The sequence below is a fragment of the Nocardioides sp. DN36 genome (assembly GCF_055380375.1).
The window spans coordinates 57,672-113,288 of the sequence record NZ_AP043823.1 but is presented as its reverse complement, the minus strand read 5'-3'; the positions used below and the strand labels follow the sequence as shown (position 1 = coordinate 113,288).

At 72.2% G+C, this 55,617-nt stretch carries 50 protein-coding genes and 1 riboswitch (2 of these 51 running past the window's edge); of the genes, 18 read left to right on the top strand and 32 right to left on the bottom strand.

The annotated features are described in order from the left end of the window. The 4 genes from meaB to ACZ43H_RS01440 form a co-directional block, all read right to left on the bottom strand. Window positions 1–986 carry the 5' portion of a methylmalonyl Co-A mutase-associated GTPase MeaB gene (gene meaB, locus ACZ43H_RS01455; protein WP_464587164.1) on the bottom strand. 16 nt of this gene lie to the left of the window's left edge, so only the first 986 of its 1,002 coding nucleotides appear in the window; it begins with the start codon at window positions 984–986; its stop codon lies beyond the left edge, outside the window. Beyond that, window positions 986–3,148 carry a methylmalonyl-CoA mutase gene (gene scpA / locus ACZ43H_RS01450; RefSeq protein ID WP_464587162.1) on the bottom strand — a complete coding sequence of 721 codons (2,163 nt, stop codon included), beginning with the start codon at window positions 3,146–3,148 and terminating at the stop codon, window positions 986–988. Before scpA ends, meaB begins: the two co-directional genes overlap by 1 nt. Further along, a complete protein-coding gene (locus tag ACZ43H_RS01445; protein WP_464587160.1) occupies window positions 3,145–4,899 on the bottom strand; it encodes a methylmalonyl-CoA mutase family protein in 1,755 nt (584 codons plus the stop codon). Before ACZ43H_RS01445 ends, scpA begins: the two co-directional genes overlap by 4 nt. An 81-nt stretch (window positions 4,900–4,980) precedes the next feature. After that, on the bottom strand, window positions 4,981–5,748 hold the full coding sequence (locus ACZ43H_RS01440) for a hypothetical protein (RefSeq protein WP_464587158.1): 768 nt from the start codon (window positions 5,746–5,748) through the stop codon (window positions 4,981–4,983). A gap of 97 nt (window positions 5,749–5,845) precedes the next feature. Here ACZ43H_RS01440 and ACZ43H_RS01435 point away from each other — a divergent pair, with 97 nt between their 5' ends. Then, entirely contained in the window at window positions 5,846–6,283 is a 438-nt protein-coding gene (locus tag ACZ43H_RS01435; protein ID WP_464587156.1) for a hypothetical protein, read from the top strand. A gap of 43 nt (window positions 6,284–6,326) precedes the next feature. Here ACZ43H_RS01435 and ACZ43H_RS01430 read toward each other — a convergent pair whose 3' ends face one another. Genes ACZ43H_RS01430 through ACZ43H_RS01420 form a run of 3 tightly spaced genes read right to left on the bottom strand, consistent with a single transcriptional unit; the run spans window position 6,327 to window position 9,794 of the window. Beyond that, on the bottom strand, window positions 6,327–7,103 hold the full coding sequence (locus tag ACZ43H_RS01430) for a succinate dehydrogenase/fumarate reductase iron-sulfur subunit (protein ID WP_464587154.1): 777 nt from the start codon (window positions 7,101–7,103) through the stop codon (window positions 6,327–6,329). A gap of 11 nt (window positions 7,104–7,114) precedes the next feature. Then, the gene (locus tag ACZ43H_RS01425) at window positions 7,115–8,995 is read right to left on the bottom strand and encodes a fumarate reductase/succinate dehydrogenase flavoprotein subunit (RefSeq protein ID WP_464587152.1); all 1,881 of its coding nucleotides are present in this window, start codon (window positions 8,993–8,995) and stop codon (window positions 7,115–7,117) included. A gap of 16 nt (window positions 8,996–9,011) precedes the next feature. Further along, window positions 9,012–9,794, bottom strand: a complete 783-nt coding sequence (locus ACZ43H_RS01420; protein ID WP_464587150.1) for a hypothetical protein — start codon at window positions 9,792–9,794, stop codon at window positions 9,012–9,014. Window positions 9,795–9,998: 204 nt separating this feature from the next. Between ACZ43H_RS01420 and ACZ43H_RS01415 the strand changes: the two genes are divergently transcribed. The 4 genes from ACZ43H_RS01415 (at window position 9,999) to ACZ43H_RS01400 (ending at window position 14,522) form a co-directional block, all read left to right on the top strand. Further along, window positions 9,999–10,964 carry a glycosyltransferase gene (locus tag ACZ43H_RS01415; protein WP_464587148.1) on the top strand — a complete coding sequence of 322 codons (966 nt, stop codon included), beginning with the start codon at window positions 9,999–10,001 and terminating at the stop codon, window positions 10,962–10,964. Window positions 10,965–11,043: 79 nt separating this feature from the next. Continuing rightward, window positions 11,044–11,745 carry a succinate dehydrogenase cytochrome b subunit gene (locus ACZ43H_RS01410; protein ID WP_464587146.1) on the top strand — a complete coding sequence of 234 codons (702 nt, stop codon included), beginning with the start codon at window positions 11,044–11,046 and terminating at the stop codon, window positions 11,743–11,745. Between the two features lie 9 nt (window positions 11,746–11,754). After that, complete coding sequence (locus tag ACZ43H_RS01405) at window positions 11,755–13,782, top strand: fumarate reductase/succinate dehydrogenase flavoprotein subunit (protein ID WP_464587144.1); 2,028 nt, start codon at window positions 11,755–11,757, stop codon at window positions 13,780–13,782. Further along, window positions 13,779–14,522, top strand: a complete 744-nt coding sequence (locus tag ACZ43H_RS01400) for a succinate dehydrogenase/fumarate reductase iron-sulfur subunit (protein ID WP_464587142.1) — start codon at window positions 13,779–13,781, stop codon at window positions 14,520–14,522. The genes ACZ43H_RS01405 and ACZ43H_RS01400 overlap by 4 nt, the downstream gene beginning before the upstream one ends. Before the next feature lie 106 nt (window positions 14,523–14,628). On the opposite strand, the gene ACZ43H_RS01395 is transcribed toward ACZ43H_RS01400, so the two are convergent. From ACZ43H_RS01395 to ACZ43H_RS01375, 5 genes are all read right to left on the bottom strand, one after another. Beyond that, window positions 14,629–14,856 carry an SCO4848 family membrane protein gene (locus ACZ43H_RS01395; RefSeq protein WP_464587141.1) on the bottom strand — a complete coding sequence of 76 codons (228 nt, stop codon included), beginning with the start codon at window positions 14,854–14,856 and terminating at the stop codon, window positions 14,629–14,631. After that, a complete protein-coding gene (locus ACZ43H_RS01390; protein ID WP_464587139.1) occupies window positions 14,853–15,908 on the bottom strand; it encodes a YihY/virulence factor BrkB family protein in 1,056 nt (351 codons plus the stop codon). The genes ACZ43H_RS01395 and ACZ43H_RS01390 overlap by 4 nt, the downstream gene beginning before the upstream one ends. A gap of 4 nt (window positions 15,909–15,912) precedes the next feature. Further along, a complete protein-coding gene (locus tag ACZ43H_RS01385; RefSeq protein WP_464587138.1) occupies window positions 15,913–16,434 on the bottom strand; it encodes a 2'-5' RNA ligase family protein in 522 nt (173 codons plus the stop codon). Window positions 16,435–16,472: 38 nt separating this feature from the next. Continuing rightward, complete coding sequence (gene trpS / locus ACZ43H_RS01380; protein ID WP_464587136.1) at window positions 16,473–17,525, bottom strand: tryptophan--tRNA ligase; 1,053 nt, start codon at window positions 17,523–17,525, stop codon at window positions 16,473–16,475. 65 nt (window positions 17,526–17,590) lie between these two features. Beyond that, on the bottom strand, window positions 17,591–18,991 hold the full coding sequence (locus ACZ43H_RS01375; RefSeq protein WP_464587134.1) for an FAD-binding oxidoreductase: 1,401 nt from the start codon (window positions 18,989–18,991) through the stop codon (window positions 17,591–17,593). A 149-nt stretch (window positions 18,992–19,140) separates the two neighbouring features. On the opposite strand from ACZ43H_RS01375, the gene ACZ43H_RS01370 reads away from it, so the two are divergent. Then, entirely contained in the window at window positions 19,141–20,235 is a 1,095-nt protein-coding gene (locus tag ACZ43H_RS01370) for a GNAT family N-acetyltransferase (RefSeq protein ID WP_464587132.1), read from the top strand. Here the strand turns inward: ACZ43H_RS01370 and ACZ43H_RS01365 are convergent. The 3 genes from ACZ43H_RS01365 to ACZ43H_RS01355 form a co-directional block, all read right to left on the bottom strand. Next, window positions 20,196–21,416: an MFS transporter gene (locus ACZ43H_RS01365; RefSeq protein ID WP_464587130.1), complete on the bottom strand. Its 1,221-nt coding sequence runs from the start codon at window positions 21,414–21,416 to the stop codon at window positions 20,196–20,198. The genes ACZ43H_RS01370 and ACZ43H_RS01365 overlap by 40 nt on opposite strands. Before the next feature lie 106 nt (window positions 21,417–21,522). Further along, window positions 21,523–22,257 (bottom strand): DUF6498-containing protein, encoded by a 735-nt coding sequence (locus ACZ43H_RS01360; protein ID WP_464587128.1) that lies wholly within the window; start codon window positions 22,255–22,257, stop codon window positions 21,523–21,525. 93 nt (window positions 22,258–22,350) lie between these two features. Next, window positions 22,351–24,561, bottom strand: coding sequence for an NADP-dependent isocitrate dehydrogenase (locus ACZ43H_RS01355; protein WP_464587126.1), 2,211 nt, complete (start codon window positions 24,559–24,561; stop codon window positions 22,351–22,353). Window positions 24,562–24,732: 171 nt separating this feature from the next. On the opposite strand from ACZ43H_RS01355, the gene ACZ43H_RS01350 reads away from it, so the two are divergent. Together ACZ43H_RS01350 and ACZ43H_RS01345 are read left to right on the top strand one after the other, a co-directional pair. Continuing rightward, on the top strand, window positions 24,733–25,761 hold the full coding sequence (locus ACZ43H_RS01350; protein ID WP_464587125.1) for an MIP family channel protein: 1,029 nt from the start codon (window positions 24,733–24,735) through the stop codon (window positions 25,759–25,761). Between the two features lie 53 nt (window positions 25,762–25,814). Next, entirely contained in the window at window positions 25,815–26,609 is a 795-nt protein-coding gene (locus ACZ43H_RS01345; protein ID WP_464587123.1) for a hypothetical protein, read from the top strand. A gap of 15 nt (window positions 26,610–26,624) precedes the next feature. On the opposite strand, the gene ACZ43H_RS01340 is transcribed toward ACZ43H_RS01345, so the two are convergent. Continuing rightward, entirely contained in the window at window positions 26,625–27,377 is a 753-nt protein-coding gene (locus tag ACZ43H_RS01340) for a hypothetical protein (protein ID WP_464587122.1), read from the bottom strand. Window positions 27,378–27,512: 135 nt separating this feature from the next. Here ACZ43H_RS01340 and ACZ43H_RS01335 point away from each other — a divergent pair, with 135 nt between their 5' ends. After that, window positions 27,513–28,502 (top strand): malate dehydrogenase, encoded by a 990-nt coding sequence (locus ACZ43H_RS01335; RefSeq protein ID WP_464587120.1) that lies wholly within the window; start codon window positions 27,513–27,515, stop codon window positions 28,500–28,502. Between the two features lie 211 nt (window positions 28,503–28,713). Here the strand turns inward: ACZ43H_RS01335 and ACZ43H_RS01330 are convergent, their stop codons facing one another. The 5 genes from ACZ43H_RS01330 to ACZ43H_RS01310 all read right to left on the bottom strand — a co-directional run bounded on the left by ACZ43H_RS01330 (window position 28,714) and on the right by ACZ43H_RS01310 (window position 33,615). Beyond that, entirely contained in the window at window positions 28,714–29,022 is a 309-nt protein-coding gene (locus ACZ43H_RS01330; RefSeq protein ID WP_464587118.1) for a DUF3017 domain-containing protein, read from the bottom strand. 29 nt (window positions 29,023–29,051) lie between these two features. Further along, a complete protein-coding gene (locus ACZ43H_RS01325) occupies window positions 29,052–29,903 on the bottom strand; it encodes a bifunctional methylenetetrahydrofolate dehydrogenase/methenyltetrahydrofolate cyclohydrolase (protein WP_464587116.1) in 852 nt (283 codons plus the stop codon). A 73-nt stretch (window positions 29,904–29,976) separates the two neighbouring features. Next, window positions 29,977–31,560, bottom strand: coding sequence for a bifunctional phosphoribosylaminoimidazolecarboxamide formyltransferase/IMP cyclohydrolase (purH, locus tag ACZ43H_RS01320; protein ID WP_464587114.1), 1,584 nt, complete (start codon window positions 31,558–31,560; stop codon window positions 29,977–29,979). 34 nt (window positions 31,561–31,594) lie between these two features. Beyond that, a riboswitch (ZMP/ZTP riboswitch) is annotated at window positions 31,595–31,684 on the bottom strand. Between the two features lie 2 nt (window positions 31,685–31,686). Beyond that, window positions 31,687–32,325 carry a phosphoribosylglycinamide formyltransferase gene (gene purN, locus ACZ43H_RS01315; RefSeq protein ID WP_464590712.1) on the bottom strand — a complete coding sequence of 213 codons (639 nt, stop codon included), beginning with the start codon at window positions 32,323–32,325 and terminating at the stop codon, window positions 31,687–31,689. A gap of 24 nt (window positions 32,326–32,349) precedes the next feature. Continuing rightward, the gene (locus ACZ43H_RS01310) at window positions 32,350–33,615 is read right to left on the bottom strand and encodes a cell division protein PerM (RefSeq protein WP_464587113.1); all 1,266 of its coding nucleotides are present in this window, start codon (window positions 33,613–33,615) and stop codon (window positions 32,350–32,352) included. Between the two features lie 92 nt (window positions 33,616–33,707). Between ACZ43H_RS01310 and ACZ43H_RS01305 the strand changes: the two genes are divergently transcribed. From ACZ43H_RS01305 to ACZ43H_RS01295, 3 genes are all read left to right on the top strand, one after another. After that, complete coding sequence (locus ACZ43H_RS01305) at window positions 33,708–35,558, top strand: SigE family RNA polymerase sigma factor (protein WP_464587111.1); 1,851 nt, start codon at window positions 33,708–33,710, stop codon at window positions 35,556–35,558. 102 nt (window positions 35,559–35,660) lie between these two features. After that, window positions 35,661–36,173, top strand: a complete 513-nt coding sequence (locus ACZ43H_RS01300) for an RNA polymerase sigma factor (protein ID WP_464587109.1) — start codon at window positions 35,661–35,663, stop codon at window positions 36,171–36,173. Next, complete coding sequence (locus tag ACZ43H_RS01295; RefSeq protein ID WP_464587107.1) at window positions 36,166–37,581, top strand: hypothetical protein; 1,416 nt, start codon at window positions 36,166–36,168, stop codon at window positions 37,579–37,581. Before ACZ43H_RS01300 ends, ACZ43H_RS01295 begins: the two co-directional genes overlap by 8 nt. A gap of 144 nt (window positions 37,582–37,725) precedes the next feature. Here ACZ43H_RS01295 and sucD read toward each other — a convergent pair whose 3' ends face one another. The 3 genes from sucD to ACZ43H_RS01280 form a co-directional block, all read right to left on the bottom strand. After that, window positions 37,726–38,607, bottom strand: coding sequence for a succinate--CoA ligase subunit alpha (gene sucD / locus ACZ43H_RS01290; protein ID WP_464587106.1), 882 nt, complete (start codon window positions 38,605–38,607; stop codon window positions 37,726–37,728). Between the two features lie 17 nt (window positions 38,608–38,624). Further along, on the bottom strand, window positions 38,625–39,791 hold the full coding sequence (gene sucC, locus ACZ43H_RS01285; protein ID WP_464587104.1) for an ADP-forming succinate--CoA ligase subunit beta: 1,167 nt from the start codon (window positions 39,789–39,791) through the stop codon (window positions 38,625–38,627). 129 nt (window positions 39,792–39,920) lie between these two features. Then, entirely contained in the window at window positions 39,921–40,343 is a 423-nt protein-coding gene (locus ACZ43H_RS01280) for a cobalamin B12-binding domain-containing protein (protein WP_464587102.1), read from the bottom strand. A 213-nt stretch (window positions 40,344–40,556) separates the two neighbouring features. Here ACZ43H_RS01280 and ACZ43H_RS01275 point away from each other — a divergent pair, with 213 nt between their 5' ends. Continuing rightward, window positions 40,557–41,426, top strand: a complete 870-nt coding sequence (locus tag ACZ43H_RS01275) for a M23 family metallopeptidase (protein WP_464587100.1) — start codon at window positions 40,557–40,559, stop codon at window positions 41,424–41,426. 132 nt (window positions 41,427–41,558) lie between these two features. Here the strand turns inward: ACZ43H_RS01275 and pcrA are convergent, their stop codons facing one another. Together pcrA and ACZ43H_RS01265 are read right to left on the bottom strand one after the other, a co-directional pair. Further along, window positions 41,559–43,982, bottom strand: coding sequence for a DNA helicase PcrA (gene pcrA / locus ACZ43H_RS01270; RefSeq protein WP_464587098.1), 2,424 nt, complete (start codon window positions 43,980–43,982; stop codon window positions 41,559–41,561). A gap of 13 nt (window positions 43,983–43,995) precedes the next feature. Further along, window positions 43,996–45,252: a GAF domain-containing protein gene (locus ACZ43H_RS01265; RefSeq protein ID WP_464587096.1), complete on the bottom strand. Its 1,257-nt coding sequence runs from the start codon at window positions 45,250–45,252 to the stop codon at window positions 43,996–43,998. A gap of 123 nt (window positions 45,253–45,375) precedes the next feature. Here ACZ43H_RS01265 and ACZ43H_RS01260 point away from each other — a divergent pair, with 123 nt between their 5' ends. After that, window positions 45,376–47,202, top strand: coding sequence for a flavin-containing monooxygenase (locus ACZ43H_RS01260; RefSeq protein WP_464587094.1), 1,827 nt, complete (start codon window positions 45,376–45,378; stop codon window positions 47,200–47,202). Between the two features lie 50 nt (window positions 47,203–47,252). Here the strand turns inward: ACZ43H_RS01260 and ACZ43H_RS01255 are convergent, their stop codons facing one another. Then, window positions 47,253–47,609: a hypothetical protein gene (locus ACZ43H_RS01255; RefSeq protein WP_464587092.1), complete on the bottom strand. Its 357-nt coding sequence runs from the start codon at window positions 47,607–47,609 to the stop codon at window positions 47,253–47,255. 103 nt (window positions 47,610–47,712) lie between these two features. On the opposite strand from ACZ43H_RS01255, the gene nicT reads away from it, so the two are divergent. Beyond that, a complete protein-coding gene (gene nicT / locus ACZ43H_RS01250) occupies window positions 47,713–48,804 on the top strand; it encodes a Nickel transporter NicT (RefSeq protein ID WP_464587090.1) in 1,092 nt (363 codons plus the stop codon). Window positions 48,805–48,846: 42 nt separating this feature from the next. On the opposite strand, the gene ACZ43H_RS01245 is transcribed toward nicT, so the two are convergent. The 4 genes from ACZ43H_RS01245 to ACZ43H_RS01230 form a co-directional block, all read right to left on the bottom strand. After that, window positions 48,847–49,665, bottom strand: coding sequence for a DUF2182 domain-containing protein (locus tag ACZ43H_RS01245; protein ID WP_464587088.1), 819 nt, complete (start codon window positions 49,663–49,665; stop codon window positions 48,847–48,849). A 5-nt stretch (window positions 49,666–49,670) separates the two neighbouring features. Next, on the bottom strand, window positions 49,671–50,273 hold the full coding sequence (locus ACZ43H_RS01240; protein WP_464587086.1) for a DUF1326 domain-containing protein: 603 nt from the start codon (window positions 50,271–50,273) through the stop codon (window positions 49,671–49,673). 93 nt (window positions 50,274–50,366) lie between these two features. Beyond that, on the bottom strand, window positions 50,367–51,023 hold the full coding sequence (locus ACZ43H_RS01235; RefSeq protein WP_464587084.1) for a LuxR C-terminal-related transcriptional regulator: 657 nt from the start codon (window positions 51,021–51,023) through the stop codon (window positions 50,367–50,369). Beyond that, window positions 51,016–52,332: a PspC domain-containing protein gene (locus ACZ43H_RS01230; protein ID WP_464587082.1), complete on the bottom strand. Its 1,317-nt coding sequence runs from the start codon at window positions 52,330–52,332 to the stop codon at window positions 51,016–51,018. Before ACZ43H_RS01230 ends, ACZ43H_RS01235 begins: the two co-directional genes overlap by 8 nt. 143 nt (window positions 52,333–52,475) lie before the next feature. On the opposite strand from ACZ43H_RS01230, the gene ACZ43H_RS01225 reads away from it, so the two are divergent. Next, window positions 52,476–53,729: a PspC domain-containing protein gene (locus tag ACZ43H_RS01225; protein ID WP_464587080.1), complete on the top strand. Its 1,254-nt coding sequence runs from the start codon at window positions 52,476–52,478 to the stop codon at window positions 53,727–53,729. A gap of 11 nt (window positions 53,730–53,740) precedes the next feature. Further along, complete coding sequence (locus ACZ43H_RS01220) at window positions 53,741–54,103, top strand: hypothetical protein (RefSeq protein ID WP_464587078.1); 363 nt, start codon at window positions 53,741–53,743, stop codon at window positions 54,101–54,103. A 19-nt stretch (window positions 54,104–54,122) separates the two neighbouring features. On the opposite strand, the gene ACZ43H_RS01215 is transcribed toward ACZ43H_RS01220, so the two are convergent. After that, on the bottom strand, window positions 54,123–55,151 hold the full coding sequence (locus tag ACZ43H_RS01215; protein WP_464587076.1) for a glycerophosphodiester phosphodiesterase family protein: 1,029 nt from the start codon (window positions 55,149–55,151) through the stop codon (window positions 54,123–54,125). A 91-nt stretch (window positions 55,152–55,242) separates the two neighbouring features. On the opposite strand from ACZ43H_RS01215, the gene ACZ43H_RS01210 reads away from it, so the two are divergent. Continuing rightward, window positions 55,243–55,617 carry the 5' portion of a YbaK/EbsC family protein gene (locus ACZ43H_RS01210; protein ID WP_464587074.1) on the top strand. It continues 168 nt past the right edge of the window, so only the first 375 of its 543 coding nucleotides appear in the window; it begins with the start codon at window positions 55,243–55,245; its stop codon lies off the right edge, out of view.

Here is a 55,617-nt window from a genome sequence, read left to right as displayed (position 1 = left end):
TACGCCGCGAGGATGCGGTCGGCGGCCGACGTGGCCGGCAGCTCCCCGGACAGCACCGCGGCGCGGACCTCGTCGCGGATCGCCGCGACCCCGGTGGAGTGGCGCAGCCGCTCGGCCAGCTCGTCGCGGACCAGCGCCCACATGAAGTCCAGCTGCTGGGCGGCCCGCTTGTCGGCGAGCCCCTCGGCACCGAGGTGCTCGCGGTGGCCCAGCACCCTCTCCCAGAGGTCGTCGACCCCGCTGTCCTCCAGGGCCGAGCAGGTCACCACCGGCGGGGCCCACTCCCCCTTGCCGCGGACCATGCGCAGCGCGCCGGCCAGCTCGCGGGCCGCGGACCGCGCCTCCTGCGTCCGGTCACCGTCGGCCTTGTTGACCGCGATCACGTCGGCGATCTCGAGGATGCCCTTCTTGATGCCCTGGAGCTGGTCGCCGGTGCGGGCGAGGGTGAGGAAGAGGAAGGTGTCGACCATGCCGGCCACCGTCACCTCCGACTGGCCGACGCCCACCGTCTCGACCAGCACCACGTCGTAGGCCGCCGCTTCGAGGACCGCCATCGCCTGCACGGTGGCCCGGGCGACCCCGCCGAGGGTGCCCGCGGACGGCGAGGGCCGGATGTAGGCGTGCGGGTCGTGCGCGAGCCGCGCCATCCGCGTCTTGTCGCCGAGCACCGACCCGCCGGTGCGCACCGAGCTCGGGTCGACCGCGAGCACCCCCACCCGGTGGCCGGCGGCCGTGAGCCGCGTCCCGAGCGCCTCGATGAACGTGGACTTGCCGACCCCGGGGACCCCCGAGATGCCGACCCGCACCACCGGGGCGCGGGCCCCGGTGACCTCGGGGTCGCTCAGCTCGGCCAGCAGCTCGCGCGCCGCGGCGCGGTGCGCCGGCTTCGAGGACTCGACCAGCGTGATCGCGCGCGAGACCGCCGCACGCTGCTGCGCGCGGACGCCCTCCGCGAGGGCGGCGACGTCGACGGGGCGCGCCGCCATCAGTGACCGAGCTGCTCGCGCAGCTTGGCCAGCAGGTCGAGCGCCGACTCGGCGATCACCGTGCCCGGCAGGAACACCGCGGCCGCGCCCATCTCCTTCAACGTCGGGACGTCGTCGGGAGGGATCACGCCACCGATCACGATCATGATGTCGGGGCGGCCCTGGTCGGCCAGCGCCTGCCTGAGCGCCGGGAGCAGCGTCAGGTGGCCCGCCGCGAGCGAGGAGACGCCGACGATGTGCACGTCGGCGTCGACCGCCTGCTGGGCGACCTCCTCGGGCGTGGAGAACAGCGGCCCCACGTCGACGTCGAAGCCCATGTCGGCGAACGCGCTGACCACGACCTTCTGGCCGCGGTCGTGACCGTCCTGGCCCATCTTGGCGACGAGGATGCGGGGGCGGCGACCCTCGGCCTCCTCGAACTCCTCGGTGGCCTCGACGACCTGCTGCACCAGCTGGCTGCCGGCGCTGCCGGACTCGTCCCTGAACACGCCCGAGATCGTACGGATGACGGCCTGGTGGCGGCCGTAGACCTTCTCCAGCGCGTCGGAGATCTCCCCGACCGTCGCCTTGGCCCGGGCCGCGTCGACGGCCAGCGCCAGGAGGTTGCCGTCCAGGCCCGCGCCGGCCCCGCGCTCGGCCGAGCTCGTGAGCGCCTCGAGGGTGCGACGGACCTCGTCGTCGTCGCGCTCCGCGCGCAGCCGCTCCAGCTTGGCGATCTGCTGGCGGTAGACGTCGTCGTTGTCGACCTTGAGCACGTCGAGCTTGTCCTCGGCCGCCAGGCGGTAGGTGTTGACGCCGATGACCTTCTGCGCGCCGGAGTCGATGCGGGCCTGGGTGCGGGCCGCCGCCTCCTCGATGCGCATCTTCGGGATGCCCTGCTCGATCGCCTTGGCCATGCCGCCGGCACGCTCGGCCTCGAGGATGTGGGCCCAGGCCCGCTCCGCGAGGTCGTGGGTGAGCCGCTCGACGTAGTACGAGCCGCCCCACGGGTCGATGGTGCCCGTCGTGCCGCTCTCCTGCTGCAGCAGCAGCTGGGTGTTGCGGGCGATCCGCGCGGAGAAGTCGGTGGGCAGTGCGATCGCCTCGTCGAGGGCGTTGGTGTGCAGCGACTGGGTGTGCCCCTGGGTCGCCGCCATCGCCTCGATGCAGGTGCGCTGGACGTTGTTGAAGACGTCCTGCGCGGTCAGCGACCAGCCGCTGGTCTGGGAGTGGGTGCGCAGGCTGAGCGACTTGGGGTTCTTCGGGTCGAACTCGCGCACCAGCCGCGCCCACAGCGCACGGGCCGCGCGCATCTTCGCGACCTCCATGAAGAAGTTCATCCCGATCGCCCAGAAGAACGAGAGCCGGGGGGCGAACCGGTCGATGTCGAGGCCCGCGTCGAGGCCCGCGCGGATGTACTCCACGCCGTCGGCCAGCGTGTAGGCGAGCTCCAGGTCGGCCGTCGCACCGGCCTCCTGGATGTGGTAGCCGGAGATCGAGATCGAGTTGAAGCGCGGCATCTTCTCGGCGGTGTAGCTGAAGATGTCGGAGATGATCCGCATGCTCGGCGCCGGCGGGTAGATGTAGGTGTTGCGGACCATGAACTCCTTGAGGATGTCGTTCTGGATGGTCCCCGCGAGCTGTTCCGGCTTCACCCCCTGCTCCTCGGCCGCCGCGATGTAGAGCGCCATGACCGGCAGCACCGCGCCGTTCATGGTCATGCTGACGCTCATCTGGTCCAGCGGGATGCCGTCGAAGAGCGTGCGGGCGTCATAGATCGAGTCGATCGCCACGCCGGCCATGCCGACGTCGCCGCGCACCCGCGGGTGGTCGGAGTCGTAGCCGCGGTGGGTGGCCAGGTCGAAGGCCACGGAGAGGCCCTTCTGACCGGCCGCGAGGTTGCGGCGGTAGAACGCGTTGGACTCCTCGGCGGTCGAGAAGCCGGCGTACTGCCGGATCGTCCACGGCTGCGTGGTGTACATCGTCGGGTAGGGACCGCGCAGGAACGGGCTCAGGCCCGGGAGCGTGTCGAGCGCATCGAGCCCCTCGACGTCCTCGGGGCCGTACGACGGCCTGATCCCGATGCCCTCCGGGGACATCCACGGCTCGCCGGGGACGCCGCCCGTCGACCGGCTCGCGCCGCCGGACAGGGGAAGTCCGTTGAAGCTCTTCGGGACACTCATGCCAGCTTCTCCCTCGTCCGGGTCAGGAAGTCCAGGGCGTCCACGCCCATCGCGCAGGCGTCGTCGACGCTCTCCTCGTCCGCGAGGGCAGTGGGCTTCCCGGCGATGATCACGTGCGTGGCGCCGGCCTCGCGCAGCGCGGCCGCGGCCTCGGTGCCCCACTCGGCGTACGTCGGGTCGCTGCCGGCGAGGCAGGCGACGGCCTGGCCGTCGTAGGCCGCGACCAGATCGTCGGCGGACCCGGTCGGGCCGGCAGGGTCGACGGCGATCCCGCCGGCGGCGAACAGGTTGGCGGCGAAGGTCGCCCGGGCGGTGTGGTCGGCGACCGTGCCCAGCGTGGCCAGGAAGACGTGACCCGTGGCGGGCTCGTCGCGCAGCGCCTCGAAGCTGGCGCCGTAGCGACGCACCTCGCGCGCGGCCGGGTCGGTCGGGCGCTCGGGCAGCGTCTCCCCGAGGTTCGGGAACTCCGTCACACCGGTGAGCGGACGCCTGCGGGTGGCGACCTCTCGCTCGCGGCGGGCCACGACGTCGGCGATCGCCGCGTCCAGCGACTCTCCGTCCTCGAGCCGGCCGAACAGCTCCCACGCGGCAACCGCCAGGTCGTCGGTCAGCTTCTCGACGGCGTAGGCGCCGCCGGCGGGGTCAGCCACGCGCGCGACGTGGGACTCCGAGATCAGCAGGGCCGAGGTGTTGCGGGCGATCCTGCGGCCGAAGCCGTCGGGCACGCCGAGCGGGGTGTCGAAGGGCAGCACGGTCACCGCGTCCGCTCCCCCGACGCCCGCGGCGAACGCGGCGACGGTGGTGCGCAGCATGTTCACCCAGGGGTCGTACCTGCTCATCATCGGGCGGCTGGTGACGGCGTGCTGCCGCTGCGCCCAGCCGTGCGTCTCCTGGGCCGATGCCTCGCTGAGCTCGAGCACGCGCGCCCAGAGCCGGCGCGCCGCGCGCAGCTTCGCGATGGTCGGGAACTGCTCGTCGGTCGCGGCGTACCGGAACTCGACCAGCCGCGCCGCCTCCTCGGCCGAGACGCCGGCCTCGGTGAGGACGCGCAGCACGCGCGCTCCCACCGCCAGCGAGTGCGCGAGCTCCTGGACGTCGGAGGCACCCCGGTCGTGCACGACGGTCGCGTCGACCACCACGCCGAGGGTGCCCGCCCGGCGCGCGAGCTCGGCGACCGCGACCAGGTCGGGCTCGGCCGCCTCGCCGCTCACGCCGAGGTTGGTCCCGGCGGCGAGCTCGCGGTCCCCGGCGTGGGCGAGGAACGCCTCGGCCACGGCGACCGGTGCGCCGGGAGCGTCGAGGACCACGGGGGCCAGGTCCAGCAGGACCCCGTCGAGGAGGGTGGCCAGGTCGGTGCCGGCGTCCGCCTCGACCCACAGCGACGTGACGCCGCCCTCCAGGTCGACCAGGGCGGCCGCGTTGGCGGCCTTCGGCTCGGTGCCGACTAGGTGGGCGCGGACGTCCCAGTCTCCGGCGCGCTGGGGACGGCCCCGGGTCTCGAGGTCGTCGAGCAGGGTGCGGGTGCCGAGCGGGGTCACGCCGATCCCGTCGAGCGTGGTGCGGGTCAGCTTGTCCCAGACCAGGTCGTCGGGGTCCTCGTCGGTCATCCGGCGCGCCTTGCGCAGCACGGCGGCAGCGGCCTGCTCCCAGTCGGTGACGGCCCACCGGTCCCCGGCGTCAGCCAGGTCCAGCGTGCCCTGCTCCGGCTCGAGCTCCTCGGGCTCGTCCAGCCCACCCTCGACCTGTGTCATGGTGCGAACGATAGGAGCACCGGCGGAACGGGTTCCAGCCGGTGTGATGTTTTCGTCGGGGGTGGCACGCCCAGCGGACGCTCAGCCCTCGTCCACGGTGGTGGCCGGGACCTCGACCTCGGCGAGGAAGCGCTGCAGCGCCTCGTCGACGACCTCGTCCGGCCGCCGACCGGTGCGGGCGGCCGCCGCGACGACGCGGGCGGTGAGCTCGGGCGGGACGACGAGCGTGGCCGGCGCCGCCGCCGGGGCGGCCGGGACGCGCAGTCCTCGGCCGAACTTGGTCAGGGCGGTGACGACCACGGTTCCGAGCACGTCGAGGATGGCGACCACGCCGAGCACCCGGAAGTAGGGGCCGCTCGGCTCCGTCCCGAGGATCAGGTAGCTGATCATGGCGGCCAGCACGGCCGCCGCCACCAGGGTGCCGACCAGGATGCGCCGGACGGCCGCCCTGGCCCCGTGCGCGATCCCCAGGAGCAGGCTGACCTGGGCGAGCGTGGCGGCCACGACGGCCCCGACGCCGAACGTCTTCCCGAGCCACTCCGGCGGAGCCTCGCTGAAGTCGCTCCAGATCATCACCAGCGCGGTCACCAGCGGGACCAGCACCACCACCCCGCCGGCCACGCCCACCGGCTGGTACGGCGTGTCCGCGGTGGCGAGGTAGCAGAGCACGGCGACGCTCACGATCCCGACCAGGAGAGTCGTGAGCAGGATCCGCCCCTCGGTGGCCCCGAAGGCACCACCGCCGATCAGGGCGATCACTCCGAGAAGCGCAGCGAGCGAGAACGACCCGATGGTGACCCGGACGATCGCGGTCCGGATCGGGGCCGTGTTGTCGGACTTCCCTGCCATGGCTCATGGTCCCACCGCAGGCCGGGACGGCACCGCGGACCATGGTCCCGAAACCGCGAGCCCATCGGGCCGGCCACGCCCGTCTAGCCTGTGCACCGTGAAGGTTCGGGAGCCCTCGGGACAGGTGTGGCGGGTCAGCCGGCGGTGGGTGCCGTGGCGACGGCGGCTCAAGGGTGCGCTGGACTCCACGGGACCCGACCTGTCCATGTTCCACGGGCTGGGCGACGACCCCGTCAGTGTGATCCTCGCGGTCGTCGCGCTGGTGCTGCTGCTGCCGTTCATCGTGCTCGTGCTCGTGGCCGGCGCGGAGTTCCTGCTCCTGCTGCTGGTCCTCCCCTTCGCGGTCCTCGGCAGGGTCCTGCTGGGCCGGCACTGGACCGTGGAGGTACGCCGCGGCTGGCGGCCGTGGTGGGAGGCGCTGGCCGGTGACTGGCAGGCGTCCGGGGTGCGGATCCACGAGGTCGCGGACGCGATCCGGCGCGGGGACCTGCCGCCGCAGACCTTGGGGCGCGGCGCCGACACCACCCGCACCTAGGGCCGGTCCTGGCCCCGGGGGCGCCCGCCGGGGCGGCCGCCGCTCAGACCTCGGTGCGCCCGTCGTTGTCCTTGTTCCGCAGCCCGATCTTGTTGCCGAGCCAGACCAGCGGGTCGTACTTCCGATCGACCACGCGCTCCTTCATCGGGATGATCGCGTTGTCGGTGATCCGGATGTTCTCCGGGCAGACCTCGGTGCAGCACTTGGTGATGTTGCACATCCCGATGCCGGCGGCCCCCTGGGCCAGGGTCCGACGGTCATGGGTGTCGAGCGGGTGCATGTCGAGCTCGGCGTACCGCAGGAAGAACCGCGGGCCGGCGAACGCGGGCTTGTTCTCCTCGTGGTCGCGCACGACGTGGCAGGTGTTCTGGCACAGGAAGCACTCGATGCACTTGCGGAACTCCTGGCCGCGCTCCACGTCGATCTGCGCCATCCGCCGCTTGCCGTCGTCGTCGCGCGGCGGCGGCGCGAAGGACGGCAGCTCCCGTGCCTTCTCGTAGTTGAAGGACACGTCGGTCACCAGGTCGCGGATCACCGGGAAGGTGCGCATCGGCGTGACGGTGATGGTCTCGGAGGGGTCGAAGTCCGACAGCCGGGTCATGCACAGCAGGCGCGGCCGGCCGTTGATCTCGGCGCTGCACGAGCCGCACTTGCCGGCCTTGCAGTTCCACCGGATCGCCAGGTCGCCGGCCTGGGTGGCCTGCACGCGGTGCAGCGCGTCCAGCACGACCTCGCCCTCGGAGACCTCCACGGTGTAGTCGCCGAGGTCGCCACCGTCCTGGTCGCCCCGCCAGATCCGCATCTTCAGGTCGTAGCCCACGTCCGTCCCCCTCAGTCGAAGTACTTCTTGAGCTCGTCCGGCATCACCGGGAGCGGCTTCTCGTGCAGGTCGACGCCGCTGCCATCGGCGTTCAGGTTCACCACCAGGTTCTTCGTCCCCCAGACCTCGTGGTCCGTCTGCGGGAAGTCGTCGCGGGTGTGGCCGCCGCGCGACTCCTCGCGGGCGAGGGCCGCCTTGGCGATGGCCTCGCTGACGAGCAGCATGTTGCGCAGGTCGATCGCGAGGTGCCAGCCGGGGTTGTACTGCCGGTGACCCTCCACCGACATGTGCTTCGCCCGCTCCTTGAGCCGCTCGATCTCCTGCAGCGACAGCTCGAGCTCGGCCCGGGTGCGGATGATGCCGACCAGGTCGTTCATCGACTGCTGCAGGTCCTGCTGGATCGTGTAGGGGTTCTCGGCGCCCTCGACCTCGAACGGCGCCAGCGCGCTCTGCTCGGCGGCCTTCACGTCGGTGTCCGAGACGGCCGGTCGCGCCCCGGCCAGCCTGTCGGCGTACGACGCCGCCGCCTCGCCGGCCCGGCGGCCGAAGACCAGCAGGTCGGAGAGCGAGTTGCCGCCGAGGCGGTTGGAGCCGTGCATGCCGCCGGAGCACTCCCCCACGGCGTAGAGGCCCGGGACGGCCGCGAGCTCGGTGTCGGGGTCGACCTCGACGCCGCCCATCACGTAGTGGCAGGTCGGCCCGATCTCCATCGGCTCGGCGGTGATGTCGACGTCGGCCAGCTCCTTGAACTGGTGGTACATCGACGGCAGCCGCTTGCGGATGAACTCCGGGCTCCGGCGCGAGGCGATGTCGAGGTAGATGCCGCCGTGCGGGGTGCCGCGGCCGGCCTTGATCTCGGAGTTGATCGCCCGGGCGACCTCGTCACGCGGCAGCAGCTCGGGTGGTCGCCGGTTGTTCTTCTTGTCGTCGTACCACCGGTCCGCCTCCTCGACCGTGTCGGCCGTCTCCGAGCGGAAGAACTCGGGGATGTAGTCGAACATGAACCGCTTGCCCTCGGAGTTCTTCAGGATGCCGCCGTCGCCGCGCACCGACTCGGTGACCAGCAGCCCCTTCACCGAGGGCGGCCAGACCATCCCCGTGGGGTGGAACTGGACGAACTCCATGTTGATCAGGCTCGCGCCGGCGCGCAGCGCGAGCGCGTGGCCGTCGCCGGTGTACTCCCACGAGTTGGAGGTGACCTTGAAGGACTTGCCGATGCCGCCGGTGGCGAGCACCACCGACGGCGCCTCGAAGACGACGAAGCGGCCGGTCTCGCGCCAGTAGCCGAACGCGCCGGAGATGCGCCCGGATGAGGACCCACCGGTGGTCGAGCCTGTCGAGACCTCCTTGAGCAGCTCGGTGACCGTGCACTCCATAAACACGTCGATGCCCAGGGCGACCGCCCGCTGCTGGAGGGTCCGGATCATCTCCAGGCCGGTGCGGTCGCCGACGTGGGCGAGCCGGGCGTACTTGTGGCCCCCGAAGTCGCGCTGGGAGATCAGCCCGTCGTCGGTGCGGTCGAACAGCGCACCCCAGTCCTCGAGCTCCATCACGCGCTCGGGCGCCTCCTGGGCGTGCAGCTGGGCCATCCGCCAGTTGTTGAGCATCTTCCCGCCACGCATGGTGTCCCGGAAGTGCACCTCCCAGTTGTCCTCGGGCCAGCGGTTGCCCATGGCCGCCGCGATGCCGCCCTCGGCCATCACCGTGTGCGCCTTGCCGAGCAGGGACTTGCAGACGATGGCCGTCCGCGCGCCCGCGTCGTGCGCCGCGATCGCGGCCCGCAGGCCGGCACCGCCCGCGCCGATCACGACGACGTCGTACCGGTGCCGCTCCAGGCCCCCTGCCTCGGTGCCCGACATCTCGTTGCCGGTCATCGGGTGACGGTCACTCATCAGTTGGCTCGTTCCTTCAGAAGAAGCGCGGGTCGTCGAGGACGCCGGTCGCCAGCAGGTAGATGTAGAGGTCCACGATCGCGACGGAGAACAGGGAGTACCAGGCGTACCTGGCGTGGTCGGCGTTCAGCCGGGACACGAACGTCCACAGCTTGTAGCGGACCGGGTGCCTGGAGAAGTGCCGCAGCCGGCCGCCGGTGATGTGCCGGCAGGAGTGGCAGGAGAGGGTGTAGAGCCAGATCAGCACCACGTTGGCCACCATCAGCACGGTGCCCAGGCCCATGTGGATCCCGTCGGACTCCCCCTCGGCCGGCCCGAACGCGAGCAGGGCGTCCCAGGTGAGGATCAGCGCGACAACCACGGCGGCGTACCAGAAGTAGCGGTGGATGTTCTGCAGGATCAGCGGGAACCGCGTCTCGCCGGAGTAGGCGCCGTGCGGCTCGGCCACCGCGCACGCGGGCGGGGAGAGCCAGAAGGCCCGGTAGTAGGCCTTGCGGTAGTAGTAGCAGGTCATCCGGAAGCCCAGCGGGAAGATCAGGATGACCAGCGCCGGGGACAGGCTCCACCAGCTGAGCGGCTGGCCGAAGTCGGACGATCCCGCCACGCAGGAGTCGGTCAGGCAGGGCGAGTAGAACGGCGAGAGGTAGGGCTCGGCGAAGTAGTCGTTGCCGGCGAAGGCCCGCCACGTCGCGTAGACGACGAACGCGCTGAACACCACGAACGTCGCCAGCGGGTAGAGCCACCAGCGGTCGGTGCGCAGCGTCCGCACACCGATGCGGGCCCGCTCGGGCCCGTCCACGCCTCTTGCCGTACGAGCGTCCGTCGACGCCATCGCCACCTCCGGTGGGCTTCGCAGGTCGGGTGCTGGGGCTTGAGTCTGCACACAATGACCCCGATGTGAAAGGGGCCACACCGCTGGGGCCCGGGAGACGCGTCCGCGGAGTTCACGTGACGGCCACGTCGCGTCAGCCCCCACGCCTCCTCGGCGGGACAGGCTGCAGCCATGAGGATCTCCCTCGTCGCCGACGCCTTCTACCCGGCCGTCGACGGCCGCACCCGGGCCGTCAAGGCCGTGGCCGACCGCTTGATCGACACCGGTCACGACGTCGGCATCGTCGCCCCCGGGCCCGGCCTCGGGTGCTACCGGCGCAGCCCGGTCGTGCGCACCGGCGGCCGGTTGCGGCTCGGCGCGCAGGTGACGGCGGCGCTCGCCGACCTGGCCCCGGAGGTCCTCCACGTGGCCGCCACGGGTCCGCTCGGGGGCGCGGCTCGCCTGGCGGCGCGGCGGCTGGGCATCCCGACGTACGACCCGGACGGCGACTGGCTCCCCGGCGTCGACACCGATGCCTTCAACCCCGGACTGCGCGACCCGTGGCTGCACGCCCGCTGGTCGCGCGCCCGCTCACGCAGCGGGCACCAGCGGCACGGGGGGCCGCTGGTCGTGGTGGGCTTCGCGGGCGACCTCGAGGCCCACCACGGCGTACGCCGCCTCGCGACCCTGGCCACCGTGCCCGGAATCCGCCCGGTCGTGATCGGGGACGGGCCGCTGCGGGGCTGGCTCCGGAGCCGGCTCCCGGACGCGGCCTTCTGCGGCCACCTCGACACCGGCCACCTCGCGGTGGCCCTCGCGTCGCTGGACCTGCTGGTCCACCCGGGGGCGGAGGAAGGCTGCTGCGACGCCGTGCGCGAGGCCGCGGCCAGCGGGATCCCGGTCGTGGCCGCCCGCTCGGCCGGCTCGGCGCGGGTGGTCCGGCACCTGGAGACCGGGCTGCTGCACGATCCGGACGACCCACGCGGACCGGCGCGGGCGGTCGCCGCCGTCGCGGCGGACCCGCACCGGTGGCTGCTCGGTCAGCGGGCCCGCGAGCTCTCCATGACCCGCAGCTGGCGGGTGGCGGTCGACGAGCTGGTCGAGTCCCACTACCGCCCGCTGGCGGGCCGTCGCCCGCGGGCGGCGCTCCCGGCCTGACCTGACTGCCCGGTAACCGGACTTATCTCACACGCCCCGCGGTCATTCGGGGGAACTCCGGACGGTACCGTGGCGTCTCGTGGCAACGACGACCCTTGTCAAGGGAGCGCGCTCGACGCGCTCGACCATCGCCCTGAAGATGCTGATGGCAGTCAGCGGCATCATCTTCATCCTCTTCGTGCTCCTGCACATGTACGGCAACCTGAAGGCCTTCGCCGGGCACGACGCGTACAACGAGTACGCCGAGCACCTGCGCACCATCGGTGAGCCGATGCTGCCGCGCGAGGGCCTGCTGTGGGTGATCCGCGCGGTGCTGGTCGTCTCGCTGGTCGTGCACGTGTACGCCGCGGTGACGCTGTGGCACCGGGCCGGCAAGGCCCGCACGGTGAAGTACCAGGTGAAGAAGAACGTCGCCTCGTCGTTCTCCTCGCGCTTCATGCGCTGGGGCGGGCTGACGCTGCTGATCTTCATCGTCTGGCACCTGCTGAACTTCACGATCGGCAAGGTGAACGTCTCCGGCGGCGCCACCAACGACCCGTACAACCTCCTCGTCGACTCCTTCGACGTGTGGTGGCTGACGCTGATCTACCTGGTCGCCATGGCCGCGCTCGCGCTGCACCTGCACCACGGTGTGTGGAGCTCCGCGCAGACCCTCGGCCTCACCAACAACGCCAAGGCGCGCCGCAACGCGAAGACCCTGGGCTGGATCGTCGCGGTGGTCATCGCCGGCGGCTTCTCCCTCGTCCCGGTCTTCGTCCTCGCCGGCGTCATCACCAAGTAAGGGCTGCCCATGACTGAGTTCCCGGACACCACCACCACGTCCGACCCGTCCCACGACGCGCCGGGCGAGCACGGCGACGACGCCGTCGGCTACTACCGCCCCGGAGACCCGATCGCCGACACCAAGGCGCCCGGCGGCCCGATCAGCGACCGCTGGAGCACCCGCAAGTTCGAGGCGCGGCTGGTCAACCCGGCCAACCGCCGCAAGCTCTCGGTGATCATCGTCGGCACCGGCCTGGCCGGCGCGTCCGCCGCCGCCACCCTCGGCGAGGCTGGCTACGTGGTGAAGTCCTTCTGCTACCAGGACTCCCCGCGTCGCGCCCACTCGATCGCGGCCCAGGGCGGCATCAACGCGGCCAAGAACTACAAGGAGGACGGCGACTCGGTCCACCGTCTCTTCTACGACACGGTCAAGGGCGGCGACTACCGCTCGCGCGAGTCGAACGTGTACCGCCTGGCCGAGGTCAGCGTGAACATCATCGACCAGTGCGTCGCGCAGGGCGTCCCCTTCGCCCGTGAGTACGGCGGCCTGCTCGACAACCGCTCCTTCGGCGGCGTGCAGGTCTCCCGCACCTTCTACGCACGCGGCCAGACGGGCCAGCAGCTGCTGCTCGGGGCCTACCAGGCGCTCGAGCGCCAGGTGGCGGCCGGCACGGTCACGACGTACACCCGGCACGAGATGCTCGAGCTGATCGTCGTCGACGGCAAGGCCCGCGGCATCATCGCCCGCGACATGGTCACCGGCGAGATCGAGACCCACCTCGCCGACGTCGTGGTCCTCGCCAGCGGTGGCTACGGCAACGTCTTCTACCTGTCGACCAACGCGATGGGCTGCAACGTCACCGCCTCGTGGCGCGCGCACCGCAAGGGCGCCTACATGGCCAACCCCTGCTACACGCAGATCCACCCCACCTGCATCCCGGTCTCCGGCTCGCACCAGTCGAAGCTGACCCTGATGTCGGAGTCGCTGCGCAACGACGGCCGGATCTGGGTGCCGAAGAACCAGGCGGACTGCACCAAGGACCCGCGGGACATCCCCGAGGAGGACCGCGACTACTACCTGGAGCGGATCTACCCCTCCTTCGGCAACCTGGTCCCCCGCGACATCGCCTCGCGTGCGGCCAAGAACGTCTGCGACGAGGGCCGCGGCGTCGGCCCCGAGGTCGACGGCGTCCGCCGGGGTGTCTACCTCGACTTCAGCGCCGCGATCGAGCGCCTGGGCAAGGCAGGCATCGAGGAGAAGTACGACAACCTCTTCGACATGTACGAGCGGATCACGGGTGAGAACCCGTACGAGGTGCCGATGCGCATCTACCCGGCCGTGCACTACGTGATGGGCGGACTGTGGGTCGACTACGACCTGCAGTCCACGATCCCGGGCCTGTTCGTGACGGGCGAGGCGAACTTCTCCGACCACGGCGCGAACCGCCTCGGTGCCTCGGCGCTGATGCAGGGCCTGGCCGACGGCTACTTCGTCCTCCCCCACACCATCCGCGACTACCTGGCCGACGGCCCGTTCGAGAAGGTCGCGGAGGACCACCCGGCGGTCGTGGAGGCCGAGCAGACCGTCCGGTCGCGGATCGACCACTTCCTCAACAACAACGGCACCCGCAGCGTCGACTCCTACCACCGCGAGCTCGGCAACATCATGTGGGAGTACTGCGGCATGGAGCGCAGCGAGGACGGCCTGAAGAAGGCCATCGACCTGATCCGCACCCTCAAGGACGACTTCCACCGCAACGTGAAGGTCCTCGGCACCAACGAGAGCGTCAACCAGTCGCTGGAGAAGGTGGGCCGCGTGGCCGACTTCTTCGAGCTCGGCGAGCTGATGTGCATCGACGCCCTGAACCGCCGCGAGTCCTGCGGCGGCCACTTCCGGGCCGAGTCGCAGACCGAGGACGGCGAGGCGCTGCGCCACGACGAGACCTTCGCCTACGTCGCCGCGTGGGAGTTCGCCGGTGACGGTGAGCTGCCCGTCCTGCACAAGGAAGACCTCGTCTACACGGCCATCGAGATGAAGCAGCGGAGCTACAAGTGAGACTCACCCTCAAGATCTGGCGCCAGGCCGACGCGGCCTCCCAGGGCGCCATGCACACCTACGAGCTCGACGGGGTCTCCGAGGACATGTCGTTCCTCGAGATGCTCGACGTGCTCAACGAGGACCTCATCGCCAAGGGCGAGGACCCGGTCGCGTTCGACTCCGACTGCCGCGAGGGCATCTGCGGCATGTGCGGGCTGATGATCAACGGCCAGGCGCACGGCCCCGAGGTCACCACCACCTGCCAGCTGCACATGCGCTCCTTCAAGGACGGCGACGAGATCGTCATCGAGCCGTGGCGCTCCGACGCGTTCCCGGTGATGAAGGACCTCGTCGTCGACCGTGGCGCGTTCGACCGGATCATCCAGGCCGGCGGCTACATCTCGGTGAACACCGGCTCGGCCCCGGAGGCGCACTCGGTGCCGGTCCCCCGGGACGACGCGATGCGCGCGTTCAACGTCGCCACCTGCATCGGCTGCGGCGCCTGCGTGGCGGCCTGCCCCAACGGCTCGGCCTCGCTGTTCATGGGCGCCAAGGTCACCCACCTCGGCGAGCTGCCGCAGGGCCAGCCCGAGCGCGACAACCGCGTGGTCAACATGGTCGCCCAGCACGACCACGAGGGCTTCGGTGGCTGCACCAACATCGGTGAGTGCACCGCCGCCTGCCCCAAGGAGATCCCGCTCGACGTGATCTCCCGCCTCAACTGGGACCTCCACGCCGCCATGCGGCACGGTCACTGACGAGAACCGCCGACGAGCCGGCGCTGCTGCACCCTCGAGGGCGCGGCCGCGCCGGCTCGCTGCATCTGGGTGTCAACGAGCGCCGACTCGGCGTTGCCTGCCTGGGTCAGGAAGCGGCAGGCCGGCGGAGGATCTTGAGCGCCAGGCGGGCCAGCACCACCGCGATGACGAGGTCCACGACGATCAGGACCGTGTGGGCGACCCAGTAGCCGGTCGGGCGGTCCTCCCCCGAGGCGTGCGCCGCGGAGAGGTTCTTGGCGAACATCAGCCAGATCACGACGTTCCAGGCGGCCACGGCGAGCAGCAGCCAGCCGTGCTTGCGCTCGAGCTTCACGAGTCGTCCTTCGGGTTTCGGTTCCTGAGTACGGCGACCGCCGCGAGCGCCGTGGCGCCCCCGGCGGCGAAGGGGACGACCCACCCGGGCCGGGTCGCCTCGGAGCGGGTCACCTCGGTCAGGGCGGGCGTCTGCGGCCCCTGCAGGGGCGCCGCGGGCTCGGCGACCCGCTGGGCCCGGGCCGCCGCGGAGGTGTGGGCCCAGGCCGCGGCGTAGAGCACCACCCGGGAGAAGTAGTTGATCCAGACCAGGACGATGAGCGCGATCCCGAACGCCTGGAACGCCGGGTTGCCCTGGGCGGACCTGATCAGCAGCCCGGAGATCTGCTTGAGCGCCTCGAAGGCGACCGCGCCGAGCAGCGCCCCCGACCACAGCGAGCGGCGCGGGGTGCGGGGCTCGGCCAGCAGCACGAACATCGTGAAGAACAGAAGCATGTTCGCCGAGAGCCCGAGGACCACCGTCAGGAGCTTGACCAGCCAGTCGAGCTCGCTGCCGAGCCCGACCCACCCGAGCAGGTCCTGGGAGAACCCGCCGACCAGGCCGGCGACGGCGACGGAGAGCAGCAGGATCAGGCCGATGAGCGCCAGCGTGGCCAGGTCGCGGAGCTTGCCGAGCAGGAAGCTCGGCTGTTCCTTCGCCGGCACCTCGAAGACCACGACGAGGGCGTCGCGCATCGCGGCCAGCCAGCCCAGGCCGGAGTACAGGAGGATGACCGCACCGACGGCTCCCAGGGTCGCCGCGGCCGCCTCGATGTCCTGGATCTGGACCTGGTTGTCACCGGTCCCCACCAGGCCGGGCATGACGCTGTTGAGCGCCCTGCGCAGGTCGCCGCGCGCGCCGTCGTACACCTTCGCGATCCAGCCGACGACGAAGAACGAGAGCGCCAGGATCGGGAAGAACGACAGGAACCCGAAGTAGGTGACCGCGCCGGCCTGCTGGCCCGCCTTCACCGCGCCGTAGTGCTCCTGCGTGCGCACGGCGTGGTCGACCAGCGGTCGGCGGGCACGCAGGGCGGCGAGCCGCGCCCCGACGCGCTGCTTCAGGGAGGGCATCGTGTCAGTCGACGTGGCCGGTCAGGCGGAAGTCGCGGGTCGGCTGCCACCCCGCCCGCTCGTCGTGGACGTAGAGGTGGAAGTCCTCGACGGCGAACTCGCACTCGAAGCCGGCGAGGTCCTCGAACGCCTGGTCGAGGAGGTCGTCCGCGAGGTGGTGGGCGACGGTGACGTGGGGGTGGTACGGAAACGCGATGTCGACGTCGAGCGGACCGCGGCGCACGGCGCCGGCCAGCTGCTCGCAGGAGGAGATGCCCTCGGCCACGGTGACGAACACGACCGGGGAGACCGGGCGGAAGGTGCCGGTGCCGCGCAGGTGCACGCCGAAGCGCCGGGAGTCGGAGGCGACCTCCTCGAGGTGCTTCTCGATGGTCACCAGGTCGTCGTCGGAAACCTCGGTCGGCGGCACCAGCGTGATGTGGGTGGGGATCATCGTCGCGGTCGTGTCACCGATGGCCGTGCGGTAGTCCTGCAGCTGCGTCGCCCAGGGCTCGGGGATGGCCAGGGCCACTCCGATCGTCGGCATCTAGGTCGTCCCTCCTCGCGTCACGGCGTCCACCGACCCTACTGGGCCGGGGCGACGAAGCCGACCCGCTGGTAGACGTCACGCAGCGTCGCCTCCGCGACCGCGTTCGCCCGCTCCGCACCGCGGCGCAGCACCTCGGTGAGGTGGGCCTGGTCGTCGAGCAGCTCGAGCGTGCGCTCCCGGAACGGGGTGACGAAGTCGACGACCACCTCGGCCAGCTCCTTCTTGAGGTCGCCGTAGCCGCGACCCGCGAAGTCGCCCTCGAGCTCGGCGATCGGTCGGCCGGTCAGCGCCGAGTAGATGGTCAGCAGGTTGCTGACGCCCGGCTTCTCGTCCGCGTCGAACCGGATCTCCGAGCCCGAGTCGGTGACCGCGGAGCGGATCTTCTTGGCGCTCGCCCTCGGGTCGTCGAGCATCTCGATGATGCCGGCCGGGGAGGACGCGGACTTCGACATCTTCGAGGTCGGGTCCTGCAGGTCGGCGATCTTCGCGGTGGCCTTGAGGATGTACGGCTCGGGCAGCCGGAAGGTCTTCTTGTAGCGGTGGTTGAAGCGCTGGGCGAGGTCCCGGGTCAGCTCGAGGTGCTGACGCTGGTCCTCACCGACCGGGACGAAGTGCGGGCGGTAGAGCAGGATGTCGGCCGCCTGCAGGACCGGGTAGGTGAACAGCCCGACGCTGGCGGCACCCTCGCCGCCCTTGGCCGACTTGTCCTTGAACTGCGTCATCCGGCGGGCCTCGCCGAAGCCGGTCAGGCACTGCAGGATCCAGCCCAGCTGGGCGTGGGCGGGCACCTGGCTCTGGATGAAGATCGCCGAGCGCTCGGGGTCGATGCCCATGGCCAGCAGCTGGGCGGCGGCGCGCAGGCAGCGCTCGCGCAGCACCTTGGGGTCCTGCTCGACGGTGATCGCGTGCAGGTCGGCGATGAAGAAGAACGGCTGGTAGTCCTCCTGCAGGTCCACCCACTGACGCAGCGCGCCGAGGTAGTTGCCGAAGTGGAACGAGTCGGCCGTGGGCTGGATGCCCGAGAGCACGCGCGGCCGGGCGGTCCCGGAGGCCGCAGCGGTGACCTCGGGTGCGGTTGCGGTGGACATGCCCCCATTCTCCCCGATCGCCTCGTCGGGCGCTCATCCGGGGAGTCGGCCCCGTCCGGAGCGGCTCAGCCGGCGGTCGCGCCCCCGGCGGCGGCCGGGACGGACTCCCGGGAGGGCGGGATGTTCTGGTTGTGCCGGAACACGTTGGTGGGGTCCCAGACGTCCTTGATCGCCTGCAGCCGGGCGAACTTCTCCGGCCCGAAGGCCGCCTCCACCCTGCTCAGCCCCTCCTCGCCGATGTAGTTCAGGTAGGCGTTGCCGGTCGTCCACGGCTTCATCGCCGCCGCCAGCTCGCGGATGAAGGAGATGTTGCGCTGGTCCTCGGCGTGGTCGGGCGGCCACATGCCCAGGTAGTGCAGGTTGTACGGCGCCTGCCGCTGCCCGAACGCGGTCTCGTCCTCGCCCACCCGCGAGATCGCACCGCCTCCCTGGACCAGGATGATCTGGGTCATCGGCGAGGGCGCCGGCTGGGCCTGTGCCACCAGCCGGTCGACGGCCTCGTCGGGCAGCTCGGCCAGGAAGTCGCCGCTCCAGTAGTTGTACATGCCCGACGGGTTGGCCTGGTCGAGCAGCTGCTGGACCGCGGTGTAGGGCATCGGCTGCACCAGGTCGACCGCGGGCGGGCCGAACGCCCGCAACGGCGCGAGGAACGCCTCGCCTTCCGCGATGTCGCCCGCCCAGCAGATGACCACGCCGGCGGCCGGCTGCCCGCGCGCCGGCTCGGGGACGAACTCGGCCGGCGGAGCGGTCACCAGCGCCACGCCCGAGCCGAGGGCGTCGGGAGCGTCCTGCACCAGGTCCCGCCAGAACGCGATCAGGTCCCTCGCCATGGATCCGGGGTACAGCAGCATCCCGCCGAGGACCAGGGGCCCCACCTCGTGCAGGGCGAAGGTGAACTCGGTGACCACGCCGAAGTTCCCGCCGCCACCGCGCAGCGCCCAGAACAGGTCGGGGTTCTCCTCGGCCGAGGCGGTCACCACCCGGCCGTCGGCGGTCACCACCCGCATCGACAGCAGGCTGTCGCAGGTCAGCCCGCACCGGCGCTCGAGCCATCCGCTCCCCGACCCCAGGGTCAGCCCGGCGACTCCCGTGGTGGTGACGCGGCCGCCGGTGACGGCCAGCCCGTGCTCCTGGGTGGCCGCGTCGACCTGGCCCCAGGTCGCCCCGCCGCCGACCTTCGCGATCCGCTCCTCGGGTCGCACCTCGACCCCGGCCAGGGCGCGCAGGTCGAGGCACACGGCCCCGTCGACGACCGCCGAGCCGATGACGCCGTGGCCGCCGCCGTACACGGTGAGCGGCTGGCCGGCGTCCACGACGGAGCGCACCGCCGCCGCCACCTCGGCGGTGTCCGAGGGACGCAGGATCCGTTCCGGTCGGCGGTCGACGAGTCCGTTGAAGACGCGTCTGGCCTCGTCGTACCCGTGGTCCCCGGGTCGTACGGTGAGTCCGGCGTAGGGCTGGGTCATGGCGCACACCTGTTTCTCCCCCGCCTGGGCCTCCCCCTATTGGAGTACTCCGGCCAGGAAGGTGCCATCGCCCGTTCTGGGGACCTGCTCCCGCGGGAGGGAGGCATATCCGGTTGCCGCTGCGGACCGGCCGTTGGCAGGGTTCCGCCATGGCGCAGGCACCCACGCTCACCGACGGCACCGTGACCATCCGCCCACACCGGGCCGAGGACGCGCAGGGAGCGTACGAGCAGAGCCAGGACCCGCAGTCGCAGCGCTGGACCCAGGTGCCGGTGCCTTACTCCATGGACCACGCCCACACGTTCGTCGGCGAGATCATGCCGAAGGGCTGGACGGACGACTCGGAGTGGGGCTTCGCGGTCGAGGTCGACGGGCGGTACGCCGGCACGATCTCGCTGCGCCCCGAGGGTGCCGACCGCGCCGAGGTGGCGTTCGGCTCCCACCCGTGGGTGCGCGGCACCGGTTCGATGGAGCGGGCGCTGCGGCTGCTGCTGGAGTGGGGGTTCACCGAGCAGGGCCTGCGGACCGTGGTCTGGTGGGCCGACCGGGGCAACTGGGCCTCCCGGAAGCTGGCGTGGAGGCTGGGTTTCTCCTTCGACGGCACGCTGCGCTCGTGGCTGCCGCAGCGCGGCGAGCTGCTCGACGGTTGGGTCGGGGTGCTCCTGCGAGACGAGCCGCGCGAGCCCCGGACGACCTGGCTCGACAACCCGGTCGTGGAGGGTGACGGCGTCCGGCTGCGGCCGTTCACCGACGCCGACGTGCCACGGGTCGTGGAGGGGATCGGCGACCCGGACACCCAGTACTGGCTGGCGTTCATGCCGCGGGACCCGGGCGAGGCCGAGGGACGCGCCTACCTCGAGACCGTCCAGGAGCGGCTGGCGTCCAACCAAACCATCACGTGGGCCTTCTGCGCCGCCGACGACGACCGGCTGCTCGGCGTGGTCGGGCTCTACCGGATGGACGGTGAGCCCGAGGTCGGTTACTGGGCCCACCCCGAGGCGCGCGGCCGCGGACTCACCACGCGGGCCGCCGGGCTGGCCGTCCGGCACGCCTTCGAGACCCTCGGCCTCGAGCGGCTCTCGGCGTACGCCTCGGTGCCGAACGTCGGCTCCCGACGGGTCCTCGAGACGCTCGGCATGAAGCCGATCGGCCTGCACCGGCTCGCCGCCCGCACCGGCGACGGCACCGCGGTGGACCTGGCGGCCTACGACCTGCTCGCCACCGAGGTCCGCTCGCGCACGTGAACCGCCGCGGAGGCGAGGATGACCAGCAGCCCCGCGGCCGACAGCGCAACCCCGACGAGGGCCGGCGCCCGGTAGCCGAGACCGGCGGCGATCACCAGTCCGCCGAGCCACGCCCCCAGCGCGTTCGCCACGTTGAGCGAGGCGTGGTTCATCGCCGCCCCGAGGGTCTGCGCGTCGCCCGCGACGTCCATCAGCCGCAGCTGCAGGTTGACCACCAGGACCGAGCCCAGGACGGTGATGAGGAAGACCGGCACCAGCGACCACCAGCCGTGCGGCGCGGCCACCCAGAAGAGCACCAGCACCAGGCCCATGCCACCCGAGCCGATCAGCAGCGAGCGGAAGATCGACCAGTCGGCCAGCTCCCCCGCAAGCCAGGTGCCGGCGACCATGCCGAGGCCGAACACGAAGAGGGCGACCGGGACCGAGGACTCGGACAGACCGCCGACGTCGGTCAGCGTGGGTGAGATGTAGGAGTAGACCGCGAACATGCCGCCGAAGCCGATGGCGCCGGCCAGCAGGGTCAGCCAGACCTGCGGCTTGGAGAACGCCGCCAGCTCGCGGCGGCCGGTCGCCTCCGGGTCGCCGGGGCACGACGGCACGAACGCCAGCACCATCACGACGGTGAGCAGCGCGAGCGCGGCCACGGCGAAGTACGCCGACCGCCAGCCGAGGTGCTGCCCCAGCCAGGTGGCGGCGGGGACGCCGACCACGTTGGCGACCGACAGTCCGAGCATGACCAGCGCGACCGCCCGGCCCTTGCGACCGGCCGGCGCCATGGTGGCGGCCACGAGCGAGGCCACCCCGAAGTAGGCACCGTGCGGGAGGCCGTCGAGGAAGCGCGCCACGAACAGCAGGTGGAAGTCGGTGGCCAGCGCGCTCGCGGCGTTGAAGACGGCGTACGCCAGCATCAGCGCGACCAGCAGGCCCCGGCGCGGCCACCGGGCACCGAAGAACGCCAGGACGGGGGCCCCGACCACGACGCCGAGCGCGTACGCCGAGATCAGGTGGCCCGCGCGGGGGATGGAGGCATCGACGCCGTCGGCGACCTGGGGCAGCAGGCCCATCGTCACGAACTCGGTGGTCCCGATGGCGAAGCCGCCCATCGCGAGGGCGAGCACGGCGAGGAGGAAGTGGCCGGCGGGGGCGGCGGTCTCGGTGGGGTTGGGCGCGGTCGTCGTCATGACGGAAGGTGAGTCTTCCTGGTCGGGTGCGAGGGACGGGCTGACGGCGTACGCAGCACTCTCATTCTCCAACCAGACCCGGGCCTGCGCCTATTCCGTCGAGCTGCTACTCCTCGAGGACCGACGCGTGCCGGCCCGGCCGCTGCCGGGCCGGCGGCTCCGGAAGCGGACGGTCCCCCATCCGCTGCCGACGCGGCACGACCACGAACCACTCGTGGAGGTCGAGCGCGACGTCGACCACGAGCTTCCCGGCGCACAGCAGGACGACCGGCCAGAGCGCGGCTCCCCCGGCTCCGTCCGGGTGCTCGACCAGCAGTGCGCCGCCGACCAGGACCCCCGCCTGCAGGACCCCCAGACGGGCGTAGGGCAGCGCGGCGACCACCCGGCTGCTCACCACGTCGCGCTCGCGGTTGCCGAACCAGCCCAGCCACAGGGCGACGAGGTGTCCGGCGGCGATCCCGCTCGCGGTGAGCGCCCACTGCCACGGACCGCCGTGGACCCCGGTCCGCTGGGCGAGGTCGAGGGCGATCGCCCCCTGGCCCGCGGTGAAGGCGCCGTAGTGGAGGCCGAACACGAACGGGTTGGTGATCGCGGTGCGCCGGCGCGGATCGCGCACGGTCGCGACCTTGACGGTGCTGACCAGCCAGAAGACGACGTTCTCGCACCAGTAGACGAGGAAGACGTCACCGAGCGTGAGGTCGCCGCGCAGCACCGACCACACCGGCACCAGGTTGCCCGCCACGCCGGCGGCGAGCGCCAGCACCCGCGCCCGGGCCGGGGGCAGCGCCAGCCCCGCGTGGATGAGCGCGCCCGGCACGAGCCGGCGCAGCAGCCCCGTCATGTCGCCCCCCGAGTCGGCGCGGATCGTCCAGCAATGCCGAGTCGGCGCAGATGTACCCACCTGGGGTGCATCCACGCCGACTCGGCGCGTGGATCAGAGCGTCGCGAGGGCCTCGTTCAGCGTCTTCGAGGGACGCATCACGTGGTCGGCCTTCTCGTCGTCCGGCTGGTAGTAGCCGCCGATGTCGGCCGGCGAGCCCTGGACGGCGACGAGCTCCTCGACGATCTGCTGCTCCTTGCTGCTCAGCGTCTCGGCGAGGGGCTTGAAGGCGGCGGCGAGCTCGGCGTCGTCGGACTGGTTCGCCAGCTCCTGGGCCCAGTAGAGCGCCAGGTAGAAGTGCGAGCCCCGGTTGTCGATGCCACCGACCCTGCGGGTCGGCGACTTGTCCTGCTCGAGGAACGTGCCGGTCGCCTTGTCGAGGGTGTCGGCGAGGACCTGGGCGCGCGGGTTGTCGGCGTACCCGGCGAGGTGCTCGAACGACGCGGCGAGGGCGAAGAACTCACCGAGGCTGTCCCAGCGCAGGTAGTTCTCCTTGACCAGCTGCTGGACGTGCTTGGGCGCCGAGCCACCGGCGCCGGTCTCGAAGAGGCCACCACCGTTCATCAGTGGCACGACCGAGAGCATCTTCGCCGACGTGCCGAGCTCGAGGATCGGGAACAGGTCGGTGTTGTAGTCGCGCAGCACGTTGCCGGTGACGGAGATGGTGTCCTCGCCCTTGCGGATCCGCTCGAGGGAGTACGCCGTGGCCTCGGCGGGGGCCATGATCTCGATGGTCAGGCCCTCCGTGTCGTGCTCGGGGAGGTACTCCTTCACCTTCGCGATCAGGTTGGCGTCGTGGGCGCGGTGCTCGTCGAGCCAGAAGACCGCCGGTGCGCCGGTCGCGCGGGCCCGGGTGACGGCCAGCTTGACCCAGTCGCGGATCGGGGCGTCCTTGGTCTGGCAGGCACGCCAGATGTCGCCCGGCTCGACGTCGTGCTCGATCAGCACCTCACCGGCGCCGTTGACGACCTGCATCCTGCCGGCCGCGGGGACCTCGAAGGTCTTGTCGTGGGAGCCGTACTCCTCCGCCGCCTTGGCCATCAGGCCGACGTTCGGCACCGAGCCCATGGTCGCGGGGTCGAAGGCACCGTGGGCGCGGCAGTCGTCGATGACGGTCTGGTAGACCCGCGCGTAGGACGAGTCCGGGATCACCGCGAGGGTGTCGGCCTCGTTGCCGTCGGGGCCCCACATGTGGCCCGAGGTGCGGATCATCGCCGGCATGGAGGCGTCGATGATCACGTCGGACGGCACGTGCAGGTTGGTGATGCCCTTGTCGGAGTCGACCATCGCCATCGCCGGGCCGTCGGCCAGGCCGGCCTCGACGGCCGACTTGATGGCGTCACCCTCGGGCAGGTCCTTGACCGCACCGAGGAGGGCGCCGAGGCCGTCGTTGGGCGAGATGCCCGCCGCGGCCAACGCCTCGCCGTACTGCTCGAAGAGCGTGGGGAAGAACGCCTGCACGACGTGGCCGAAGATGATCGGGTCCGAGACCTTCATCATGGTGGCCTTCAGGTGCACCGAGAAGAGCACGTCCTCGGCCTTGGCGCGGGCGATCTGCTCGGTGAGGAAGCGGCGCAGGGCGGCGACGTTCATGAACGTGCCGTCCACGACCTCACCCGCGAGGACCTGGATGCCGTCCTTGAGCACGGTCTCGGTGCCGTCGGCGGCGACGTGCTTGATGGTCAGGGTGTCGTCGGCCGGGATCACCACCGACAACTCGTTCGAGAAGAAGTCGTCCTTGCCCATGGTCGCGACGTTGGTCTTCGAGTCCGGCGTCCACGCGCCCATGCGGTGCGGGTGGGCCTTGGCGTAGTTCTTCACCGAGGCGGGCGCGCGGCGGTCGGAGTTGCCCTCGCGCAGCACCGGGTTGACCGCGGAGCCCTTGACCTTGTCGTACTTCGCCCGGATCTCCTTGTCCTCCTCGGACTGCGGGTTCTCGGGGTAGTTCGGGAGGTCGTAGCCCTTCTCCTGCAGCTCCTTGACCGCGGCCTTGAGCTGCGGGATGGAGGCGGAGATGTTGGGCAGCTTGATGATGTTGGCCTCGGGCCTGGTCGCCAGCTCGCCGAGCTCGGCGAGGGCGTCGTCGAGGCGCTGCTCCTCGGTGAGCCGCTCGGGGAACTGCGCGATGATCCGGCCGGCGAGGGAGATGTCCCGGGTCTCGACCTCGACGCCCGCCTGGGCGGCGTACGCCTGGATGATCGGCAGGAAGGAGTACGTCGCGAGCAGCGGCGCCTCGTCCGTGTGCGTGTAGATGATCTTGGCCATGGGCTTCGGCGACTCCTGAGACGAGGGATTATTTCTTGACGTCAAGATACCTGACGGGTGCGACCCGATCAGCGTTGCACCCGTCCGCGCTCCCGGCAACGCGGGTCCGGCGGCACTAGAGTTGCTCACGAGTCCCGACCGCCGGGGCCGCGCGCACGGGGAGGCCACCCGATGGCAGAGATGTCCACCACCGCCCAGAAGCTCGCCGCCGAGATCCTCGGCTCCTTCGTCCTCGTGTTCTTCGGCTGCGGCACCGTCCTGATCAGCGGCGGTGACTACGTCGGCACCGCGCTCGCGTTCGGCCTGACCGTCCTGGTGATGATCTACGCCGTGGGCCGCGTGTCCGGCGGTCACTTCAACCCCGCGGTCTCGATCGGCGCCGCCATGGGCGGCCGGATGTCGTGGAGCCAGGTCCCGGTGTACGTCGCCGCCCAGCTCGGCGGCGCGCTCGCGGCCGGGCTCGTGCTGTTCACGCTCATGCACGGCTACAGCGGCTTCGACGCCGAGGGCAACATGGGCCAGAACTCCTTCGGCGACGCGGGCAGCGGCTACGCGTGGTGGGCGGCGTTCCTGCTCGAGATGCTGATGACCGCGGTCTTCGTCTGGGTCATCCTCGCCGTCACCGACCCCCGCAACGAGCACCCCGCGCTGGCGCCGCTGGCCATCGGCCTGTCGCTCACGATGATCCACCTCGCCTCGATCGGCGCCACGGGCACCTCGGTGAACCCGGCCCGCTCGATCGGGGTCGCCGTCTTCGCCGGCACCGACGCCGTCGTCCAGCTCTGGCTCTTCATCCTCGCGCCGCTGGCCGGTGCAGCGATCGCCGGCACGACGTACGCCCTGCTGTTCGGCCAGGGCAGCGAGCCCGTGCCGGGTTCCGGGCTCAGCTTCTCGCGGCCGGCCGCGACCGCGGTGCCCGGCTACGGCGCCCCGGACGCCTACCAGCAGGAGTGGAACCAGGAGAACCCCGCCGTCCAGGCCCAGGCCGCCGAGGCGCAGGCGCAGGCAGCGCAGGGTCAGCAGGAGCAGCAGGCGGGCTGGGGCAGCGAGCCGATCATCCAGGACGGCTGGCAGTGGGACCCGCACACCCAGCAGTGGGTGCCCGCCCAGCAGCAGCCGCAGGCGCCGCAGCAGGGTGGCCAGCAGTGGCCGCCGGCCGACGGCGACCAGGGCACCCAGATCCGCCCGCCCGGCCAGTGAGCTGAGCCCGCGGCCGGCGGGGGCTCGCGGAGCGGTCTGCATACTGGACCGAGATGACCGAGCACACCAGCCAGCGGTTCGAGATCGACTGGCTCACGACGGTCTCGGGAGCCCTCGCGGCGGTGTCCTCCGCCGTGCTGCTCTCGACCCTCGGCGCGGCGGGCACCATCGTCGGCGCCGCGCTCGGCAGCGTGGTCGCGACGGTCGGGGGCGCGGTCTACCGGCAGGGCCTCGGTCGCAGCCGTGAACACCTGACCCGGGCCCAGGCCGCTGCCCGGCGCAAGGTCGGGGTCGCCCAGGCCGAGGTGGCCATGGCGGAGAGCCGGCACGAGGCCGGCGACCACCGGGTCGACGCGGGCCTGACCCGCGCGCAGCAGCGGCTGGCCGAGGCGGAGCGGGACCTGGCCGCGGCGGGCGGTCGGCAGGCCGGCCCCGGCTGGCAGGAGCGTCTCGCCGCGCTCCCGTGGAAGCGGATCTCGCTGTTCGCCGCCGGACTCTTCGCGGCCACCGTCGTCGCGATCACCACGTTCGAGCTGGTGGCGGGCGAGCCGGTCTCGGCGATCACCGGGGGCACCGACGGGGACGGCGGCACGACCATCACCCGGATCGGGGGCGGCTCCCACGGCTCGTCGCACGACGACCAGGTGCCGAACGACGAGCAGACCTCGCCGACCGACCAGCCCTCAGAGGAGCCCTCGGTCCAGGAGTCGCCCTCCGAGCAGCCGACCGAGGCGCCCACCGGGTCGCCGTCCGGCTCCAGCACCGCCCCGGTGCCCACGCCGGCGGCCCCGAGCACGTCCGTGCCCACGTCACCGTCCGCACCCGCGACGACCTCGCCGACGGGCTGATCCCGGCAGTCGACCTCAGTCGTGGTCCAGCGCCACCAGCTCCGAGCTCCCGGTCCCTCCCGCGACGGTCTCGACGAAGACCAGACCGACCCCCGGCGCGTAGTACCTCCGCTCGACCAGGCCGGGGTCCAGCAGCGAGCTGTCCTCGGTCTGCACCAGCTCGTCGTACTCCCCCAGGGGCACGGTGCGCTGCTCGTTGACCGACAGCACCTCGGACCGGTCCTCGGCGACCCCGGGCGCGCGCTCCTGGGCGTAGCCGTCGCCCACCCGCGGCCGGGCGGCCATGACCAGCCCGGCCTCGGCCCCGTCGACGCCGGCCTCCCACGAGCCGTCGCCCCGCCGGGGCCGGGCACTCGCGCCGAGCTTCCACACGTTGCCGTCGACGTCCTGGGCGTACCACGCGAACGTCCTCGACACGACCCCGCCGCGGGCGCTGGTCACCACGTCCTGCACCACCGTCGTCGACACCCCCTGCACGACCCGGGTCCGGTCGGTGACGGTGACGACCTCGGTCCGGGCCTCCCCGTCCCGCGTGCCCCGGTAGGTCCACACGGTTCCCGGCTCCAGCGGGAACCAGCGGTTGTCCACGTGGTCCACGAAGTCGCCCGGGTCGGCCGAGGGCGTCGGGATCTCGAGCCCGTCGACACCCGAAGGGGCCACCGTGGGCGGGCCGCCCGCGCAGGACGTGGTCGCGATCGCCGTCACGGCCGCCGCGCCCGCCGCGGCGAGCACGCGGCGTACGGCCGGGCCGGTCCCCCTGCTGGTCATGGCAGCAGCATGGCGCACCGGCCGTGTCCGGCCGCGCGGACCTCCGTCGCAGCACCCCCGGGCGCGCTGCTAGCGTCGGCCCGAGATCCACCCCGTCTGCCCGGACCCGGGCACGCCGTCCGACAAGGAGTCCACGTGAGCTCTACTCCCCTCAAGGTGGCCGTCACCGGTGCCGCCGGCCAGATCGGCTACAGCCTGCTCTTCCGCCTCGCCAGCGGCGCGCTGCTCGGCGCGGACCGCCCCATCGAGCTGAGGCTGCTGGAGATCACCCCGGCGCTGAAGGCCCTCGAGGGTGTCGTCATGGAGCTCGACGACTGCGCGTTCCCGACCCTGGCCGGCGTCGAGATCGGCGACGACGCCAACACCATCTTCGACGGCGCCAACCTGGCCCTGCTCGTCGGCGCCCGCCCGCGCACCAAGGGCATGGAGCGCGGCGACCTGCTGTCGGCCAACGGCGCCATCTTCACCGCGCAGGGCAAGGCGCTCAACGAGGTGGCCGCCGACGACATCCGGATCGGCGTGACCGGCAACCCGGCCAACACCAACGCCCTGATCGCGATGTCGAACGCCCCCGACATCCCGAAGGAGCGCTTCTCCGCGCTGACCCGCCTCGACCACAACCGGGCGATCTCGCAGCTGGCCGCCAAGACCGGCGCCGCCGTCACCGACATCAAGAAGATGACGATCTGGGGCAACCACTCCGCCACCCAGTACCCCGACGTCTTCCACGCGGAGATCGGTGGGCGCAACGCCGCCGAGGTCGTGGGCGACCAGGCCTGGATCGAGAACGACTTCATCCCGACCGTGGCCAAGCGCGGCGCCGCGATCATCGAGGCGCGGGGCTCGTCCTCGGCGGCCTCCGCCGCCTCCGCCACGATCGACGCCGCGCGCGACTGGCTGCTCGGCTCGCCCGCCGACAACTGGGTGTCGATGGCCGTCGCCTCCGACGGTTCGTACGGCGTCCCCGAGGGCCTGATCTCCTCCTTCCCGGTCACCACCAAGGACGGGAGCTGGGAGATCGTCCAGGGCCTCGAGATCGACGACTTCTCCCGCTCGAAGATCGACGCCTCGGTCGCCGAGCTCGCCGAGGAGCGCGACGCCGTCACGGAGCTGGGCCTGATCTGACGCCGACCCGTCGCAGCTCGACGGCTCAGGCACCTCGACCCGTCGCTCCTTCACGTCCCACGGGGGTGAAGGAGCGACGGGTCGCTGCATTTGCCGGTGAGGCTGCGACAGGTCGGCGTTGTACGCGGTGAAGCTGCGACAGGTCGACGCCGTACCCGGTGAAGCTGCGACAGGTCGACGCCGTACCCGGCGAAGCTGCGACGGGTCGGCGTCAGACCGGCTGGTTGGGGATGCTGCTGGCCAGAAAGATCAGCAGCACGCCGACCCCGCCCAGCATGAGGCAGTCGACCATGCGGTGGCGCACGGCCAGCATGCCCGCCTCGCGCGCGGGCAGCACCAGGCGCACGACGGCCGCGAAGAGGAGTGCGGCGGCGATCCAGCGGATGCCGAGCCGCCAGTCACCGGTCCAGACGATGCCGATGCCGACCCCGGTCACCGCCAGCACACCGAGGTAGAACATCCCCCCGAGCGTGGAGGGGTACCGCCGCCCCTGCACCGGGTCGGCGTCCTCCGCAGGCATCGAGGGCTCAACCACCGGCTGCCCGACCGTCAACCCCGGGCCTTCTCGGCCATCGAGACGATGTTGGACAGCAGCATCGCGCGGGTCATCGGGCCGACACCGCCGGGGTTCGGCGACACCCAGCCGGCGACCTCCCAGACGTCGTCCGCGACGTCACCGGCCAGCTTCCCGTCCACCCGGGAGACACCCACGTCGAGCACGGCCGCACCGGGCTTGACCATGTCGGCGGTGATGATCCCGGGCACCCCGGCCGCGGCCACCACGATGTCGGCCTGCCGCACGTGGGCGGCGAGGTCGCGGGTGCCGGTGTGGCACAGGGTGACCGTGGCGTTCTCCGAACGACGGGTCAGCAGCAGTCCCAGCGGCCGCCCGACGGTGACACCGCGCCCGACGACCACGACCTCGGCGCCGGCGAGCTCGACGTCGTGGCGGCGCAGCAGCTCGACGATGCCGTGCGGCGTGCACGGCAGCGGCGCCTCGTTGCCGAGCACCAGCCACCCCAGGTTCGTGGGGTGCAGGCCGTCGGCGTCCTTGGCGGGGTCGACCAGGCCCAGCACCCGGTTCTCGTCGCGGCCCTTGGGCAGCGGCAGCTGCACGATGTAGCCGGTGCAGGCCGGGTCTGCGTTGAGCCGGTGGACGGCCTCCTCGATCTCCTCCTGGGTGGCGGTGGCGGGCAGGTCCACCCGGATCGACTCGATGCCGACCTCGGCGCAGTCCTTGTGCTTGCCGTTGACGTACCACCGCGAGCCCGGGTCGTCGCCCACCAGGATCGTGCCGAGGCCGGGGACCACGCCCGCCTCGCGCAGCGCGGCCACCCGCGCCTTGAGCTCGTCCTTGATGGCCGCCGCCGTCGCGGAGCCGTCCAGCTTCTGTGCGGTCATGCGGGTCCCTTCCGGTGGGACGTCATGCGGAACGTGGGTCCTAGGCCACGAACCGTATGACGTTGTGCTCGGATCAGTGAAAAAAGTGTCGCGTGCCGGTGAAGTACATCGTGACGCCCGCGGCCCGCGCCGCCTCGATGGTGAGCTCGTCGCGCACCGACCCGCCCGGCTGCACGATGGCACGCACGCCGGCGTCGATGAGGATCTGCGGGCCGTCCTCGAACGGGAAGAACGCGTCGGACGCCGCCACCGAGCCGGGGGCCCGCTCCCCCGCCCGCTCGACGGCGAGCTTGCACGAGTCGACGCGGTTGACCTGGCCCATGCCGACGCCGACCGAGGCGCCGTCCTTCGCGAGCAGGATCGCGTTGGACTTCACCGCGCGGCATGCTTTCCAGGCGAACGCGAGGTCCGCCAGCACCTCGTCGGAGGCGGCCTCGCCGGTGGCGAGCGTCCAGGTCGAGGGGTCGTCCCCCTCGGCGTCGACGTAGTCGCGCTGCTGCATCAGCAGGCCTCCGGAGATCGGTCGGGTCTCGACGTCGCCGCGGCCCAGCGGCTCGCACACCAGCAGCCGGATGTTCTTCTTCGCCGCCAGCACCTCGACGGCGCCGTCGTCGTACGCCGGGGCGACGACCACCTCGGTGAAGACCTCCGCGACCTGGTGCGCCATCTCCACCGAGACCGGCACGTTGGTCGCGATCACGCCACCGAACGCGGAGACCGGGTCGCACGCGTGCGCCCTGCGGTGGGCCTCGGCGACGTCGGCGCCGACGGCGATGCCGCACGGGTTGGCGTGCTTGATGATCGCGACCGCCGGCTCGTCGAAGTCGTACGCCGCCCGGCGCGCGGCGTCCGCGTCGACGTAGTTGTTGTAGGACATCTCCTTGCCGTGCAGCTGGGTCGCCTGCGCCAGGCCGGTGCCGAACCCGTTGAGGTAGAGCGCGGCGCTCTGGTGCGGGTTCTCGCCGTACCGCAGCACCGCGGCCTTGTCCCACGTCGCGCCGACCCAGGCGGGGAAGCCACCCCCGGATCCAGCAGGGCCGTCGGAGGTGTCGGTCAGCACGTTGCCCATCCAGGAGGCGACGGCGACGTCGTAGGTCGCGGTGTGCACGAATGCCTCGGCGGCGAGCCGCTGCCGCTCGGCGAGCGTGAAGCCGCCCTCGGCAGCGGCACGGAGCACGTCGCCGTAGCGGTCCGGCGAGGTCACGATCGCGACCGAGGGGTGGTTCTTCGCGGCGGCGCGGACCATGGACGGGCCGCCGATGTCGATCTGCTCGACGCACTCGTCGGGCGCGGCGCCCGAGGCGACCGTCTGCGTGAACGGGTAGAGGTTGGAGACCACCAGGTCGAACGGCTCCACCCCGAGCTCGGCGAGCTGCTGGACGTGCGAGTCGAGGCGGCGGTCGGCCAGGATTCCCGCGTGCACCTTCGGGTGCAGCGTCTTGACCCGGCCGTCGAGGCACTCGGGGAACCCGGTGAGGTCCTCCACCTTGGTCACCGGGAGGCCGAGCCCTTCGATCAGGGCCGCGGAACCGCCGGTCGACACCAGCGCCACGCCGGCGTCGTGCAGCCCGCGGACGAGGTCCTCGAGGCCCGACTTGTCGTAGACCGAGACCAGAGCTCGCTTGAGCGGGATGCGCGACTCAGGGGTGTCCGACATGCAACTTCTCCTCATCGATGTGTGAATCGTCCGATGAGGGCACCCAGGCGTTCGATGCTCTCGGTCCCCGCAAGCGGGGCACTCCCCGGTGGTGACCCCACCTGCGCCAGTCGTGTGCGGCCCAGACTAGTGGACCGGGGCCCCGAAGCTCACCTTGCGGCCGGTGACCGTCCAGCCCTGCCGGGCCATCCGGCCGATGCAGTCGACCAGCATCTGCCGCTCGGCGACCTTGATCCGCTCGTGGAGGGACTCCACGGTGTCGTCGTCCTCCACCGGCACCACGGCCTGGGCGAGGATCGGCCCGGTGTCCACGCCCGCGTCGACCACGAAGAGCGTCGCGCCGGTCACCTTCACGCCGTACTCCAGCGCGTCAGCGGGTCCGTGCATGCCCGGGAACGACGGCGACAGCGCCGGGTGGGTGTTGACGGTCCGGCCGCCGAAGCGCGCGAGGAACTCCTCGCCCACCAGCTTCATGAACCCGGCCAGGACCACCACGTCGGGCTTGAAGCCGTCGACGGTGTCGGCCAGCGCGCGGTCCCAGTGCTCGCGGCTGGTGAACTGGCCGACCTTCTTCACGAACGTCGGGATACCGGCCCGCTCGGCACGGGCCAGCCCCTCGATGTCGTCACGGTCGGCGCCGACGGCGACCACGCGGGCGCCGTACGCCGGGTCCGCGCACGCGTCGATGAGCGCCTGCAGGTTGGTGCCGGAGCCCGACACGAGCACGACGAGACGCGCGGGGTTCGGGGTCGGCACGCGCCGCAGTCTAACGAGCGCCGGCGGCGACGATCAGGCCGTCTCGGCAGCGTGCCGGGCGGCCCGGCGCTGCCACCACGTCATGGCCAGCCCGCCGAGCAGGCCGCCGATGCCGAACGCGGTCACCGCGTGGACGAGCACGTCGAGGCCGGCCGGGCCGACCTCCCGCATCCGGCCGGGTCCCACGGCGCCGCCCGCGAGGCCGGCGAGCAACCCGAACAGCACGCCCGCGGCGACCCCGCCGGCGCACCCCCGCAGCGCGCCCTCGTCCCACCGCAGCGTGGGCAGGCGCCGCTGGGCGCGCGCCACCCCCACCGCGGCGACCAGGACCGGCACCACCACGAGCGCCACCGTCCAGGCGGGGGTCGGGCCGTCGTCGGGGAGCGCGGCGAGCAGCGGGAACATCGGGAGCGGCCCGAGCACGACCAGGCTGGGCGAGACGATCGTGTGCGCCCCGACCGCGAAGCCCGGGCCGAGGAGGTAGGAGCCGGAGAACGCCACCGCGTTGGGGACGACGGTGAGGCTCAGCAGCACCAGCATGGTGGCGTCGCCACCACTGGTGTGCAGCCGCGACATGACGTTGGCGGCCGCGCCGAGGTCCACGACGAGGGCGGCGACGAACGCGAGCGCCGCCGCCGCGGCGTACGCCCCGAGGACCCGCACGCAGGCGGCCGCGGCCCCGCGCACGACGGAGGGAAGGTACGCCGCCCAGATCGCCGCGCGACCCGAGCCGATCGCGATGGCGGGAGCACCGAGGAGCAGGCACAGCATCAGCACCCAGCCGACCACGCGCGCCCGGGAGACGCCGGTCATCGGGTCGGTCGCGATCGCCACCGTGACCAGGGCCACCACCAGGTAGCCGAGCGCAAACAGCAGCGAGGCCGACGCGACCGTCCAGTCGCGCTCGCCGTCGGCGATCCGGTCGGCGTCCGGACCATGACCGGACACCGAGTCACCCACCCGGTGCCCGACCCGCCAGACGGCCCACGCGCACAGCACGGTCAGGCCGAGCGGGACCGCGGTGATCGGCACCCCCTCGACGGAGACGCCGGAGCCGTGGGCCAGGAGCCATCCCAGGGCTCCGACGCGCAGGCCACCGCGCGGGGTCCCGTGGGCGCCCGCGTCGGTGAGGAACCACCCCACGACGCCGACCGCCATGCAGACCAGGAGCGTCGAGCCGGCCGCGACCGCCCCGCCCAGGGTGGCGATCAGGGCCAGGGGCCGCCGGTGCGCGAGGTCGTCGCGGGCGTCCGCAGCGCCGGTGGCTCGGGTGGTCGATCGAGGGAGCAGCGAAGTCATGGCCCGACCATCATCACCCGCCCGGGCGGCCGATCCGGGGCTCCCACGCCGGTTGGCCCAGGCCCCCGCCGCTCCCGTACCGTGGGGAGGTCATGAGGAATCCCGACGAGTTCGACGCGTTCTACAAGGACGCCCGCGACCGCCTCCTCCTCCAGACCTACGCACTCACCGGCGACCTGCCCGCCTCCCGCGCAGCGGTCCGTGACTCCTTCGTCGTGGCCTGGCACCACTGGCGCAAGATCTCGCGGATGGACGACCCGGAGGCGTGGGCCCGTCCGCACGCCTGGGCGCACGCGCAGCGTCGCCACACCGCGCGCCTGTGGCACCGGGACAAGGGCCTCGACCCCGGGGACCGCGCCACCTTGGACGCACTCGGCAAGCTGACCGTGAACCAGCGCAAGGCGCTGCTGCTCACCCAGCTCGCCACCGTCTCCATGGGGCAGATGGCTCGCGAGATCGGGCTCCCCCGCCACGACGCCGAGCGCGAGCTGCAGACGGCCACCGCCCAGTTCGCCGTGCACCGCGACGTGCCCAGCACCGAGATCCGGCCCCTGTTCGATGCGCTGCGGGCGCACCTGGGGGACGGCCGCTGGCCGCGCCCGACCATCATCCGGCGCGCCGGGGCCGCCCGCCGGCGCACCCACACCGCGGTCGGCGCCATCGTCGCCGTCGCGGCGCTCGTCGTCACCGGGATCCTCGTGACCGACGCCGCCGGGGTCCGGCCGACCCTCGGCCGCGACCACGTCGTCAACGCGACCGCGTCGAGGCAGCCGGCGGCCCGCCCGGAGCCCACGCCCGAGGCGCTCCCGGAGACCGCGCTGCTGGCCTCGGCCCAGGTCGCCGACGACGTCGCCGGGAACCGCTGGACGGAGGGACCCACCTCCGGGAACACCGGGGGCGACGGGCTCGTCCTGCCGTGCCAGCAGGCGCGGTACGCCGATCCCCGGGGCGCCGCTGCACTGGTGCGCACCTTCGCCGCCCGGCCGGCCCGGGGCAGGCCCGGGGCCGACGCGTTCCAGACCGCCGAGGTGTCGACGAGCGGGAAGGCCGCGCGACGGACGTTCGACCGGACGCTCGGCTGGTACGCCGGCTGCACCGCACGGCGGGTGCAGCTGCTGTCCACGCAGGACGTGGCCGGAGTCGGGGACGAGGCGTCGATGGTGGTCCTGCGGTCCTGGAAGGAGCCGACCACGATGGTGGTCGGGGTCGCCCGCACCGGGATGGTCACCACCACGACCCTGGCCCGGGTGCCGGGCACCGGCGCGCCCGCGGTGGCCCGGTCCGCACACCTGCTCGCCGCCGCGGTCGACGGGCTGTGCGACCTGCCGGACGCCGGCGCCTGCTCCGGCCGGCCCCGGGTCCGGACCGCCGCGCCCGTCCCGGTGGGCCAGGTCCCGGGCATGATCGGCGAGATCGACCTGCCGCCGGTCGCCGGCGTCGTGCGTCCGTGGGTCGGCACCGAGCCCCGCAAGGCGATGACCAACATCGCCGCCACCCGCTGCGACGAGGCCGACTTCAGCGGCGCAGGGATCACCAACAACCTGACCCGCTCCTTCCTCGTGCCCGGCGCGAAGGTGCCGGACGAGTTCGGCCTCACCGAGACGGTCGGCTCGATGTCGGCGCCACGGGCGCACGCGTTCGTCGAGCGGGTCCGGTCCCGGCTGGCGGCCTGCCCGGACAAGGACCTGGGCACGGACGTGGCACGCCTCGCCGAGGCGTCCACGAAGACCACCGACCTCACCGTGTGGCGGGTGACCACCGAGATCAGCGACAAGTCGTCGGTCGTGTTCTTCATGGGCATCGCGCGGTCGGGGACGTCGGTCGCCCAGGTCGGCTTCGTCCCGTCCGGGAAGGTCACCATGGCTCCGGGCGACTTCCCCGCCCTGGTGCGCCGCGCCCTGGAGCGGCTGCCCGCCCTGCCGCCACCGTCGGCCGGGGGCTGATCCTCCCGAGAAAGTCCCCCTGGTGCTGCAACCCTGAGGTCTGCCCGGGCGTATCCCTCCCGACAGACAGCACACACCACCTCACGAGACGGGGACGGGTCGATGGACGAACGCGAGTTCGACGACTTCTACAACGCCTCCTTCGCGCGCATCACCGGTCAGCTCTACGCCATGATCGGCAGCCGCGACGAGGCCGAGGAGTGCGTCCAGGAAGCGTTCGTCCGCGCCTGGGCTCACCGACGCAAGCTGGACCGCGCCGAGCATCCCGAGGCGTGGGTCCGGACCACGGCCTACCGCCTGGCGGTGAGCCGCTGGCGGCGTACGACGCGGGGCCGGCGGCCGGCCGACCGGGCGGTGGGCGCCGCGACCGAGACGGCACCGCCCAGCGAGACCCACGTGGCGCTGGTGACCGCCCTCAGGCAGCTGCCCGAGGCCCAGCGCCAGGCGCTGGTCCTGCACCACATCGCCGACCTGCCGGTCCATCAGGTGGCCCGCGAGGTGGGGGTGCCCGAGGGCACCATCAAGGCCCGGCTGAGCCGGGGCCGCGCGGCGCTGGCCGCCCTGCTCTCCGACGACTCCAACGGCGGCCTCCAGGAGGGAGCGAGCCATGCCTGACCCGATCGACGACCTCGAGAACCTCAAGAACGAAGGACTTCCCGTGAACCCGCTGCCCGCCTCCGAGGTGCGCCGGCGCGGCACCCGGATGCGGCGCCGCAACAACGCGATCGTCACCGTGGGCGCCCTGGCCGTGGCCGCCATCGTCGCCACCCCGATCGCGGTGGTCGCCCGCGGCGGCGACCACGCGTCCCCCGGGCCTGTCGACACCCCGAGCCCGACGCAGACCGTGCAGACGGGCTGGAAGCAGTCCGTGCCCGGCGACTTCGACCTGACCGCGCTGCCCGCGGGGGCGTCGTTCGCGTTCACCGCCCGCGACAGCTCGGTCGTCGACGACCTGAAGTTCTGCGGCGTGCCGTCCTTCTCGACACGGGACAACCCGGTCGAGGCGGCCGACACCGCCGGTGCCGCGTACGCAGAGGCCGGCACCGAGTCGAGTGCCGGGCGGACGCTGGCCCTGTACAAGGACGACAACCTCGCGGCCAAGGCCCTCGACACGATCAAGCACGACGTCTCGGTCTGCTCGGTGGACCACGAGGGATCCGGTGCGCCGCTGGTGTACGACACCGTCAAGTCCGGCCTCACCGCCGATGGCGCCTTCGTGTTCACCCAGCAGTCCCGGATGGACAAGGACCTGCTCGCGGACCTCACCGTCTTCCAGGTGGCCCGGGTGGGCAACGCGATCTACCTCGCCACCACGCACACCAGTGCCGGCGGAGCCCAGGTCGTCGACGCCGAGGTGCGCCGGTTGGCCACCTGGTCGGCCCCCGTCCTGAGCGACATGTGCGTCTTCGCGGCCGAGCCGTGCGACTCCTCCCCCGCGCCCGACGCCGCGCCGTCGACGAGCACGGGCGAGGGCGCCGTCAGCGCCATCCCGGCCGACTTCCCGATCGACCGCGACATCACCCCGCCCGAGGGGGACCCGCTCGACGGGCCGTCGGCGAAGGCCGAGGGCGTACCCCCGCTCGACCTGTGCGGGACCTCGGTCTGGCCCGTCACGGGGGTGGAGCGGCTGGCCGTGACCTCCAACGTGCCGCAGTACCGGGAGAGCCGCGAGCTGGTGACCTTCTCCCGCACCGAGGACGTGACCGCGGCACTCGACGCGATCCGCACCGCCGTCCAGGCCTGCCCGACGATCCCGGGGGCCAAGCCGGCCGACGACCAGGTCGTCACCCCGCTCGCGGAGGACCTGTCCGCCGCCGACGACTCGGTGACCTTCTCGGTCACGTACCGCACGGGCCTCGGCGGCGGGGTCTACCAGTTCGCAAGGGTCGGCAGAGCCCTGGTGGGCACCTACAACGGCGGCGAGTGGTCCGCGGACAGCGCCGCCCAGGCGGCACCGTCGATCACCGGCAAGACCAAGTCCCTGCTGCCGGAGCTGTGCCCCTGGACCGAGCAGGGCTGCTGACGCCGACCCGTCGCAGCTTCACGCGTCAGTCACACCGACCCGTCGCAGCTTCACGCGTCAGTCACACCGACCTGTCGCAGCTTCACCCACAAATCACACCGACCCGTCGTCAGCTGACGACGGGTCGGTGTGGTGTGCGGTGCCTCAGAGGCTCTTGAGGACCTCGCGCATGAGCTCGGCGGTCTCGGACGGCGTCTTGCCGACCTTCACGCCGACGGCCTCGAGGGCCTCCTTCTTCGCCTGCGCGGTGCCGGACGAGCCGGACACGATCGCACCGGCGTGGCCCATGGTCTTGCCCTCGGGGGCGGTGAAGCCCGCGACGTACCCGACGACCGGCTTGGTGACGTGGTCCTTGATGTACGCCGCTGCGCGCTCCTCCGCGTCACCACCGATCTCGCCGATCATGACGATCGCCTTGGTCTCGGGGTCGTTCTCGAACGCCTCGAGGGCGTCGATGTGAGTGGTCCCGATGATCGGGTCGCCGCCGATGCCGATGGCCGTCGAGAAGCCGTAGTCCCGCAGCTCGTACATCATCTGGTAGGTCAGCGTGCCCGACTTCGAGACCAGGCCGACCGGGCCCTTGCCCGCGATGGTGTGCGGGGTGATGCCGGCCAGCGACTCCTCCGGGGTGATGATGCCCGGGCAGTTGGGACCGATCATCCGCGTGGACTTGCCCTGCAGGTAGGACCACACCTCGGCGGTGTCCTGGACCGGCACGCCCTCGGTGATCACCACGAGCAGGCCGATGCCGGCGTCGATGGCCTCGATGCAGGCGTCCTTGGTGAAGGCCGGCGGCACGAACACGACCGACACGTCAGCACCGGTCTCGGTCATGGCCTCCTTGACGCTGCCGAACACCGGCAGCTCCTTGCCGGCCAGCTCGACCGACGTACCGGCCTTGCGGGCGTTGACGCCACCCACGATGTTGCTGCCGGCCTCGAGCATGAGGGTGGTGTGCTTGGAGCCCATCCCGCCCGTCATGCCCTGGACGATGATCTTGGAGTCCTTGTTCAGGTAGATCGACATTGTTCTCTCGCTCCGTATCAGGCGTTCGCCAGCTCGGCGGCCTTGTCGGCCGCACCGTCCATCGTGTCGACCAGCGTCACCAGCGGGTGGTTCAGCTCGGTCAGGATGGCGCGACCCGCGTCGACGTTGTTGCCGTCGAGGCGGACGACCAGCGGCTTGCTGGCCTCGTCGCCGAGGATCTCCAGCGCGCCCTTGATGCCGTTGGCGACCTCGTCGCACGCGGTGATGCCACCGAAGACGTTCACGAACACGCTCTTGACCTGGGCGTCGTTGAGGATGACGTCGAGGCCGTCGGCCATCACCTGCGCGTTGGCGCCGCCACCGATGTCGAGGAAGTTCGCGGGCTTGACGCCCCCGTGCTTCTCGCCGGCGTAGGCGACGACGTCGAGGGTGGACATGACCAGACCCGCGCCGTTGCCGATGATGCCGACCTGGCCGTCGAGCTTGACGTAGTTGAGGCCCTTGTCCTTGGCCTTCGCCTCGAGGGGGTCGGCCTCCTCGCGGATCTCGAACTCCTCGTGGTCGGGGTGACGCACCTCGGAGGCGTTGTCGTCGAGCGACACCTTGCCGTCGAGGGCCTCGAGCTTGTCGCCGGCCAGCCGCGCGAGCGGATTGACCTCGACGAGCGTCGCGTCCTCGTCCACGAAGACCTTGTAGAGCGCCTGGATCATGTCGACGGCCTGCTCGAAGACGGGCTCGGGGAACTTGGCCTCGGTCGCGATGGCGCGGGCCTTGTCCTCGTCGACACCGGCGCCCGGGTCGATCGCGATCTGCTTGACGGCGTCGGGGTTGGTCTTGGCGACCTCCTCGATCTCCACACCGCCCTCGACGCTGGCGATGCAGAGGTACTGGCGGTTCGCGCGGTCGAGCAGGAAGGAGAAGTAGTACTCCTCCTCCGGCGGCGTCGCCGGCGTGACCAGCACCCGGTTGACCGTGAGGCCCTTGATCTCCATGCCCAGGATGTTCGACGCGTGCTCGAACGCCTCGTCAGCGGTCTTGGCGAGCTTCACACCACCGGCCTTGCCGCGGCCACCGGCCTTGACCTGCGCCTTGACGACGGTCACGCCGCCCATCTCCTCGGCAGCGGCCTTCGCGGCCTCAGCGGTCTCGACGACGACGCCCAGCGTCGTGGCCACACCGTGCTTGGCGAAGAGCTGCTTCGCCTGGTACTCCATCAGGTCCACGATCCACCCAGTCCTTTTTCAGTTGACAGTCCGGGGATTCCTCCCGGCACCTTAGTCCCGTCGTACGGCGTGGGACGAGGCCGGGGGCCGCGACGTGGCACACGCCACTGCGGGCGCGGCGACGGGGAGTCAGGCGGGGGTCTCCTCGGCGAAGTGCTCGACCACCCAGCCGGTGATCTCGTGGGTCGGGGCGCCCGGGGTGAAGACCTTGGCCACGCCGATCTCCTGCAGGACCGGGATGTCCTCCTCCGGGATGATCCCGCCGCCGAAGACCACGATGTCGGAGGCGTCGCGCTCGGCGAGCAGGTCGACCAGCTTGCGGAAGAGCGTCATGTGCGCGCCGGACAGGACGGAGAGGCCGATCAGGTCGGCGTCCTCCTGGATCGCGGTCTCCACGATCTGCTCGGGCGTCTGGTGCAGGCCCGTGTAGATGACCTCGTGGCCGGCGTCACGCAGCGCACGTGCGACGATCTTCGCGCCGCGGTCGTGCCCGTCCAGACCGGGCTTCGCCACCACGATGCGGATCCGTCCGGTCGAGCCTGTCGAGGTCATGGGCGCAGGTTATCCGACTCGTGACGAACGCCACGAACGGGCCGCTGCCCCCGCCTGCGCAGGCGGGCGAAGCCCCTCTCCGTACCCCAGATGGACGGGGTCAATCCCCCTCGCAACTCCCCAATTGGGGGGTTTCGGTTTCACTGCCCGTGACCCATCCGTTACAGTCGTCGCTCGCTGACCCCCCACCCCCGACAGCAGGGACACTCCTCCATGGGCAACCACCGAGCGGATCGTCGCGGCCCGAGCCGCGCCGCCTCGGAGACCCCGATCGCTGTCGGCACCACCGGGGGCAAGCGCAGGGCCGAGAAGCCCGCGCGACGCCACACCGCGGCCAGGGGCCAGCTGTTCCGAGGCCTTCCCTCCGCGCCGGTGCTGCTGGGCGTCGCCGCCCTGGCCGTCTCCGCCGGCGGCGCGGTCACCGCCGCGAACCCCGGTCTCGTCGACTCCGACCAGACCGGCTTCGCGCAGGCCAGCGCCCTCACCGGCAGCAGCGACGTGTCGCGGGTGAGCCTCCTCGAGGCCCGCACCGCCGCCATCAGCCGCGACTCGAGCCGCGACGCCCTCGCCGACGCCGCCGACGAGAAGCTCGTCGCGCAGGCCGAGCAGCAGGCCGAGCAGCACAACGCAGCACTGGCCAAGCTCGCGAAGCAGGCCGAGTCGCAGGCGGCCAAGATCGCGCTCAACCAGTGGGTGCTGCCCGTCGCCGGCTACCACCTCACCGCCAGGTTCGGCCAGTGCAGCAGCCTCTGGTCCTCCTGCCACACCGGCCTTGACTTCGCCGTCGCCAGCGGCACCCCGATCCATGCCGTCGCCAACGGCACGGTCACCTCGGTGGGCTACGACGGGTCCTACGGCAACAAGACCGTGATCACCCTCGACGACGGCACCGAGCTGTGGTTCTGCCACCAGACGTCGTACGCCGTGAACACCGGCGACGTGGTGCGCGCCGGCCAGCTGATCGGCTACGTCGGCTCGACCGGCAACGTCACCGGCCCCCACCTGCACCTCGAGGTCCGCCCCGGCGGCGGCGACCCGGTGGACCCGTACCAGGCGCTGGTCGTCCACGGGTTGACCCCGTAGCGAGCGCCAGCGAGCGGAGCGGGTCGGGCCTTGGACGACTGGCCCGCAGGACTGGTGTCGGCGCCGAGTCGGCGGTGTTTGACCGGCGGAGCGGAGCGGGGGAGGTCAAAGAGCGCCGACTCGGCGAGGGGCTCAGAGCTTCTCCACCGGCGCATACCGCAGCAGCAGCCGCTTGACGCCCTCGGAGCCGAAGTCGATCGACGCGACCGACTTGTCGGCGGCACCTTCGACGGCCACCACGGTCCCCATGCCGAACGAGTCGTGCAGCACCCGGTCCCCCGGCTCGAGGGACGGGATCTCGCGAGCCGGCTTGGCCTTGGCGGCCGCGTCGGCGCGCAGCGCTGCGGAGGAGAAGTTGCGCCGCCCGGCTGCCGTCGGCTGTCCCATCCGCGCGGGTGAGCCGCTGGCGAGGTCGGGGCGGCCCCATCGGGTCTGCGCGGCCTCGGTGCGGCGCCAGTCGACGAGGTCGACCGGCAGCTCGTCGAGGAACCGTGAGCCGGGGTTGTGGGACGGGGCGCCCCACGCGGAGCGGACCACCGCCCGGGAGATGTAGAGGCGCTGCTGGGCGCGGGTCACCCCGACGTAGGCGAGGCGTCGCTCCTCCTCCAGCTCGGGCTGGTCGCCGAGGGACCGGGCGTGCGGGAACACGCCGTCCTCGAGGCCGGTCAGGAAGACCACCGGGAACTCCAGGCCCTTGGCGGTGTGCAGGGTCATCAGGGTGACGACGCCGTCGCCGTCGTCGGGGATCTGGTCGGTGTCGGCGACCAGCGCGACCCGCTCGAGGAAGTCCCCGAGCCCGGGGGCGAGGATGCCGGCGTCCACGTCGGCGGGGTCGGCCGAGGGGCCGGCCACAGGGTCGTCGGAGAACTCGCGGGCGACCGCGACGAGCTCGGCGAGGTTCTCCACCCGGGTGTCGTCCTGCGGGTCGTCGGACGCCTCGAGCTCGGCGAGGTAGCCCGAGCGCGAGAGGACGTTCTCCAGGATGACGTCGGCCCGCTCCCCCGCCTCGACCATCGACTGGAGCTCCTCGACCATCGCGACGAAGCCGCGGATGTTGGTCAGGGACCTCGTCGCCAGCCCCGGCGCGTCCTCGGCGCGACGCAGCGCCTCCCAGAAGGTGATCCGCTCGCGCTCCGCGAGCGCGTCGACGCAGGCGACCGCCCGGTCTCCGATGCCCCGCTTGGGGGTGTTCAGGATCCGGCGCAGGGACACCTGGTCGGCCGGGTTGACCAGCATCCGCAGGTACGCGAGCGCGTCGCGGACCTCCCGACGCTCGTAGAAGCGGACCCCGCCCACGACCTTGTACGGCTGGCCGGTGCGGATGAACACCTCCTCGAAGACGCGGGACTGGGCGTTGGTGCGGTAGAACACCGCCACGTCGGCGGCCCGGACCCCGCCGGCGTCCACGAGCTTGTCGATCTCCTCGGAGACGAACCGAGCCTCATCGTGCTCGTCGTCGGCGACGTAGCCGACGATCCGCTCCCCGTCGCCAGCGTCGGACCACAGCCGCTTGGGCTTGCGCCCCTTGTTGTGGCCGATGACGGAGTTGGCGGCCGTCAGGATCGTCTGGGTGGAGCGGTAGTTCTGCTCCAGCAGGATCGAGGTGGCGTTCGGGAAGTCCTGCTCGAAGTCGAGGATGTTGCGGATGTTGGCGCCGCGGAAGGCGTAGATCGACTGGTCGGCGTCACCGACCACCATCAGCTCGGCCGGCTCGACCCGCTCGGCCTCGAGGTCGGCCATCGAGCCACCCTCGTCCATCGGGTCGGCGCAGAGCTGGTGGATCAGGGCGTACTGCGCGTGGTTGGTGTCCTGGTACTCGTCGACGAGGACGTGGCGGAACCGCCGCCGGTAGGTCTCGCGGACCTCGGGGAACGCCTGGAACAGGTGGACCGTGGTCATGATCAGGTCGTCGAAGTCCAGCGCGTTCGCCTCCCGCAGGCGCCGCTGGTAGAGGGTGTACGCCGCGGCGTACGTCTCCTCGAGCTTGTTCTGCGCGTCCTTGGTGGCCTCCTCGGCGTCGCGCAGCTCGTTCTTGTGGTTTGAGACCCAGTGCAGCACCGCGTTGGGCTGGAAGCGCTTGGGGTCGAGGTCGAGGTCCTTGCAGACCAGCGTCATCAACCGCTTCTGGTCGGCCGCGTCGTAGATGGAGAAGTTCGACTTGTAGCCGAACTTGTCGATTTCCTTGCGGAGGATCCGCACGCAGGCGGAGTGGAACGTGGACACCCACATGATGCGGGCGCGCTTGCCGACCAGGTCCTCGACCCGCTCCTTCATCTCGGCCGCGGCCTTGTTGGTGAAGGTGATCGCCAGGATGGAGCCGGGGTGGGCCTTGCGCTCCGAGATCAGCCAGGCGATCCGACGGGTCAGCACCCGGGTCTTGCCGGAGCCCGCGCCGGCCACCACCAGCAGGGGCGCGCCCTCGTGGACGACGGCGGCGCGCTGCGGGTCGTTGAGCCCGTCCAGCAGCTCCTCGCGGGTGGGGCCGCGGCGCGTGGTGCGGGGCTCCTCGGCGCCGTCGAGTCGCTCGAGTCCGGGCAGCGTGAAGGGGGTGCTCATGTCGCAGCCAACCCTACGTCCCGGCACCCCCCGCCCCGAGAGCCGCGTTCCGGCGCAGGCGTACGACGACGGGCGCGCTCGACCCCGGCAGGAGCGCGGTGGGGTCGGCGGGGAGCCGCACCTCCGGCTCGAGGTGCGGCGCCACGCGGTAGGGCTGGGTGAGCAGCAGCCCGCCGAGCACCCGGCGCAGCCGGGAGACCTCGGCGCGCACGGTCACCGACCGCCCGGGAGCCGCGAACAGGTCCTCGGCGAGGTCGGAGGCCGTGCGTCCGGCCGGGCCGGCCTGCAGCAGGGCGAGCAGGATCTCGGCGTGCCTGCGGGAGAGCCGCTGCGTCCACTCCCGGCTCGGGCCGCCGACGCGGACCTCGGGCTCCCGCGACAGGTCGAGCACGAGGCGCGCGGGCTCGGGCTCCTCGGCCCCGGCCAACCGCAGCAGCCAGCCGTCGGACAGCGACTCCACGGTCGCCGCGCCGAGGCGTGGCAGCCACGCCTCCCCGTCGGAGAGCCCGTCCGGCAGTGCCACCCGGTCCGGGGCGCGCAGCCCGGTCGCCGCGGCGAGGTGGCCGTCGCGGTCGACCACCAGCGCCGGGCCGGCGATCCGGGCGAGCACAGGAGCCGCGTGCCCGCGGAGCCGGTCGAGCCGGGCCCGGTGCTCCTCGAGGAGCTCCACCGCGGCCAGCCGGGCCGCCATCTCGACCAGGGCCAGCTCGGCCGGGTGCAGGGTCCGACTGGGCCCGCTCACGTCGACGACCCCGAGGTGGCGTCCGGTCCAGGGGTCCACCAGGGGTGCGGCTGCACACCCCCAGCGGGTGTGGGACTCGACGTAGTGCTCGCCGCCGCGGATCTGGACGGGGGCACCCAGCACGAGGGCGGTGCCGATGGCGTTGGTGCCCACGTTGCCCTCCGTCCACGCCGACCCGCGCACGAACCCGAGGTCGTCGGCCATCCGGCGGACCCCGGGGGTGCCCTGGCGCCACAGGACCCGTCCGTCCTCGTCGGCCACCACGAGCAGCTGGCCGGCGTCCACGACCGACTGCAGCGACCGCACCAGGCCGGGCACGACCTGCGCCAGCGTGCTGGCCGCCCGGCGCCGCTCGACCTCGGTCGGTGGCAGCGGCGCGACGGCGGGGCCGCCGGCCGGGTCCAGCCCGCACAGCGCCATCCGCCGCCACGAGGCCGCGATCTCCGCGCGCGGGGCGGCCGGGCCGCCGCGGCCACCGGCGAGGACGGCCTCCCGGGTGCGGCGTACGGCGAGGTCGTGGTCGTCCACGCTGCCGCCTTCCTGGGGCCGGCCGACGCAGGCGATCGGGGCTGATGCAACCCGCTGCAACCCTGTCGCGGCACCGCGACCCCGGTGTGTGCTCCATCACAGCGTAGGCGAAGGAGACAACACGTGACCCAGACCATCGATCCCCCCACCACGACCGACCCCCAGGAGCGCGCGGCGGGCTGGCTGTCCGGCTTCGAGGAGGCGTTGCGGGCCCGCGACGTCCAGCGGGCCGCCGGGATGTTCGCCGCCAGCAGCTTCTGGCGGGACCTGATCTCGTTCTCCTGGAACATCACCACCGTCGAGAACCCCGACGGCGTGGCCGGGCTGCTCGACAGCACCCTCGACCGCACCGACCCCGGCGGCTTCGCGCTCGCCGAGCCGGCCGACGAGGCCGACGGCGTGACGACCGCGTGGTTCACCTTCGAGACCGCCGTCGGGCGCGGCAAGGGGCTGCTCCGGCTGGTCGAGGAGGACGGCGAGCCGCGGGCGTGGACGTTCCTGACGACCCTGCACGAGCTCAAGGGGCACGAGGAGCCGCGCGGCGAGCGCCGCCCGATGGGTGCCCAGCACGGCGCCGACAGGCACCGCACCACGTGGCTCGAGCGCCGCCAGGAGGAGACCGAGTCACTCGGCTCGACCACCCAGCCCTTCGTCCTGGTGATCGGGGGCGGCCAGGGCGGCATCGCGCTCGGCGCGCGGCTGCGCCAGCTCGGGGTGCCCAGCCTGGTCATCGACAAGCACCCCCGGCCCGGTGACCAGTGGCGCAACCGCTACAAGTCGCTGTGCCTGCACGACCCGGTCTGGTACGACCACCTGCCCTACCTGAAGTTCCCCGACAACTGGCCGGTGTTCGCCCCCAAGGACAAGATCGGCGACTGGTTGGAGTCCTACACGAAGGTGATGGAGGTGCCGTACTGGCCGAGCACCGTCGCCCTGAGCGCGGCGTACCACGAGCCGACGCAGGAGTGGGTCGTCGAGGTCGAGCGGGACGGCAAGCCGCTGACCCTGCGGCCGAAGCAGCTGGTGCTGGCGACCGGGATGTCGGGCAAGCCGAACATCCCCGTCCTCCCCGGCCAGGACGTGTTCCTCGGCGACCAGCACCACTCGTCGGCCCACCCCGGTCCGGACGCGTACGCCGGCAAGCGCTGCGTCGTCATCGGCAGCAACAACAGCAGCTTCGACATCTGCGGGGCGCTGTGGGAGCACGACGCCGACGTCACGATGGTGCAGCGGTCAAGCACCCACATCGTCAAGAGCGACACCCTCATGGACATCGGGCTGGGCGACCTCTACTCCGAGCGTGCGCTCGCCGCCGGCGTCACGACCGAGAAGGCGGACCTGATCTTCGCCTCGCTCCCCTACCGGATCATGCACACCTTCCAGATCCCGCTCTACGAGCAGATGGCCGAGCGCGACAAGGGCTTCTACGAGCGTCTCGAGGCCGCCGGGTTCTGGCACGACTGGGGCGAGGACGGCTCCGGACTGTTCATGAAGTACCTGCGGCGCGGGTCGGGCTACTACATCGACGTCGGTGCTGCGGACCTGGTCGCCGACGGTCAGGTCAAGCTCGCCCACGGGCAGGTCGACCACCTCACCGAGGACTCCGTCGTGCTCGCCGACGGCACCGAGCTCCCCGCCGACCTGGTCGTCTACGCCACCGGCTACGGCTCGATGAACGGCTGGGCGGCCGACCTGATCTCCCCCGAGGTGGCCGACCGGGTCGGCAAGGTGTGGGGCCTGGGCTCGGACACCACCAAGGACCCCGGTCCGTGGGAGGGCGAGCAGCGCAACATGTGGAAGCCGACCCAGCAGGAGGCGCTGTGGTTCCACGGCGGCAACCTGCACCAGTCACGTCACTACTCGCTCTACCTCGCGCTGCAGCTCAAGGCGAGGTTCGAGGGCATCCCCACCCCGGTGCACGGGCTGCAGGAGGTGCACCACCTGTCCTGACCGACCACCCCCGGCCGACTGTCCCCCCGGGCCGGCCGGGGGCCGGGAGCTCAGTTGTGGACGGGCGACCAGAAGACGGCGACGGCGATGTTCGCGACGGTGAGCAGGAGCAGGCCCGCCCACAACCCCTGGGGGATCCGCTCCTTGCGCATGTTGGCCATCACCAGGACGAGAATGACCAGACCGATGGCGAACTTCACGCCGACCTTGGCGTGGTTCACCGGGTCGTCACCCGCCTCGAGCACACCGACGAGCAGCAGGCCGGCGACGAACGCCGTCCCGATGCCGTCCCGCATCGCGGCGTTGACGACCTTCTCGGGGAGCCGGGCCTGGACCAGCAGCCCACCCAGCAGCGCCGCGAACCCGAGGATGTGGACGAACAGCAGGACGAGCCGCACAGTCTCCATGGCCAGATCGTAGGGCCAGCGCCCCCGACCCGGCCCAGGGCCGACCCCGGTCCTTGTTGCACATTGTTTGCAACTACGAACTCCGGGCTCCTACTATGCCCCGGTGACACCGACGACGATCGACCGTCCCGCCCGACGCTCGCTCACGCGCGAGGAGAAGGGCAGCCTGGCCCGCACCCTGGGTTTCGTGCTCCTGCTCCACGTGGTCGGCTGGGGCCTCCTGGTCGGCGTCGTCGCCCCCCACGACTACGAGGTCGGCGGCAAGGTGCTCGGGGTCGGCCTCGGCCTCACGGCGTACACCCTCGGCATGCGGCACGCCTTCGACGCCGACCACATCGCCGCCATCGACAACACCACCCGCAAGCTGATGGCCGAGGGCAAGCGCCCGATGAGCGTGGGCTTCTGGTTCAGCCTCGGGCACTCGTCCGTGGTCTTCGTGATGGTCATGGGCGTCGCCCTGGGCGTGCGCGCCCTCTCCTCCGGCATCGGCGACGAGAACTCCGCCCTCCAGCAGCTCAGCGGCATCTGGGGCACCGCGGTCAGCGGGCTGTTCCTGCTCACCATCGGCCTGATCAACCTCGCGGCCCTGATCGGCATCCTGCACGTCTTCCGCGAGATGCGGCAGGGCCGGTACGACGAGGCCGAGCTGGATCGGCAGCTCGACAACCGGGGCTTCCTCAACCGGGTCCTCGGCAAGGTCACCCGTGCCGTGTCGAAACCGTGGCACATGTACCCGACCGGCTTCCTGTTCGGCCTCGGCTTCGACACCGTCACCGAGATCGGCCTGCTGGTCATCGCCGGCGGTGCGGTCGCCGCGAGCCTGCCCTGGTGGGCGGTCATCACGCTGCCGATCCTGTTCGCGGCCGGCATGTCGCTCCTCGACACCCTCGACGGCGCGTTCATGACCGTCGCCTACGGCTGGGCGTTCTCCCGGCCGGTGCGCAAGATCTACTACAACATCACCGTCACCGCTCTGTCGGTCGCGGTCGCGCTGATCATCGGCGGCATCGAGATCGTCGGGCTGCTCGCCGACAAGGCGGGCATCACCGGCGGCCCGCTCGCCGCCGTCGCGAACCTGGACCTGGAGCACGTCGGCTACGGGATCGTCGTCCTCTTCTTCGTCACCTGGGCGCTCTCCGTCGCGATCTGGAAGCTCGGCCGCATCGACGAGCGCTGGAACGCCCACCTTCGTTGAGCCGGGCCCACCACCGGGCAGGGCCCAGCTCGACGTCTCGGGTCAGCCCATCCTCATGGTCTCGCCGGACGGGATGGTCAGGCCGGGCAGCGCGTCGGGAGCGATCAGCAGCAGGATCCCGAGCCCGAGCAGCAGTGCCGCCGCCGGCCAGGTGAGGCCGTGCCCCAGCGGGACCGTCTTCTCCACCGCGATGATGCCGGCCACCAGCGCCATCCAGCTGACGCTCATCACCCCCAGCGCGAAGAGGGACGCCATCAGCGCCCAGCAGCAGCCCACGCACCAGGCGCCGTTGCGCACTCCCATCCGCAGCGCCCCCGTGGGCCCACCCCGCCAGGACCCCAGGAACGAGCCCAGGAACGAGCCCAGGGGGCTGCGGCAGCGGGCGAGGCACACGTCCTTGAGCGGCGTGACCTCGTAGACGGCGGCGATCACCAGGGTGGCGGCAGCGATCTCCTGACCGAGGCGGTCCCACGCGAGCACGTCCCCGAAGGCTGCCACGGCGGCGACGCCCACGGCGTAGGCGATCAGACCGGCGACGGACCACGCGAGCAGGTAGCCGCCGGCGAACAGCCAGGGTGCCAGCGGGGAGCTGTCCCTCGTCACGCGCGCGTACAGCGCGACCGTCGGCGCCACGGACGGGAACATCATCGCCGCCATCATCACCACCCAGACGCCGAGGAACCAGCCGAGGCTGCCCAGGCTCGTCCACGGTCCGGCGTCCATGCCCCGCATCTCGTGCGCGGTCCACACCCACCCGACGGCGGCGACGGCGAACAGGCCCGCCACCAGGGCGAGCCGGGCCCGTACGGCCCCGACCGCCGTCGCGAGGCCGGCGTGCCCCGGTCCGGTCGCCGAGGCCATCGACGTCAGGAGGCCCAGGAGAACTCGGACGTGGACAGGCCCGTCCGGCCCTCGAAGGAGATGCCGAACGCGTTGATGCGGGTGCGCTTGGCCTCCGCCATCGTGAGGTCGGAGGCGACGGGATGGAACATGCCCTGGAAGCGCACCGGCTCTCCGGTCTCCACGCCGAACGGGACCACGTCCTCGATCTCGAAGTCGATGGTGTCGCCCACGCGCACGCTGTGGCGATGCCCGTCGTCGACGACCTCGAACACGGCGCGCTCCACGCCGACGATCTCGCCGACCAGCGGGGCCAGGGCCGCCATCGGCCCACCGAGCTGCCCTCCGAACACCTTGACGAGCTTGTCGAGCTGCTCGTCGCTCGCCCCGTCGTCGACGTACACACCCAGCCGCCAGTTCCCGTCGGTCATCACCTTCGGGGCGTCCGCGATCAAGGCCACCCGGCGCCCCGCGATGTCGGTGCCCTCGATCTCACCCTGCCGGATGTCGAAGACCAGCGTCACCCGGCAGAAGTCGTAGGTGGCACCGTGGTCGAAAGAGAGGTTGCAGGGACACATCAGCTCGCACGAGCAGGTCTCCGCATAGCTGCCGGTCAGATTCCACGCCATGGCCCGGCTCCTTCCCGCGTTCCCTCCAGTCTCCGCAGGCCCTCCGTGACCCGTCAATGGACCGGCCGGGCCATCTCCGCGCGAGCCCGTGCGTCAGAGCAGCCGGCGGTCCGACGCCCACCGGGTCAGCTCGTGCCGCGAGGAGAGCTGGAGCTTGCGGAGCACGCTGGACATGTGGGTCTCGACGGTCTTGATCGAGATGAACAGCTCCTTCGCGACCTCCTTGTAGGCGTAGCCGCGGGCGATCAGCCGCATCACCTCCCGCTCCCGCTCGGTGAGCCGGTCGAGGTCCTCGTCGACCGCCGCGACGTCGATGGTCCCGGCGAAGGCGTCGAGCACGAAGCCCGCCAGCCGGGGGGAGAACACCGCGTCCCCCTCGGCCACCCGCTTGATCGCCTGCACCAGCTCGGGGCCGGTGATCGTCTTGGTGACGTAGCCCCGGGCCCCGCCACGGATCGTGCCGATCACGTCCTCGGCCGCGTCGGACACCGACAGCGCCAGGTAGCGCGACTCCGGCGAGGGCATCCGCCTCATCACCTCGGCACCACCGCCGCCGGGCAGGTGCACGTCGAGGAGCACCACGTCCGGGTGGTGGGCAGCGATCGCGGCCACCGCCTCGTCGACGTCGGCGGCCTCCGCACGGATGTCGACGGCTCCGGCTCCGGTCGCCTCCAGCTCGGCGCGGACTCCGCGCCGGAACATCGCGTGGTCGTCGACGATCACGACGCTCACCGGGGCGTGCTCACTCATCCATGTCCTCCTGTCGGGCCCCACGGGCCTGGCGGGGCAGGTGCAGGCGCACCTCGGTCCCCTCACCGATCCTCGACCGCACCTCGCCGGAGCCGCCGTGCCGGTCCATCCGGTCGATGATGCTCATGCGTACGCCGTGCCGGTCGGCGGGCGTGCCAGCGGGGTCGAAGCCCCGACCCCGGTCGCGGACGAACACGTCGACAGCGGTCGGCGACACCTCGGCGTACACGTCGACGCGGCCGGTGCCGGCGTGCTTGGCGGCGTTGGTCACGGCCTCGCGGGTGGCGGCGACGATCGCGCGCAGGGACTCGTCGAAGTCGCAGTCCCCGACGGTCACCACGTCCACCGAGATTCCGTGCGCGTCCTCGACCGCGGCCGCGGCCCCGCGCAGCGCGCTCGCGAGGGTGCTCTCGTCGGTGGACTCCCCCGCGTAGAGCCACGAGCGCAGGTCGCGCTCCTGGGCCCGGGCCAGGCGCGCGACGGCCGCACCGTCGCCCGCGTTCTTCTGGATCAGCGCGAGGGTCTGCAGCACCGAGTCGTGCAGGTGCGCCGCGACGTCGGCCCGCTCCTGGGTGCGCACCCGCTCGGCCCGCTCCGCCGTCAGGTCGGAGGCGAGTCGGTAGACCCACGGGCCGACCACGATCGCGATGCCGACCACCCCGAGCAGGACCGCCACGAACACGTCGCGGGCCACCGCCAGCGAGTCGCCCCGGAAGACGAACAGCGCCAGCGAGGTGACCACCAGGCCGAGACCCGCCGCGAGCCGCGCGTACGCCGCCCAGCCGCCGCTGCCGAGCACCATCCGCACCGGGTCGATGCGACCGGTGGTGTCCAGCCAGCGCTCGCGCTGGGCCTCGTCGGCCTGCCGCCACAGCAGCGCGATGCCGATGATGCCGAGGAAGAGCGGCCAGAAGACCGCGCCGCGGCCGAAGACCGCCTCGACCATGAGGACCCCACCGAACGCCAGCGCCGCCAGGGCGACCGCCGGGCCCACGTCCCCCAGCCGTCGGATTCGGCCCGGCCGGCGGCCGCCGCGCGAGGCGCTCTCCAGCCCCGGGGCGCCGGTCTCGAACCGGGAGTCCGACGGGAGCACCATCCACAGGCCGGCGTACAGCGCGACGCCGAAGCCTCCGAGGAGCGCGGTGACCACGAACGCGGCGCGGACCCACAGCACCGGCACGGCGAGGTGGCGTGCCAGGCCCGAGGCCACACCGCCGATGATCGGCTCCTGGGCGTCGCGGTACGCCTTGCGGACGCCGTGCCTGGCGGCGGGGCCACTGACGGGTCCGGTGGTGGGTGCGCTGGTCATCTCGGCTCAATCGTCACACAGGGGAAGGGCCCGGACCATGAGGACGAACCCCGAGCCGACCCTGAGCCCGGGTGCCGCCGCCCCCTGCAGGATCAGGGTCGTCCCCGATGGTGCCGGCGTCCCCGGGGCAGCAGGCTTGAGCCATGACGACGACACCACCCGATGCCCCCTCGGGCGCCGAGGCCCCCCAGGACCACGGGCCCCGGGTCACCCGCGACGAGATCCGCGACCTCGGTCGCCTGCGCCGCAGCATCACCGACCGCAAGGTCGCCGGCGTGGCCGGCGGGCTGGCCCGCCACCTCGACGTCGACCCGGTCATCCTGCGGGTCGCCCTCGTGGTGCTGGTCTTCTTCGGCGGCGCCGGGCTCATCATCTACGGCGCCTGCTGGCTGCTGGTCCCCGAGGAGGGCAGCTCCTCCGCTCCACTGCACCTCGACGACCGGACCCGTGCCGTGGCGCTGATCATCGCGGGCATCGTCGCGGCGGGTGCGCTCGTCGGTGACTCGTGGGGGGCCTCGTGGTTCCCGTGGCCGCTCGCGGTGGTCGCCCTCGTCGTGCTCGTCCTGCTCACCCGCAAGGACGGGGACCGGGCCCCGGCTCCGCCGCAGCCCCCGGCCTACGGGCCGCCGACCGCCGACGCGGCGGGCGCGACGTACGGCCCCACCAGCACCGCGGTGTACGCCGCACCGCCGGTCTCGTCGCCCCCGGCCTCCTCGCCCCCGGGCTGGGCGCAGTACTACCCCCCGAGCCACCCGCAGCCCGGGTGGGTGCCGCCCGCGCCGACGCCCCGCTCGCCGCGCAAGCGCGGCCCGATCCTGTTCTGGTTCACGCTGGCCCTGATCGCCCTCGCCGAGGGCGTGCTCGCCACCGTCGACCTCGCTGGTGTCGATGTGACCGCGTCCGCCTACCCCGCCCTGGCGGTCGGCATCAGCGGGCTGATGCTGCTCGTCGGCGCGTTCTGGGGCAGGGCCGGCGGGGTGATCCTGATCGGCCTCGTCTCCGCGGTGTTCCTGGCCGGTGCGACCGTCGCCGACAACTGGGACGGCGAGCGCGTCGAGCGCACGCCGATGCGCGCGGCCGACGTGCAGTCCGACTACTCCATCTCCACCGGGGAGCTGCTGCTCGACCTCAGGGGCGTGAGCGACCTCGAGGCCCTGGACGGCCGCACGATCCGCATCTCCGGCGACGCCGGCCACCTCGAGGTCATCGTGCCCCGACACCTGTCCACCCGCGTGGTGGCCGCCGTCGACGGGCCGGGCGACATCTCGCTCTTCGGCGACGAGAGCGGCGGCATCAACGTGTCGATGGTGCGCCAGCACACGACCGCCGACCGGGACCCCGCCATCCTGATCGACGCCGACCTGAGCATCGGCCAGATCGAGGTGCACCAGCGATGAAGGAGACGACGATGAGCGAGACGGTGCAGCCCCTCGACCGACCCAGCGGCCGACACCCCGTCAACGTGGGCCACCTCGTGATGGGCCTGGCGTTCCTCGGCCTGGTCGGCGTGTGGGCCCTGGTCCAGGGCGACGTGGTCGAGGGCCGGGAGGTCCGCTGGCTGCTCCCCCTCCCCTGGGTGCTCGCCGGGATCGCCGGCCTGCTGGCCACGACCCTGACCAGCCGCGACCGCTGGGGATCCCGGCAGACCGGCTGGGTGCAGCCCACGGCCGGGCCCTCCCAGAGCACAAGCACGAGCAAGAGCACGAGCCCGGACGATGCCGCCACGACGGACGACACCACCTGGGAGGAGCCGACCGGGGAGGACCGGTGAGCACGCGGCCCGGTCTCGCCTACGTCGCGCGGTTGCCGGCCCCCGCGGGGTGACCGGCGGAGCCGACCCAGGCGTCCCGGGCACTGACCACCGCGTCGGGGTGGTCGGTGATCAGGCCGTCCACGCCGAGGTCGAGCAGGCGGCGCGCCTCACCGGCGAGGTCGCCGCGGCGGTGCCGCCGGTCGCCCACCCGGAACGGCTCCTCGAGGAAGCGGTTCTCGGCCCGCAGGGTCCAGGCGTGGACCGTCATCCACTCGCGGTGCGCCGCGGCGACGATCCCGGGACCGAGCCCCGGTCGCAGCAGCATGCTCTTGCGCACGCCGACCCCGTCGGCGTACGACGCCACCGACGCCAGCTGCCCGGCGCTCACCTGCTCGCTCCGGTCGAGCAGCTGGACCAGCGGCACCCGTGAGCGCCCCGAGAGGCGGCGGAGCACCCGGTCCTCGAAGGCCATCACGCTGACCCGCGACCGGTCGTGGTCCAGGCCGAGCCCGCGGAGCGCGTCGATGACCAGGTCGTCGAGCGGCAGCCCTGCCGCGCGGAGGTGTGCCACGTGCTTGAGCTCGGCGAGCACCCCCACCGACCGGCCGCGCAGTGCCGACTCGGTGCGCACGAGGTGCATGACCTCCGCGAAGGTCGGCACTCCCAACCGACCGTCGTGGACCGTGCTGCCGGGTCGGGAGCGGGGCATCCGCTCCCGGGTGGTGAGCGTCCGCAGCTGCTCGAGGGTCAGGTCCTCGACGAACCAGCCGGTCACCGCCACGCCGTCGACCACCTTGGTCGTGCGCAGGTGGGCCAGGTCGCCGCGGCGGGCGACGTCGGTGGTCCGTGACAGCTCGAGGTCGTGCCGGACGACCAGCGCACCGTCGCGGGTGGCCACGAGGTCCAGCTCCACGTCGTCGGCGCCCATCTCGACGGCGAGCCGGAACGCCTCCAGCGTGTGCTCCGGCCGGTACCCGCTGGCCCCGCGGTGGGCGGCGACGGCGGGGGTGACGACCAGGGAGGCCAGGCGGGCGGTCGGGGCGGGAGGCAGCTGCGTGCTGGTCACCGGCTCAGGACAGCGGGCCGAGGTGGACCCGCGGCGGGATCGAGGTGAACCCCGGGTGAGCGTCGGTGGACGTCCCCGTCAGGATGGGGCGATGACGTTGCCGACGCTGGGCTCCCTCACGTCCCTGCCCGCCTCCGAGCACCCCCACCTCCTGGGCGCTCCGGTCGCCTCGCTGCTCGCGCGCTGGGCGCACGCCGCGTCGGTCGCCGTCGTCGAGATCGACCCCGGGCTGGCCGACACCGCTGCGATGAGCGAGGCCTACGACCTCCCGCTCCACACCGGCGCCAACTGCGTCGTCGTGGCGGGGCGCCGCGACGGCGAGGAGCGGGTGGCGGCCTGCGTCGTCCGGGCCGACACCCGTGCCGACGTCAACAACCTCGTCAAGCGCACCCTCGACGTGCGCAAGGCGTCCTTCCTCCCGATGGACCGGGCGGTCGAGGAGTCCGGGATGGAGTACGGCGGGATC

What these genes read in the sequence shown, in the direction of transcription:
- scpA (WP_464587162.1), bottom strand. Translation starts at nt 3,148, where the DNA reads ATGAGTGTCCCGAAGAGCTTCAACGGACTTCCCCTGTCCGGCGGCGCG.
- ACZ43H_RS01445 (WP_464587160.1), bottom strand. Translation starts at nt 4,899, where the DNA reads ATGACACAGGTCGAGGGTGGGCTGGACGAGCCCGAGGAGCTCGAGCCG.
- ACZ43H_RS01440 (WP_464587158.1), bottom strand. Translation starts at nt 5,748, where the DNA reads ATGGCAGGGAAGTCCGACAACACGGCCCCGATCCGGACCGCGATCGTC.
- ACZ43H_RS01425 (WP_464587152.1), bottom strand. Translation starts at nt 8,995, where the DNA reads ATGAGTGACCGTCACCCGATGACCGGCAACGAGATGTCGGGCACCGAG.
- ACZ43H_RS01415 (WP_464587148.1), top strand. Translation starts at nt 9,999, where the DNA reads ATGAGGATCTCCCTCGTCGCCGACGCCTTCTACCCGGCCGTCGACGGC.
- ACZ43H_RS01405 (WP_464587144.1), top strand. Translation starts at nt 11,755, where the DNA reads ATGACTGAGTTCCCGGACACCACCACCACGTCCGACCCGTCCCACGAC.
- ACZ43H_RS01390 (WP_464587139.1), bottom strand. Translation starts at nt 15,908, where the DNA reads ATGCCCTCCCTGAAGCAGCGCGTCGGGGCGCGGCTCGCCGCCCTGCGT.
- ACZ43H_RS01385 (WP_464587138.1), bottom strand. Translation starts at nt 16,434, where the DNA reads ATGCCGACGATCGGAGTGGCCCTGGCCATCCCCGAGCCCTGGGCGACG.
- trpS (WP_464587136.1), bottom strand. Translation starts at nt 17,525, where the DNA reads ATGTCCACCGCAACCGCACCCGAGGTCACCGCTGCGGCCTCCGGGACC.
- ACZ43H_RS01375 (WP_464587134.1), bottom strand. Translation starts at nt 18,991, where the DNA reads ATGACCCAGCCCTACGCCGGACTCACCGTACGACCCGGGGACCACGGG.
- ACZ43H_RS01370 (WP_464587132.1), top strand. Translation starts at nt 19,141, where the DNA reads ATGGCGCAGGCACCCACGCTCACCGACGGCACCGTGACCATCCGCCCA.
- ACZ43H_RS01365 (WP_464587130.1), bottom strand. Translation starts at nt 21,416, where the DNA reads ATGACGACGACCGCGCCCAACCCCACCGAGACCGCCGCCCCCGCCGGC.
- ACZ43H_RS01360 (WP_464587128.1), bottom strand. Translation starts at nt 22,257, where the DNA reads ATGACGGGGCTGCTGCGCCGGCTCGTGCCGGGCGCGCTCATCCACGCG.
- ACZ43H_RS01355 (WP_464587126.1), bottom strand. Translation starts at nt 24,561, where the DNA reads ATGGCCAAGATCATCTACACGCACACGGACGAGGCGCCGCTGCTCGCG.
- ACZ43H_RS01350 (WP_464587125.1), top strand. Translation starts at nt 24,733, where the DNA reads ATGGCAGAGATGTCCACCACCGCCCAGAAGCTCGCCGCCGAGATCCTC.
- ACZ43H_RS01345 (WP_464587123.1), top strand. Translation starts at nt 25,815, where the DNA reads ATGACCGAGCACACCAGCCAGCGGTTCGAGATCGACTGGCTCACGACG.
- ACZ43H_RS01340 (WP_464587122.1), bottom strand. Translation starts at nt 27,377, where the DNA reads ATGACCAGCAGGGGGACCGGCCCGGCCGTACGCCGCGTGCTCGCCGCG.
- ACZ43H_RS01330 (WP_464587118.1), bottom strand. Translation starts at nt 29,022, where the DNA reads ATGCCTGCGGAGGACGCCGACCCGGTGCAGGGGCGGCGGTACCCCTCC.
- ACZ43H_RS01325 (WP_464587116.1), bottom strand. Translation starts at nt 29,903, where the DNA reads ATGACCGCACAGAAGCTGGACGGCTCCGCGACGGCGGCGGCCATCAAG.
- purH (WP_464587114.1), bottom strand. Translation starts at nt 31,560, where the DNA reads ATGTCGGACACCCCTGAGTCGCGCATCCCGCTCAAGCGAGCTCTGGTC.
- ACZ43H_RS01310 (WP_464587113.1), bottom strand. Translation starts at nt 33,615, where the DNA reads ATGACTTCGCTGCTCCCTCGATCGACCACCCGAGCCACCGGCGCTGCG.
- ACZ43H_RS01305 (WP_464587111.1), top strand. Translation starts at nt 33,708, where the DNA reads ATGAGGAATCCCGACGAGTTCGACGCGTTCTACAAGGACGCCCGCGAC.
- ACZ43H_RS01300 (WP_464587109.1), top strand. Translation starts at nt 35,661, where the DNA reads ATGGACGAACGCGAGTTCGACGACTTCTACAACGCCTCCTTCGCGCGC.
- ACZ43H_RS01295 (WP_464587107.1), top strand. Translation starts at nt 36,166, where the DNA reads ATGCCTGACCCGATCGACGACCTCGAGAACCTCAAGAACGAAGGACTT.
- sucD (WP_464587106.1), bottom strand. Translation starts at nt 38,607, where the DNA reads ATGTCGATCTACCTGAACAAGGACTCCAAGATCATCGTCCAGGGCATG.
- ACZ43H_RS01280 (WP_464587102.1), bottom strand. Translation starts at nt 40,343, where the DNA reads ATGACCTCGACAGGCTCGACCGGACGGATCCGCATCGTGGTGGCGAAG.
- ACZ43H_RS01275 (WP_464587100.1), top strand. Translation starts at nt 40,557, where the DNA reads ATGGGCAACCACCGAGCGGATCGTCGCGGCCCGAGCCGCGCCGCCTCG.
- pcrA (WP_464587098.1), bottom strand. Translation starts at nt 43,982, where the DNA reads ATGAGCACCCCCTTCACGCTGCCCGGACTCGAGCGACTCGACGGCGCC.
- ACZ43H_RS01255 (WP_464587092.1), bottom strand. Translation starts at nt 47,609, where the DNA reads ATGGAGACTGTGCGGCTCGTCCTGCTGTTCGTCCACATCCTCGGGTTC.
- ACZ43H_RS01245 (WP_464587088.1), bottom strand. Translation starts at nt 49,665, where the DNA reads ATGGCCTCGGCGACCGGACCGGGGCACGCCGGCCTCGCGACGGCGGTC.
- ACZ43H_RS01240 (WP_464587086.1), bottom strand. Translation starts at nt 50,273, where the DNA reads ATGGCGTGGAATCTGACCGGCAGCTATGCGGAGACCTGCTCGTGCGAG.
- ACZ43H_RS01235 (WP_464587084.1), bottom strand. Translation starts at nt 51,023, where the DNA reads ATGAGTGAGCACGCCCCGGTGAGCGTCGTGATCGTCGACGACCACGCG.
- ACZ43H_RS01230 (WP_464587082.1), bottom strand. Translation starts at nt 52,332, where the DNA reads ATGACCAGCGCACCCACCACCGGACCCGTCAGTGGCCCCGCCGCCAGG.
- ACZ43H_RS01225 (WP_464587080.1), top strand. Translation starts at nt 52,476, where the DNA reads ATGACGACGACACCACCCGATGCCCCCTCGGGCGCCGAGGCCCCCCAG.
- ACZ43H_RS01220 (WP_464587078.1), top strand. Translation starts at nt 53,741, where the DNA reads ATGAGCGAGACGGTGCAGCCCCTCGACCGACCCAGCGGCCGACACCCC.